General features: G+C 34.0%; 51 protein-coding genes (2 of these 51 cut by a window edge). 6 read left to right on the forward strand and 45 right to left on the reverse strand.

What is annotated here, in order from left to right; translation table 11 throughout:
* From R9X47_RS11755 to R9X47_RS11820, 14 genes are all read right to left on the reverse strand, one after another.
* Positions 1-966, reverse strand: partial view of an AAA family ATPase gene (locus R9X47_RS11755; protein ID WP_432667022.1) — the 5' portion only. The gene continues 204 nt to the left of window position 1, outside the view; the window shows 966 of its 1,170 coding nt (coding positions 1-966); it begins with the start codon at positions 964-966; the stop codon falls past the left edge of the window.
* A 432-nt stretch (positions 967-1,398) separates the two neighbouring features.
* Positions 1,399-2,706: an MFS transporter gene (locus R9X47_RS11760; RefSeq protein ID WP_432667023.1), complete on the reverse strand. Its 1,308-nt coding sequence runs from the start codon at positions 2,704-2,706 to the stop codon at positions 1,399-1,401.
* 63 nt (positions 2,707-2,769) lie between these two features.
* Positions 2,770-3,471, reverse strand: a complete 702-nt coding sequence (locus tag R9X47_RS11765) for a B3/B4 domain-containing protein (RefSeq protein ID WP_432667024.1) — start codon at positions 3,469-3,471, stop codon at positions 2,770-2,772.
* A 108-nt stretch (positions 3,472-3,579) separates the two neighbouring features.
* Positions 3,580-4,680 (reverse strand): histidinol-phosphate transaminase, encoded by a 1,101-nt coding sequence (gene hisC, locus R9X47_RS11770; RefSeq protein WP_432667025.1) that lies wholly within the window; start codon positions 4,678-4,680, stop codon positions 3,580-3,582.
* A 37-nt stretch (positions 4,681-4,717) separates the two neighbouring features.
* Positions 4,718-5,779, reverse strand: a complete 1,062-nt coding sequence (buk, locus tag R9X47_RS11775) for a butyrate kinase (RefSeq protein ID WP_432667026.1) — start codon at positions 5,777-5,779, stop codon at positions 4,718-4,720.
* Between the two features lie 75 nt (positions 5,780-5,854).
* The gene (locus tag R9X47_RS11780; protein WP_432667028.1) at positions 5,855-6,757 is read right to left on the reverse strand and encodes a bifunctional enoyl-CoA hydratase/phosphate acetyltransferase; all 903 of its coding nucleotides are present in this window, start codon (positions 6,755-6,757) and stop codon (positions 5,855-5,857) included.
* Between the two features lie 190 nt (positions 6,758-6,947).
* Positions 6,948-7,526 (reverse strand): indolepyruvate oxidoreductase subunit beta, encoded by a 579-nt coding sequence (locus tag R9X47_RS11785; protein WP_432667029.1) that lies wholly within the window; start codon positions 7,524-7,526, stop codon positions 6,948-6,950.
* A 1-nt stretch (position 7,527) separates the two neighbouring features.
* Complete coding sequence (gene iorA / locus R9X47_RS11790; RefSeq protein ID WP_432667030.1) at positions 7,528-9,309, reverse strand: indolepyruvate ferredoxin oxidoreductase subunit alpha; 1,782 nt, start codon at positions 9,307-9,309, stop codon at positions 7,528-7,530.
* A gap of 263 nt (positions 9,310-9,572) precedes the next feature.
* The gene (locus tag R9X47_RS11795) at positions 9,573-10,940 is read right to left on the reverse strand and encodes a sodium-dependent transporter (RefSeq protein WP_432667031.1); all 1,368 of its coding nucleotides are present in this window, start codon (positions 10,938-10,940) and stop codon (positions 9,573-9,575) included.
* A 315-nt stretch (positions 10,941-11,255) separates the two neighbouring features.
* Positions 11,256-13,316 carry a sigma-54 interaction domain-containing protein gene (locus R9X47_RS11800; RefSeq protein ID WP_432667032.1) on the reverse strand — a complete coding sequence of 687 codons (2,061 nt, stop codon included), beginning with the start codon at positions 13,314-13,316 and terminating at the stop codon, positions 11,256-11,258.
* A gap of 190 nt (positions 13,317-13,506) precedes the next feature.
* A complete protein-coding gene (locus R9X47_RS11805; protein ID WP_432667033.1) occupies positions 13,507-14,982 on the reverse strand; it encodes an amidohydrolase in 1,476 nt (491 codons plus the stop codon).
* Positions 14,983-15,051: 69 nt separating this feature from the next.
* The gene (locus tag R9X47_RS11810) at positions 15,052-16,479 is read right to left on the reverse strand and encodes an MFS transporter (RefSeq protein ID WP_432667034.1); all 1,428 of its coding nucleotides are present in this window, start codon (positions 16,477-16,479) and stop codon (positions 15,052-15,054) included.
* A 104-nt stretch (positions 16,480-16,583) separates the two neighbouring features.
* Complete coding sequence (locus tag R9X47_RS11815; protein WP_432667035.1) at positions 16,584-17,411, reverse strand: methyl-accepting chemotaxis protein; 828 nt, start codon at positions 17,409-17,411, stop codon at positions 16,584-16,586.
* 371 nt (positions 17,412-17,782) lie between these two features.
* The gene (locus tag R9X47_RS11820; protein WP_432667036.1) at positions 17,783-18,421 is read right to left on the reverse strand and encodes a helix-turn-helix transcriptional regulator; all 639 of its coding nucleotides are present in this window, start codon (positions 18,419-18,421) and stop codon (positions 17,783-17,785) included.
* Positions 18,422-18,777: 356 nt separating this feature from the next.
* Here R9X47_RS11820 and R9X47_RS11825 point away from each other — a divergent pair, with 356 nt between their 5' ends.
* The 4 genes from R9X47_RS11825 (at position 18,778) to R9X47_RS11840 (ending at position 22,910) form a co-directional block, all read left to right on the forward strand.
* On the forward strand, positions 18,778-19,806 hold the full coding sequence (locus tag R9X47_RS11825; protein WP_432667037.1) for a dipeptidase: 1,029 nt from the start codon (positions 18,778-18,780) through the stop codon (positions 19,804-19,806).
* 67 nt (positions 19,807-19,873) lie between these two features.
* Positions 19,874-22,012, forward strand: coding sequence for a CocE/NonD family hydrolase (locus tag R9X47_RS11830; RefSeq protein ID WP_432667038.1), 2,139 nt, complete (start codon positions 19,874-19,876; stop codon positions 22,010-22,012).
* A gap of 35 nt (positions 22,013-22,047) precedes the next feature.
* Entirely contained in the window at positions 22,048-22,509 is a 462-nt protein-coding gene (locus R9X47_RS11835; RefSeq protein WP_432667040.1) for a RidA family protein, read from the forward strand.
* Positions 22,510-22,541: 32 nt separating this feature from the next.
* A complete protein-coding gene (locus R9X47_RS11840) occupies positions 22,542-22,910 on the forward strand; it encodes a nuclear transport factor 2 family protein (RefSeq protein WP_432667043.1) in 369 nt (122 codons plus the stop codon).
* Between the two features lie 61 nt (positions 22,911-22,971).
* Here R9X47_RS11840 and R9X47_RS11845 read toward each other — a convergent pair whose 3' ends face one another.
* The 16 genes from R9X47_RS11845 to R9X47_RS11920 all read right to left on the reverse strand — a co-directional run bounded on the left by R9X47_RS11845 (position 22,972) and on the right by R9X47_RS11920 (position 42,572).
* The gene (locus R9X47_RS11845) at positions 22,972-23,886 is read right to left on the reverse strand and encodes an acetamidase/formamidase family protein (protein WP_432667045.1); all 915 of its coding nucleotides are present in this window, start codon (positions 23,884-23,886) and stop codon (positions 22,972-22,974) included.
* A gap of 12 nt (positions 23,887-23,898) precedes the next feature.
* Entirely contained in the window at positions 23,899-24,804 is a 906-nt protein-coding gene (locus tag R9X47_RS11850) for an ROK family protein (protein ID WP_432667046.1), read from the reverse strand.
* Between the two features lies 1 nt (position 24,805).
* Positions 24,806-26,233, reverse strand: a complete 1,428-nt coding sequence (locus tag R9X47_RS11855) for a glycoside hydrolase family 1 protein (protein WP_432667624.1) — start codon at positions 26,231-26,233, stop codon at positions 24,806-24,808.
* Positions 26,234-26,420: 187 nt separating this feature from the next.
* Positions 26,421-26,912, reverse strand: coding sequence for a prolyl-tRNA synthetase associated domain-containing protein (locus R9X47_RS11860; RefSeq protein ID WP_432667047.1), 492 nt, complete (start codon positions 26,910-26,912; stop codon positions 26,421-26,423).
* A 92-nt stretch (positions 26,913-27,004) separates the two neighbouring features.
* Complete coding sequence (locus tag R9X47_RS11865; protein ID WP_432667049.1) at positions 27,005-27,661, reverse strand: helix-turn-helix transcriptional regulator; 657 nt, start codon at positions 27,659-27,661, stop codon at positions 27,005-27,007.
* A 192-nt stretch (positions 27,662-27,853) separates the two neighbouring features.
* Entirely contained in the window at positions 27,854-29,233 is a 1,380-nt protein-coding gene (locus tag R9X47_RS11870) for a tryptophanase (RefSeq protein WP_432667050.1), read from the reverse strand.
* Between the two features lie 222 nt (positions 29,234-29,455).
* Positions 29,456-30,619: a PucR family transcriptional regulator gene (locus tag R9X47_RS11875; RefSeq protein ID WP_432667051.1), complete on the reverse strand. Its 1,164-nt coding sequence runs from the start codon at positions 30,617-30,619 to the stop codon at positions 29,456-29,458.
* A gap of 81 nt (positions 30,620-30,700) precedes the next feature.
* A complete protein-coding gene (locus R9X47_RS11880) occupies positions 30,701-31,429 on the reverse strand; it encodes an aspartate/glutamate racemase family protein (protein WP_432667053.1) in 729 nt (242 codons plus the stop codon).
* Between the two features lie 20 nt (positions 31,430-31,449).
* Positions 31,450-32,865 carry an MFS transporter gene (locus tag R9X47_RS11885; RefSeq protein ID WP_432667054.1) on the reverse strand — a complete coding sequence of 472 codons (1,416 nt, stop codon included), beginning with the start codon at positions 32,863-32,865 and terminating at the stop codon, positions 31,450-31,452.
* Positions 32,866-32,922: 57 nt separating this feature from the next.
* Positions 32,923-34,320, reverse strand: coding sequence for a dipeptidase PepV (gene pepV, locus R9X47_RS11890; protein ID WP_432667056.1), 1,398 nt, complete (start codon positions 34,318-34,320; stop codon positions 32,923-32,925).
* Positions 34,321-34,331: 11 nt separating this feature from the next.
* Positions 34,332-35,366, reverse strand: coding sequence for a hypothetical protein (locus R9X47_RS11895; RefSeq protein WP_432667057.1), 1,035 nt, complete (start codon positions 35,364-35,366; stop codon positions 34,332-34,334).
* A 584-nt stretch (positions 35,367-35,950) separates the two neighbouring features.
* Positions 35,951-37,939: a methyl-accepting chemotaxis protein gene (locus R9X47_RS11900; protein ID WP_432667058.1), complete on the reverse strand. Its 1,989-nt coding sequence runs from the start codon at positions 37,937-37,939 to the stop codon at positions 35,951-35,953.
* Positions 37,940-38,198: 259 nt separating this feature from the next.
* Positions 38,199-39,575, reverse strand: coding sequence for an MATE family efflux transporter (locus R9X47_RS11905; protein WP_432667059.1), 1,377 nt, complete (start codon positions 39,573-39,575; stop codon positions 38,199-38,201).
* A complete protein-coding gene (locus R9X47_RS11910; RefSeq protein ID WP_432667062.1) occupies positions 39,562-40,029 on the reverse strand; it encodes a MarR family winged helix-turn-helix transcriptional regulator in 468 nt (155 codons plus the stop codon). The genes R9X47_RS11905 and R9X47_RS11910 overlap by 14 nt, the downstream gene beginning before the upstream one ends.
* Before the next feature lie 455 nt (positions 40,030-40,484).
* Entirely contained in the window at positions 40,485-41,942 is a 1,458-nt protein-coding gene (locus R9X47_RS11915) for a PLP-dependent aminotransferase family protein (RefSeq protein ID WP_432667063.1), read from the reverse strand.
* A gap of 15 nt (positions 41,943-41,957) precedes the next feature.
* Complete coding sequence (locus R9X47_RS11920; RefSeq protein ID WP_432667065.1) at positions 41,958-42,572, reverse strand: LysE/ArgO family amino acid transporter; 615 nt, start codon at positions 42,570-42,572, stop codon at positions 41,958-41,960.
* 202 nt (positions 42,573-42,774) lie between these two features.
* Here R9X47_RS11920 and R9X47_RS11925 point away from each other — a divergent pair, with 202 nt between their 5' ends.
* Entirely contained in the window at positions 42,775-43,725 is a 951-nt protein-coding gene (locus R9X47_RS11925; protein WP_432667066.1) for a cache domain-containing protein, read from the forward strand.
* 199 nt (positions 43,726-43,924) lie between these two features.
* Here R9X47_RS11925 and R9X47_RS11930 read toward each other — a convergent pair whose 3' ends face one another.
* Positions 43,925-45,022 (reverse strand): GerAB/ArcD/ProY family transporter, encoded by a 1,098-nt coding sequence (locus R9X47_RS11930; protein ID WP_432667068.1) that lies wholly within the window; start codon positions 45,020-45,022, stop codon positions 43,925-43,927.
* Positions 45,023-45,357: 335 nt separating this feature from the next.
* Here R9X47_RS11930 and R9X47_RS11935 point away from each other — a divergent pair, with 335 nt between their 5' ends.
* Positions 45,358-45,531, forward strand: coding sequence for a helix-turn-helix domain-containing protein (locus tag R9X47_RS11935; protein WP_432667070.1), 174 nt, complete (start codon positions 45,358-45,360; stop codon positions 45,529-45,531).
* 29 nt (positions 45,532-45,560) lie between these two features.
* Here R9X47_RS11935 and R9X47_RS11940 read toward each other — a convergent pair whose 3' ends face one another.
* The 14 genes from R9X47_RS11940 to R9X47_RS12005 form a co-directional block, all read right to left on the reverse strand.
* Positions 45,561-46,232, reverse strand: a complete 672-nt coding sequence (locus tag R9X47_RS11940) for a hypothetical protein (protein ID WP_432667071.1) — start codon at positions 46,230-46,232, stop codon at positions 45,561-45,563.
* Between the two features lies 1 nt (position 46,233).
* A complete protein-coding gene (locus tag R9X47_RS11945) occupies positions 46,234-47,136 on the reverse strand; it encodes an ATP-binding cassette domain-containing protein (RefSeq protein ID WP_432667073.1) in 903 nt (300 codons plus the stop codon).
* 11 nt (positions 47,137-47,147) lie between these two features.
* Positions 47,148-48,080 carry a sensor histidine kinase gene (locus tag R9X47_RS11950; RefSeq protein WP_432667075.1) on the reverse strand — a complete coding sequence of 311 codons (933 nt, stop codon included), beginning with the start codon at positions 48,078-48,080 and terminating at the stop codon, positions 47,148-47,150.
* Entirely contained in the window at positions 48,077-48,778 is a 702-nt protein-coding gene (locus R9X47_RS11955; RefSeq protein WP_432667076.1) for a response regulator transcription factor, read from the reverse strand. The genes R9X47_RS11950 and R9X47_RS11955 overlap by 4 nt, the downstream gene beginning before the upstream one ends.
* Positions 48,779-48,903: 125 nt before the next feature.
* The gene (locus tag R9X47_RS11960; RefSeq protein ID WP_432667078.1) at positions 48,904-49,866 is read right to left on the reverse strand and encodes a tyrosine-protein phosphatase; all 963 of its coding nucleotides are present in this window, start codon (positions 49,864-49,866) and stop codon (positions 48,904-48,906) included.
* A gap of 290 nt (positions 49,867-50,156) precedes the next feature.
* Positions 50,157-51,365 carry a hypothetical protein gene (locus R9X47_RS11965; RefSeq protein WP_432667080.1) on the reverse strand — a complete coding sequence of 403 codons (1,209 nt, stop codon included), beginning with the start codon at positions 51,363-51,365 and terminating at the stop codon, positions 50,157-50,159.
* A gap of 22 nt (positions 51,366-51,387) precedes the next feature.
* Positions 51,388-51,630, reverse strand: coding sequence for a hypothetical protein (locus tag R9X47_RS11970; RefSeq protein WP_432667082.1), 243 nt, complete (start codon positions 51,628-51,630; stop codon positions 51,388-51,390).
* A 453-nt stretch (positions 51,631-52,083) separates the two neighbouring features.
* On the reverse strand, positions 52,084-52,608 hold the full coding sequence (locus tag R9X47_RS11975; protein ID WP_432667084.1) for a type 1 glutamine amidotransferase domain-containing protein: 525 nt from the start codon (positions 52,606-52,608) through the stop codon (positions 52,084-52,086).
* Between the two features lie 9 nt (positions 52,609-52,617).
* Positions 52,618-54,345 (reverse strand): phosphoenolpyruvate--protein phosphotransferase, encoded by a 1,728-nt coding sequence (ptsP, locus tag R9X47_RS11980; protein ID WP_432667085.1) that lies wholly within the window; start codon positions 54,343-54,345, stop codon positions 52,618-52,620.
* A gap of 12 nt (positions 54,346-54,357) precedes the next feature.
* The gene (locus R9X47_RS11985; RefSeq protein WP_432667087.1) at positions 54,358-54,618 is read right to left on the reverse strand and encodes an HPr family phosphocarrier protein; all 261 of its coding nucleotides are present in this window, start codon (positions 54,616-54,618) and stop codon (positions 54,358-54,360) included.
* A gap of 27 nt (positions 54,619-54,645) precedes the next feature.
* Positions 54,646-55,038, reverse strand: coding sequence for a dihydroxyacetone kinase phosphoryl donor subunit DhaM (dhaM, locus tag R9X47_RS11990; protein WP_432667088.1), 393 nt, complete (start codon positions 55,036-55,038; stop codon positions 54,646-54,648).
* 12 nt (positions 55,039-55,050) lie between these two features.
* Complete coding sequence (gene dhaL, locus R9X47_RS11995; protein ID WP_432667090.1) at positions 55,051-55,680, reverse strand: dihydroxyacetone kinase subunit DhaL; 630 nt, start codon at positions 55,678-55,680, stop codon at positions 55,051-55,053.
* A 198-nt stretch (positions 55,681-55,878) separates the two neighbouring features.
* Positions 55,879-56,877 (reverse strand): dihydroxyacetone kinase subunit DhaK, encoded by a 999-nt coding sequence (dhaK, locus tag R9X47_RS12000; RefSeq protein WP_432667092.1) that lies wholly within the window; start codon positions 56,875-56,877, stop codon positions 55,879-55,881.
* Positions 56,878-57,227: 350 nt separating this feature from the next.
* Positions 57,228-57,671, reverse strand: partial view of a sigma 54-interacting transcriptional regulator gene (locus R9X47_RS12005; protein WP_432667094.1) — the 3' portion only. Its footprint extends 1,578 nt past the window's final position; 444 of the gene's 2,022 nt are visible here — the last part of the coding sequence; its start codon lies off the right edge, out of view — the gene reads right to left on this strand; the stop codon is at positions 57,228-57,230.

Here is a 57,671-nt window from a genome sequence, read left to right on the forward strand (position 1 = left end):
ATCTCCACAATAGCTGATTAGACTTTTTATAGTTAAATTTATTTGATCAAGCTTATTATTCTTTACGGCTAATTTTATTTTATTTTCAACCTTGTCATAGTTCTTCATTATTTCCTTAGCCATTACGGGGCTATCATAGTTATTACGAATAAAGCTCATATATGAAGCTGCGGCTGTTGGTCCAACTAAGCCCGCATAAACCTCCATGAGAATTTCTTGAGGAAATTCACACTTCTTCCTAATTACACTCAACATCTCCCAAGCCCTTGGAGATGGATTGATTTTGGGAATGATTTCACTAGTATTCTTGGAGCGTATAAAAAGCATGTCCCTCTGCACGTTTATATATTCGACAATTGATTCGTCAAATTCATTGTCACTAGCATGTATTAACCAGTCATCAACACTAGGATAAAGCTCAAGATGACAAAAGCGATCCATGAGGGCATCGTCGAAATCATTTACGAGATACTCATCACTCGGTGGGTTTGCAGCAGCGATTATTTTCCATCCTGGAGCAAGTAGATGTGTGTGAAGTCTTCTGTCTAATACAAACTGGAACAAAGCTTGGGTTTCTTGCATTCCACCTCTATTGATTTCATCAAGAAATACAATCCCATTTTCAGGAATCAATCTCTTTTCGACTTTATATACGGAAGGGAACCAACTGGTGTTAGTCCAATCAGTTTCATATAATTCATCTTTTATAGTTTCTTTAGTCTCTGAATCTCTGTATTCGACCTTTACGGTTCTTATTTTGGGAATTCCAATAAGATCCGACAACTCTTGGGTACCGATACGTAGTTCCACGATCCCCCATTCCTTCGCCGTTTCCTTAGATAGAACATCTACTAGTTGATAAGCTATTTGAGATTTGCCAATGCCATGGGCTCCCCAGATCAAGGGAGTTATGGAGGTATTTATAACAAACTCCTTAAGGCTTTTTACAAGCATTCTTGGATGCATATAGATCAACTCTTCCTATAATATTTTAATTTGAATTTTGTCTACTACTATTTTATCCAACCATTTCTTGCAATATTATAGGATTTACTCTTTTCTTCAGAATTGAAATGAGAAACTTTGGAACACCAAACACACTCTTTAGATAAGATTTTTCTTCGAAAAATAACCTCAAACAAAAAAATCCAGAAAACTGATCTGGATTTTTGTTAAGGTCATTTATCGAATTGTAATGTGACTATAACTGGGGATTCGATTATAGATTGCTGAAAAAGTGAATTCCTAGTATAAGTTTCGAAAATATGACCTAGGGACAGCCCCCCAAACATACCTATAAAAGCATATATCAGATGAGTCAGTCCCTAAGTCACATTTTCTTTTCCCACATGAAGATTTACGTTTTCAGCGATCACTCCGATGACCCTAGGTTTTTATCTATACTTTGTCTCTATATATGTTTTTACAATTGGTTTCTTTAATAAAGAATGCGAATATAAATCCTATTACGGCTGATATAAAGCAATACATAAATGCTTTTTGATAGATTTCGATCGGTGGTAGTGAGTTCCCTAATCTATCAAAAACTCCCCCTAACAATGGAGGTAGAATAGCAGCTCCAAAGAATCCACCAATATTTACAACAGATGTTGAAATTCCAGCTATTTGAGGTGGGTTTATTTCCTTCGAACAAGCCCATCCCAGTACAAATGCTGAGCAAGTAAAACCTAAAACAAAAAGCAGTGGCATCAATATACCTATTGGTGGCTTACCTCCACCTACAAACACAATGATTCCCCAGCAGATTACGTATATAGTTGCGAAGACCACCATAGGTAGCTTTCTCTTTTTTATTTTGTCAGAAACTTTACCTATAACAATACTACCGATTGCCATTCCTAAAACTGCAGCCATCATATAGTTTGAGGCAGAAACCTTAGAGATTTCGTAAACATCTACCATATATGAACGTCCCCATGTTCCAGTCATAGATACAAAGGCTCCGAAGAATCCAGCAAATAGTATAAATCCTGGCCATGTTCTAGGGTTAAGCATAACCTTTTTAAGCCCCTCAAGTAAATTAGGCTTTTGAGTAGCCTCACTTTGAATCTCTTTACCTTCTATTTCTTCAATTGAAGGTAGACCCATCTCTACTGGAGTATTTCTTATAATAGTGTAGCATAATACAGCTACTATTATTGAAAAGGCTCCCATCACAACAAAGGAATTTCTCCATGTAATTGCTGCAACCATTATGGCTAATGGTGTTTGAGCCATTATACCTCCCATATTTCCAACAAAGGATGTTATCCCTGACATAGTTCCGAATTCACTTTCTTTAAACCATTGGGATTGAACCTTCAATAGTGAAATAAAAACCACCGATACTCCTAGTCCAACTAATAGCCTTCCAACAAAGGCCATCGTAATTGTCGGCGCAAATCCAAAAATTATTGATCCAATACCAGCAACTAAGGTTCCTATGGTTACTGTTTTTCTAGCACCTAGTGAATCAGCAAGCATTCCCGATGGAATTTGCATAATCATATATGCATAAAAGTAGGTAGACCCTAGATTTGCAAAGGTTGTTCCCGATATGTTAAACTCTCTTATCAGGTCATCCTTTACAACTCCTGCAGCAAGTCTGTGGAAAAATACTATTACATATGCTAGAGCAAGTACACCCCATACTACCCATCTATATTTCATTAATTTTTCAACTTTTTTATTGTCTAGTTTACTCACTATACATCGCCTTTCTATAGATAAACAACACTAAGATTTAAAATTTAGTTGATTATCTTTAACTTATATTTCTACTTCGTTGTTATCCTTATCTACAAATAATTTCTTTGTGGTACAATTGAACTGCTGTTCAAGTGTATTAGCTAGAAGCTCCATAGCGGCTAAAACATTTTCTTTGTTTTTAGAAGAAAATCCATCTATAGGAAAAAATATATTTTTACTATCATCAGTGATTCTTCCTCTATTACTTTGTCTCCAAATCCATCTACGAGTTCTAATTCTCTTGCTGTCGGCATATACCAGTTCTCCGGCTTCAACATTTTCCATCTCATCACTTCCAAGAGGTATAAATGTATCACCTTCCACTGAAAATCTTACAGCTATCTCATCCTCTAAAGCATCAATATCATGTGCTCCCATTGGAAGTACATATTTTAACGACAATGCATTTACTAAGTCTACTACTGGATTTATGGCAGGCAGATTACTACCTTTCACAATCCTTTTAGCCATAGCTTCTATAGAACTCATGAATTTATTTGGATTTATGCCTAGGCCTCTAAATGCATCTCTATAGGGAACTATATACTCATACTCCTTTAGATTCTGTCCTTCTAACCTTTCTCTTAGAGATTTCATCTCATCTCCCAGCATTTCTTCAATCTCAGAATTTTTAATCTTGTTATCAATACCGTATCCAACTACAACTCCAAAACACGCATCAGGCATTTTCTCAAATAGTTCTGGATAAACTTTAAATTTCATGATCCCATCCCCTCAATAGTTTTCTTATTATATTAACATGATTTTTAACATATTTCTAATCTTTCGTGCTTTTTACTACCTTATATTTGGACAGGTACTATAAGATATTTAGTCTTTCTTTATTAGACTATGAAGTCTTGCTAAAAACTTTTCATTTTGCTTAATAGTTCCTGTACTAACCCTTATCCAAGTATCCCACTTCCATAGGTATCCTGGCCTTACTATTATTCCTTTTTCCATAAGCTTTTGAAATACTATTCTAGAGTCCATGTTTACATTTACAAATATAAAATTGGAGTTAGACTTAATATATTCTAACTTGCTTTGATGAAAATATTCTTCCATCATAGCCATTGACTCATAGTTAAGCTCCACAGTTTTCTCTATATGTTCTTTGTCATTTAAAGCTCCAATTGCAGCTGCTTGAGCCAGCTTATTAACATTGAAAACACCCTTAACTTTACCCATTTCTCTTGCAATTTCCTTTGAGGTTAGTGCAAAACCTACTCTAACTCCTGCAATACCAGCAACCTTGGAAAATGTTCTTAAAATAATAGTATTTGGTCTAGATTTTAATATATTCAATGTCTCAGGATACTCTGGATTTATCTTAGCATAATCGTAATAGGCCTCATCAAAGACTATAACAACATCCTCTGGAACTCTTTTAACTAAATAATTTGTTTCGTCCTTTGTCATTATATTGCCAGTAGGATTATTTGGATTACAAACATATATTAGCTTCGTTCTATCAGTCAACTTATCAATAAACCCTTCAAAGTCATGCTTATATCCTTTAAGTGGTAGCTTTATAGGCACTCCTCCCATATGGGAAACGCTTGAACCATATAGTCCAAATGTTGTTGCTGCCATTATTGCTTCGTCTCCAGCATTAATAAAGGTTTGAGCAATCATCGTTAGTATTTGCTCTCCTCCATTACCTACAATGACATTTTCGTAGCTTAGGTTATACTCCTTGGCAATTTCTTTTCTTAGCGACATTGCCGATGCATCGGGATAAATATGAATATTTTCGGCTTCTTTTTTTATTGCCTCTACGGCCTTAGGCGAAGGCCCTAATGGGTTTTCATTAGATGCGAGCTTTTCAATCTCATCAATTCCAAACTCTTTTTTTACCTCTTCTATAGGTTTTCCCGGAACATATGGTATTATAGACGATAATTCATTCCTAAATAGGTTTTTTGGCATATCATAGCCTCCTTCATATTATCTTGAACAATTTTCTCTAATCCAAATCGTATTCTCGTGCCTCTTCTTCTCCTTTAAGTACCCTTAATGTCCCTAATGCAAGAGACTCTAATTCATTTTCACCGGGAACTATTTCTACCGGAGCTATGAATTCTACTCTTTTCTTAATCCATTCTGTCATCATCTTTGAGTATGCAATACCACCTGTAATTATTATTCTATCTATATCACCATATACAACTGTAGCAAGCTCTCCTATCCCCTTAGCTATTTGGTATGCCATGGCTTCATAAATAAGCTTAGCATTTTCGTCTCCATTTTTTATTTTTTCTTCGACCTCTAAAGCGCTATTGGTATTTAAGTATGATATAAGTCCACCCTTACCTCTTAGCTTCTTTTTCATTGCAGCTTTGTCATTTTCATAACACATATTTATCAGATCCTTGCATGGTACTCTACCAGATCTTTCAGGTGAAAAAGGACCCTCATCATCGGAAACTATATCTATCATTTTTCCTTTTTTATGAACACTTACGGATATACCTCCCCCTAAGTGTGTCACTATTAGATTTATATCCTTATATTCTTTTCCTAATTCCTTAGCTGTCTTTATAGCTACCGCCCTCATATTTAGTGCATGTGAAAAGCTTTTTCTCTCAATATCAGCCATACCTGATATTCTAGCTATATCCCCCAGCTCATCAACAGCAACGGAATCATATATATATGAGGGAATCCCTAATGACTCAGCTATCTCATATGCAATAATCCCTCCTAAATTTGATGCATGTTCTACAACCGGTCTATTTTTAAGTCTATCTATCATAGCTTTATTAACTCTATATGCACCGGATCTTACTGGAGGTAATAGGCCACCTCTACCTACTACAGCAGAAAGTTCCTTAACATCGAAGTCTATTTCCTTCAAGAATCCCATAATTTCTTGATGTCTCATTTCATATTGTTCTGCAACATTTTTATACTTAGCTATTTCCTCATTTGAGTGCTCTATATTCTTTTTGCAAATCTCATTTTGATCTTCATAAAGGGCAATTTTTGTAGATGTAGAGCCTGGGTTTATGGCTAAAATCTTATTCATTCTTATATCCTCCTACTTTTTTCTATATCTATAAAGTTTTATATTTTCAATAGGCCTAACACTTCGTATATTAAATTAAGCTACTGCTGCTGATAGAGTCAAGGATAAATATTTTTCTTCGGCACTTGAAGCCCTAGAAGTTAATACTACAGGTACTTTAGCACCAACTATAAATCCTGCCATTTTGGCCTTCGCTGAGTGAACTAAGCATTTTCCTAAAACATTTCCAACAACAATATCAGATGTCAATATTATGTCGGCGTCTCCTACCACAGGGCTTTCAAAGCCTTTTATTCTTGCAGATTCTTTACTCATAGTTAAGTCATAGGATATAGGGCCTTCAACGATACAGTTTTCTATTTCTCCTTTTTGATTCATTTCTTTTAACTTAGCTGCGTCAACTGTATCAGGCATCTTTGGATTAACCTTCTCAACAGCTGACAACACTGCAACCTTTGGCTTCTCATAACCAAGGGCTATTAAAGTATTTACTGCCCCTTCAATTATTTGCTTCTTTTCCTCAAGGTTTGGAAACATCATCATTCCACCGTCCATGGCAACCAACAGCTTATGATAAGTAGGTACCTCATTAATAACAAAGTGAGTCATTACCTTACCTGTTCTAAGTCCCTTTTCCTTGTCAACTACAGCTTTTAAAAGATCAGCAGTTTGAATTTTACCCTTCATTATGAAATCGGCTTCGCCTTTATGAATTAGTTCTACAGCTTTGTATGCAGCGTCACTGTCATCTTTGGCATCCATAATAAACTTTTCATCTAATTCTTTATCTAATTTATCTAATATCTCTTTAATTTTGGAAACATCACCTATTAACACTGGCGTAACAATATTATTTTCTTCTGCCTTAAATACAGCTTCTAAAGTGTGTTCATCGGCAGCGGCTACTACAGCAACCCTTTTTCTATTTTCAAACCCTTGAACCTTCTCAATCAACTCTTGAAAATTTTTAATAACCATACAGATTCTCCTTGTCCTTAATAGTCTAGGATGTCTCAGAGTGGCAAATTTCTGCGCTATTTGAAATTTCACTGATTTGGCACGCACCTTAGCACTATCCAAACCAGTGAAATTTCAAAACTCTCAATCCTCAATTATTCATTCCGAGATATCCTGGGGATGACCTTATAAGATCACCCCATGAAAATACCTATCCTATGGCTCTCTTTCCTTCACTTAATGCTTTAATATTAATCTCAATAAATTTCTCTTTAACGTTATCTTTTATTACATCTTCCCAATCGATTTCATGTAGACCCATGGCCTCAATCAATGCTCCTAATAAAACAATATTCATTGTTTTTGCATTACCTAAGCCTTCTGCAATACCTGCGGCATCTATTATTGTCGTATCGGCCTTTGATTTAATTGTTTCAATTACTCCCTCTGGATAATCTCTCTTTCCTGTAAGAATAGGAACAGAAGGTATTTTATAATCGTTTACTACAACTTTTCCATCTGGTTTCAAATGATCTAACCATCTCAAAGCTTCCATAGCTTCAAAACACACTAAAATATCTGCTTGCCCTCTTCCTATCACCGGTGCAAATACCTCTTCACCATATCTAACCTGTGTCGTTACACTTCCTCCTCTTTGTGCCATTCCATGTATCTCTGACATCTTTACATCATATCCAGCCTTTGCTAGACCATTGGATAAAATCTTACTTGCTAGTATTGTTCCTTGTCCACCTACACCAACTAATAAAATATTTTTAACCTCCGCCATTTTATTCACCCACCTTACTGATTGCATTTACCGGACACACTTGTAAGCAAACTTCGCATCCCACACATTGAACTTTATCGATTTTTACCTTCTTAGTTTCCTTATTGAATTGAAGTGCAGGGCAGCCTGTCTTAATACATATTTTACAACCTATACACTTATCTTCTTCTACATCACATAGTGAGAAATAGTCTCCAAACTCTTCCCAGTCTTGTTCAGAATGTTTCTTTAACACACATGGCCATCTTGTGATAATTACCGATGGTTCGTCAAGCTCAAATGCCCAATCAAAGGCAGCCTTCATCTCATCAAGCTTTAATGGATTAACTATCTTAATATGGTCCACACCTAAGGCCTTAACTAACTCTGGAATATCAACAATTTTTGTTGGCATACCTTGAAGCGTAAAACCAGTTCCTGGATTCTCTTGATGTCCTGTCATTCCTGTAATTCTATTGTCTAGTATACAGGTTATAGTATTACTCTTGTTGTATACAACATCTAATAAACTGTTTATTCCAGTGTGGAAGAATGTAGAGTCACCTATAGTTGCAACTACTCTCATATCTTCTCCAACCCTGTTAAATACTTTTTGTGCACCATGGGCCATACTGATACTAGCTCCCATACAGATACTAGTATCCTTTGCATTAAGGGGATCTACGCCACCTAATCCATAACAACCTATATCTCCTGAAATCATAACACTCTTTCTCTTTCCTAGTTCATAGAAGAACCCTCTATGAGGACATCCGGCACAAAGAGTTGGAGGTCTCTCTACAACTACAGATTTATCATAATCAATTACTTCTCTTTCCTCATCTAATAGTGACTTAGAAAGAACTTCTGGCATAAGCTCTCCCATATTAGGAATTCTTTCCTTACCGATACAATCGATACCTGCCGCCTTCATTTGCTCTTCAATATATGGCTCTGTCTCTTCTATTACATAAACAGTTTCAACCTGCTCTGTAAATTCTTTTATCTTCTTCATCGGAAGTGGATAGGTAAATCCTAGCTTTAAGTAGGATGCCTTATCTCCAAATACATCCTTTGCATATTGATAAGCTACTCCCGATGAGATGATTCCAATCTTTTTATCACTGTTCCATTCAAAATAGTTAAGCTCTGTTTCATTTGAAAACTCTTCTAATCTAGCTAGTCTATCTTCTAGTTCAGCACGTAGCCTTCTACCAACAGAAGGTACTACATCGTATTTTTGTCTATCCTTTACGTATGGCTTCTTTGGAACTTCTTCTCTTTGACCAAGCTCTACTAAGGTCTTACTGTGACAGACCCTTGTTGTCATTCTAAAAAGTACTACAGTGTCAAACCTTTCACTTATCTCAAATGCTGTTTTTACCATATCCTTAGCTTCTTGACTGTTGCTTGGTTCAACCATAGCTATTTTCGCAAATTTCGCGTAATATCTATTGTCCTGCTCATTTTGTGACGAATGCATTCCCGGCTCATCGGCAGTTACAAGTACCATTCCACCGTTAACACCTGTATAAGCATAGGTAAATAGAGGGTCGGCTGCAACGTTAACACCTACGTGCTTCATTGTAGCTAATGCTCTTGCCCCAGCTACTGATGCTCCTATTGCTACCTCTAAAGCCACCTTTTCATTTGGAGCCCACTCTGCCATAATATCTTTCTTATAGGGAGCAATATTTTCTAGTATCTCAGTACTCGGAGTACCTGGATAGGCTGATGCAAATGTAACACCAGCTTCATATGCACCAACGGCAACTGCTTCATTACCTGTTAACAATTTTTTCATTTCTTTTCCTCCTTGCTGTATATTAATAACACATATCACTTTTATTCTCGAATAATATAATAAGCAAATAGCATGCCAAAAAAATGTGTCAAAAAAACCTTATATTTTTCATAAATATTAGAATAAATTCATATTTAGAAACAGAAAAAGGGTTAAACGGTATTAATTGTACTACCATTTAACCCTTTAAACATTCACTAAAAAACAAGAAGCCGTCTCATAAAAATACCCCATGAGCTCAGCTCCTAATACGTTAATCTATATTAGATTTTTAAAATTCCGATTGCTTGTAAGAAAATGATAAATAACACAACGGGTATAACATATTTTATTAGAGAGTACCATAGATTTACTAGTTTAAAATCATTTTGACCGTTGCTGGTAACTTCATCGATAACATCTTTCTTATTCCATATGTATCCAACTAATATTGCTCCAAATAATCCTACAAGTGGAAATGATATGTTTGAAACAAAATAATCATACATATCAAATATATTTCGTCCTCCTATTTTCACATTGCCCCAAGCTCCAAAGCTCATTAGTGGAGGAATTCCTAAAGCAAATACAAGCAAAGTAGTTAACCAAGTAGCCTTTCCTCTATTTATTTTTGTCTTTTCTACAACGAAGGACGCTGCAACCTCAAGCATACCTATGGAAGAAGTAAGGGCAGCAACGACTAGCAAGACAAAGAAAACAACTGCAAACAATGTTCCGAGTGGCATTTTACTAAATACCTGTGGCAAAGTTACAAAAACTAATCCCGGACCAGCACCGGCTTCAAGATTGAATGCAAATACGGCAGGTAATATTACAAGCCCAGCCAATAGCGCAACTCCCGTATCAGCCAATGTAACTGCAATGGCTGTATTAGGTAAATTCTCCTTTTTACTTAAATAACTTGCGTATGTAATCATGCATCCAGAACCAAGACTTAAAGAGAAAAAGGCCTGCCCTAGTGCACTAACAATCGTCGATCCAGTTATTTTTGATAAATCAGGTTTTAAATACCAGATTATCCCTTCCATCGCACCGGGTAAAGTCATAGAACGAATTGCTAATACAATAAGCATTATAAATAATCCCGGCATTAAAACATTACAATATTTTTCTATCCCCCCCGATATACCCTTTGCCACAATAAATGCTGTAGCTAAAAGAAAGATGATCTGATATATCATGAGCTGTGATGGACTGCTAATAAAAGATTCAAATATAGCCCCTAATTTATCTGGTGCTAAACCTATTAATTTACCTGACATAGCTTGAAAAACATAATAAATTGTCCAGCCTCCAATTATTGCATAGAAAGAGAAAAGAACAAGGGCTGCAGCCATGGCAAGATACCCAACTCCCTTAAACTTCTTGCTGATTTTTCCGTAGCTTTCAATAGCATTTGACTTACCATTTCTTCCAATGGCAAACTCAGCTATAACTAAACTGGCACCGATAATAATAATACATATTAGATATAAAAGTACAAATGCTCCTCCACCGTTAGTACCAGTTACATATGGAAACCTCCATAGATTACCAAGTCCAACAGCTGATCCTGCTGCAGCTAGAATAAAACCAAGTCTGGAATTAAATTGATCTCTTTTTTTCTCGCCATTTGCTGAAGAGTTATTCATTGTTATTCCTCCTAGTTTCTGAAATATATTTCAAGTTCGATTTAATATCGTTAATATTTTTATTTAGCAAAACCTCCTTTGTATACTATTAATATTAAATCGAATTAAAATCTATATTTTCAAATCTAACTTATCTTAGGAATACGTTTTCATTTCATAACAATATCTTAAAAGCAAGAACCATTCCAAATATTGTATTTTTTTTCACATATAACTATAGGTTATATTTTCTTAGCTATATCTAACACTACACTTGTTACAACTAACTTTGCCACCATAAAAAAATGGGTTAAAAGGTATTAATTCAAATACCTTTTAACCCATTTTTAAATATTTAAGTACACGTCTACCATATTCTGTTATAACAGTCCCGCTTCTCCCTTTAAATATCTCTACCATCAAAAACTTTTCAAGATTAATTAATATCTTTCTCGCTTCCTGCTCACTTATAAAGATTCCATTTTCCCTTGCCCTTTGATAAATGCTTCTTCTTCCTATTCTTTCATTGTCTAAAAAGCTTTTTTCCAGTTCTTCTAAAACAAAAATGTATTTTCTTTCATGCTTTCCTATACTTTCTAAAAACCTCTCTATGAGTCTTTTTTCTTCATTATCAAGAATTTGCTCATCTAGACTCACCTCTAAGTCAATAGGCAAATCATCAACATCCACTTCTTTTATATGAAGGTTTACTAGATACTCAACATAATTACTAAGTTCTCTAACATTCCCTCTCCAATTGTGATCTAATAAAACTTGCTTTGCATTCTCCGAAAGTTGGAAATTACTATTAAATTCTTTCTTTATTTGATCTATAAGGGGCAGTATATCTTGTACCCTAGCCCTGAGCGGTGGTGTTTTTAAAGGTAATACGTTCAATCGATAATACAAATCCTCTCTAAACTTTCCTTCTTTCACCATTTCCTTTAGATTTCTATTTGTAGCGGCAATTAATCTAATATCAACATGGATTAATCTATCTCCACCGATTCTCATAACTTCTCTTTCCTGTAAAACTCTTAATAGCCTCATTTGGAGGTTTATAGGCATTTCCCCAATTTCATCAAGAAATAGTGTTCCTTGGTGAGCCAACTCAAACAGCCCTGGTTTTCCGCCCTTTCGTGCACCCGTAAAGGCTCCTTCTTCATAGCCAAACAATTCACTCTCTAAAAGGCTTTCTGGCAGTGCTCCACAGTTTACAGCTACAAATTGATAGTTCTTCCTTCTAGAACCATTATGAATAGCCTGAGCAAAGAGTTCTTTTCCAGTTCCACTTTCGCCTGTAATTAGAATTGAGGAATTTGATTTTGACATCCTCTTAGCGATATCCTTACATTTTTTTATTGCTTCACTATCTCCTATTATATCGTCAAAGCTGTATTTCGCCCTATGTCCCTTACCTATTAATTGGGCTCTAAGTTTATGCTGTTTTCTTTCTGCTTCATTAAATTTTCTTATGATTGCAACAGCACCATATAATTTGCCAGAATGAGTTATTGGATCTACTGAGACAACCACATCATAGGCATTAATCTTAATAAGTCTTTCTTTAATTGATTTTCTTTTTCTTAAAGCGTACTCAAAGGGGATTTCAGAAAATAGTTTTATTCCGTCTCGATTTATAACCTCTTCACTTCTAAATCCTAATATCCTTTTTGCACTTTCATTATATGAAAATATGAGACCATCGGAGTTAATAGCTATAACGCCATCATCAATTACCTGAAGCAATATATCTACTTGACTTTCAAATTTATTTGTCTTTCCTAGTATTCCAGATAAACCAAAATTAGCAGTAACAATTTCTTTATAGGTCTTTTTAATATTTTGCCTATTTAGAACATCCTCTAGTCTCAATTTGATTGCAATATCCATTATTGTACTTATATCAAGTATACTACTCCCAACGTTGATAATCCTGTTAGATGGATCTGGTGTATACTTAGATTGACCTAGCATGATTATAGCTTTATCTCTAATATTTTCACTTTCATCAGGATTAAAAGGAACTACATCCATATGCTTAACCCCTATTTGATAAAGAGTAGAAATCATTTTCTTTGCCATCTCTATACTCTCATCCAATAGCATTACTTCAGTACCTTTTGATATATCCAGTATTTTATCAAGTCCAGATTTCGATACCGTCCTATTTGCGAATAGTATTTGACTTCGGTTATCTATACATCCTTCAACCTTCATTAATGCATCATAGGAGGGAAGTAAAACTATGTCAGCATAAATGCCTTTCTTTAATTCCTCGTCACCAATACAGTATTTAATAATATTAATGCTCTCAGAGAATAAGCTCTTTATTTGTTCATAATATATTCTAACGGTCTCCATGTTATAGCTTATAATTGCAACTGTTTTTTTCATAGCCCGCACCTTCCACCTTATGAAACTTGCTTTTCTTAGTTTATTCTTAGTATAGCCTTTTAACAAAATTAATGCAATTTCTTAGATCATATATCGATGAGCTGCTTTTCGAGAAAGCTTAAGACAAAAACCTCTAATGAATTTTTCACCAGAGGTTTTCTTTAAACCTATCTTTAAAAATTTATCTCACCTATTGTCTTTTATATACGATTTCCCCATCAGCAATTGTCATCTCAACATTTATCTCTTCAATCTTTTCTGGTATCTTATACGGGTTTTGATCAAGTACAATTAAATCAGCAGTTTTTCCAATTTCTATACTTCCAGTTTCCTTTTCCTTGTGAATTGCATAGGCTCCATTAATTGTAAACATCTTAATAGCATCCGTCACCGAAACCCTCTTATGAGGAGCTTTATTGTTTACAGCAGCATGAATTGATAAAAGAGGCCTTAAGGGAGTAATTGGAGTATCAGTTCCTCCGGCTAAGACAATGCCATACTCGATTATTTCTGGATATACACCCATTCTATCTAATCTTTCTTTTCCAAGGGAGCCAACAATAAACTCTCCAAACATATTTAGTATATTGGGCTGTACACTAATTACTATTCCGAGCTTAGCCGCCATTTCTAAGTGCTTCTTAGAAGGTAAATCGCAATGCTCGATTCTATGTCTTAATCCCTTTTTCCCCTGCTCATTTATCACTCTATTATAAATACCTAATAACTGATCTATGGCTCTATCTCCCACTGCATGGAAAGTACATTGCATGTCTAAGCTATGGGCACGGGAAACTATTTCATATATTTCAGTATCGCTAAGATATAGTCCTCCTCTATTTCCCGGTTTATCAATATAGTCCTCAGAGAAAGCAGCTGTCCACTCAGCTGGAGTTCCATCTAAGCAGATACATCCACCTATTCTATTCAATCCTAATTCTTTAATATCATCAGGATTTTTGGATTGATAAAAATTGACAACATGTACCGGTAATGTTCTTTTGTCTAATTCTTCACTTATCCAGTATTTACAATCTATATCTCCAGGTAGTTCTCCACCTATTATTGAATTAATAGTGGTCGTCCCCGTGGATGCACAAACATCACCACATTTTTCCATATATTTCTTAATATCATTGTCACTCATAATTCCTTGAACTTTACTAAATGCTTCCTCAGTATTCATATCTTTTGGCTTAATATCAGCTCTTTTCATAGCCTCACTATTTAAGATAATCCCATGTCCAGTAAAGTACCTTAAAAATATAGGTACATTATTCGAAACGGAATCCAACTCCTCAACGCTTGGTTCTCTTTGCTCCCTCAATCTATTTACATTTAAGCCTTCAAAATATAACAATGATGAGTTCGGAGAATTTTTACACCCTTCTTTAACTATCTCAAGGACTTCATTTATTGAGTCAGCATTAAATAAGTCGAAACTACTCTCACTAATACCTGTTGCTAAAGAGTGCATATGAGAATTTATGAATCCTGGTAACACAGTTTTATTATTTAAATCAATAGTTTCTTTTGCATCCTCTGAAATATTATCATCGTCTCCTAACCCGGCTATCTTTCCATCCTTTATACCTAACCATCTTGCCTGATTAAGCTTTTCATCAATTGTATATATATTGGCATTTTTTATAAGTAAATCAAACACTTCCAACATCACCTTTCCCATTCATTGCAACTATCTACATCCTTAGTTTTATCTTAAACTATTATTACTTTACAGTATGTCTTTAAAAATTTCTGTAGAATATTCTTTTCCTTCTTTTTTAAGTTCTATAGCCGCTCTTAATGCTTTGAACTTTTCTTCATTCATTTTGTATAAAGAAACCACTAAGGTACTCACTATAAAAAATGCAGGTGCATACACTGTACTAATTCTCAATAAGCCCTTTATAGTCTCTGGGCTCTGTACTTCTAATGATCCTACAAATCCAGAAAATTGTAACAATATACCCATTATCCAGCCACCTACTGCATAGCCAAATTTTTGAAATAAAGATGTTACTGTTAACAAAGCACCCTCTCTACTTTTTCCACTTACAAATTCATCGATTTGGCAGCAGTCAAAGTTCATAGACATGCTTAAACTAAAGAATGTGTTATTACATAAACTTTGCAAAACCCCTAAAATTATCATAAATGTAAAGCTCTTTAAACCAATAAACGCAAATAATATTTGTCCTAAACTAGCCGTAAGTATTACTCCAATATATGCTTTACGTTTTCCTAGCTTATCTGCAATCAAACCAACTACTGGAATCAACAAAGCTCCTAAAATAGCGTTAATCAAGAAGAACTTGCCTATATCAGGACCTTTTAAACCTAGATTATTTGTCAACAAAAATATTTGGTTACCAGTTACTATAGTGAAGCCAACTGCGTATAGAAGAAATCCTATACAAAGAATTCTAAGGGACTTTATATTGAAAATAGATACATATGTTTTGACTATATTTACATTCTTACTTCTGTCTACAGTGTAATCTTTTTCCCTTCCCTTTGTTGATATCCAACAAGTAAAGCCTGCAATTAACGAAACTATACCGAACAATATCGCAGCAACAAACCATCCTCTTTCTATGGAATAACCCTTGCTAGCTACAGTCTCGGCTATTTGCACTGTAAAGGTACTTACAACAAATAAACTTAACAATGTAAATAGTAACATAACTAGGTTCAAGGTATTTCTCTTCTTAAAATCAACAGTCAATTCAGCACCAAGTGCACTATATGGTACTCCATAAATAGTGTAGCTGGTCCAGAATGCTATGGCAGCGATTATATAATACATGTTAGTAAAACCACCAAAATCAACCTTTGTAAATAGTAAAATCATAGAGAGTACTAGAGGCAATATCCCAGCAATTAAAAATGGTCTTCTTCTACCGTATTTATTAGTTGAATTATCTGACATACTTCCAATTATTGGGTCACTAATAGCGTCCCATAATATAGCTATGAAGGAAATCGTTCCAGCGAAGGCTGGATTAATACCAGCAACAGTCGTTGCAAAGAAAATGAAATAAAAATTAAATAAATTAGAGCTCATACCTAAAGAAAAATTACCTAACCCATAGCCAAACATTGAAGCTAGTGAAAGCCTAGGTGTGTTTCCTATTACACCAGCTTTAGTTTCATTATCCATTCCTTAATCCTCCTTAAATAAATAATTTATATATACTTTTAATCAGATGCCTCTTCAAAATCTCTTAACCAATTTTCTCTCATAATATTATTTTAGCTATGCATTTACAACTCTTTTGCAATCTTAGCCAAAGATTGCGCTATAGAGCTTAACTCTTGAATTTCTGAAACAATTTCTTCAGTAGATTCATTCTGAATATTAATGTTCTTAATTGTTTCATCAACGGATACGTCCATTTCTTCTATAGAGTTCTTTATGTTTTCTACGATGTTTTTAATATTGCCAATAGCTTCCTTTGTTTCTATTGAGAGCTTCCTGATTTCTTCTGCCACAACGGAAAACCCTCTTCCTTGATCTCCTGCTCTGGCTGCTTCAATAGCAGCATTTAAACCGAGTAAATTAGTTTGCTCAGAAATCTCTTTTATGTATTTTAATATTTTATCTGTTTCCCTAACTTGCTTTTTAGTATTTTCACTTTGTGATGAAATTTCAATAGAAGACGTTGAAATTTCATTAGCATCATTCGATATTCTTTCAATGCTTGTAGCTATCTGTTCCAAAGATGTAGCAACATTTTCTGATACTTCAAGAAGCTGATTCTGCTGTTCAAGGCTTCTAGCTATACTAACAGCACCAATGGCATCCCCATATTCATTTCTGATAGGAACAGCTATACATTTAAATGAAATTCCATATACATCTTTAGGCATAATCTCTACTACCGTACCGTTCTGTCTGATGCTCTTAGATATAGTACCTCCACTTGAAAAAGCTTTACCTTCCTTTGGATTAAGTTCAAATTTTTCAGAGAGAAAAACCTTTGTAATGATCTTTTTATCTGTAATTACAATAGATATGTCCTCATCAATCAAATATTTTATTTTATCACCTATCTCAAGAAAATACTTAATAGATTCTTCATCAAAAAACATGTTCACTCATCTCCAATCCTACAGTAGGCTAACAAAATACAATGGAGAAATCGTTTGCAAAAACTGGATTATTATCCCCCATATTAGTTTAAAGATACATTTGTCTGTTGAATACTTTATAAGGCATAAAATACAATATACGTTCTCAAACTTCAGGCTTGTTTAACATAAATAAACACTCCTCTCATTACAAAGTAATATTATTTTTTTTTATAATTAAAAATATTTTTTAGGTTTGAGGTTATTATAATTCAAATTTTCAGACAGGTCAAATATTTTTTTTATAGGTCGCCAGTTCTATTTACAAAAAAAGAGTCCATTAATTTGGACTCTCTTTTGACATCTATATATTTAAGTATTTAATGATTCCCCTATCTGTTTCTAATCTCATCCAGATAGTTGTACAAAGTAAATTTGGATATCTTTAAAAAATCACACACCTTGTTACCTGATTTTGTGATTAGAAAGGCTCCCTTTTTATCTAGAAACTCTACTGCTTTAATTTTATCTTCCTTCGTCATAAATGGTACTGACTTACCTACTTCCTCTTGACATTCTTGTAGAAAATAATCTAATAATTCGTTGACGTTTTTACTAAAGACCTCTTTAACCTCTTGCTTCGAGTCCTGCATTGTAATTCCTTTTATAGCAGTTCCAGCCGCAATGAAATCGGTTATATCAAAATTGATACATATTGATCCAATTGCCTTCCCCTCATCATTCTTTATATTTGTAGTAGATGATCTAAGTACTTTTCCGCCTTTTCCGTGGGTTATATAGTTATGTCTATCTCCGTCACTATTTGGATCTCTTAGAAACTGAAAACCTAAATTAGTAGAGCAATCCCCAACCTCTCTTCCAGTAACATGGCCATTTTCAATTGCTACAATTGTACTATCATAATCTTTACTAAAATCATGTAAAACCACTTCACACTTGTCTCCAAATTGTGCGGCAATACATTTTATAAAAGAAGTTAACAATTCAAATTCATCATTAATACTTTTCACGTAAATCATCCTCTTCCATTTTGTCTAATATAACTATATCTTATAAAATAAATTTTTTTTAGTCAATCTATAGATCTCATAATACCAAAAAACTAATAATATCAAGAGTCAATTAATCTTATTGTAAAGCCTAATTTATCTAATTTTTACTATTATTAAGCTAACAATTCTAATAAAGAGTTGACTTAATAAAAAAATATATATTATAATAAAGTCAATTCTAAAAATTTTTTATTATTATGAAAATTATTTTTATTTTATTCTATAGTTAAACTTTTATTCAATTCTGACCACTATTTTTGCAATTTATACACCTATGTTTTTTATCTACTAAATTTTCTTCTGGAGGTATTAGTATGAAAGTCTCAACAAAAAAATTTAAGAATTCAAGTGTTATTGATGCCCATCTAGATCTCTTATTTGATGTTGTTAGACAAAGAGAACTGGGTCGTAAAAAAATTATCGAAACCGATTATTTACCAGATTTTCTCGAAGGTGGATTCAATGTAATTGTATCATCCATATTTTTAGATGATGCATTCTTGCCTGAGATGGCACTTAGACGAGCATTGAATCAAATCAGTGCTCTATATAGTGAAATAGATGAATCTAAAGATAAGATTATGTTGTGTAAAAGCTACAACGACATACTCGAAGCAAAACAAACCAACAAAACTGGCATACTACTCTCCTTTGAAGGTGTTGAACCAATATACAATGATATGGGCCTTCTAAGAATTTTTTATGAGCTTGGCGTTAGGGGTGTTGGCCTTGTATGGAGCAGGCGAAACTATGCTGGAGATGGCTGTAAGTTTCAAAGAACTAGAGAAGGTAAAGAAGCTGGATTAACAGATTTCGGTATAAGCCTGGTAAAGACTGCTGAAGATTTGGGAATGTTTGTCGATGTAAGTCATTTAAATGACGAAGGCTTTTGGGATGTAATAGAAATAGCTCAAAGGCCAGTTATAGCCTCGCATTCAAATTGTAGAGCTATTGTAGATATTCCTAGAAACCTTAGTGATGATCAAATTAAAGCTATTGCTTCAACTGGTGGAGTTATAGGTATAAACTCTGCAAACTTTGTTACCTCCTACGATGATAAAGATTCAAATATTAAGTTTTTAGCCAATCATATTGACCACATTACAAACATCGTAGGAGTAGAACATGTTGGTTTTGGTTTTGACCTTTGCGATAAGCTATCAAAATATGAACCCGATGATGGCCCTAGTCAATTACCTCGCAAGCCCTTTGATATTTTGAAAAGCCATAAAGACGCCATACCCCTAATTCAAGAATTAGAAAATCGAGGTTATAGTCAGAATGAACTTGAACTAATTATAGGTGGTAATTTCGATAGAGTATACAAAGAAATATTAAAGTAAATTACTCAATTGCGGTGTTTAATACAACCAATTGAATAACTTCTACCATTAGGAAAGGAGGAATTTTATGAGGGCTATTATTACTGAGTTTATTCTAAATTGGTCTGGAATAGATTATGCACATATAATATTTGATGACGAAGGTATTTTTCACAGTAAAAGAGATCTGAAAACAAACTACTGGTCATCTATGAAAAAGCTAGATAAGGACGATATGTCATATCAAATTCCATTGATTGAAATATTCCATAATTTAAAGGAGATAGAGCAAACAGATTGGTTAGGAGATGAAATAACCTTAAGCTACGGAGCACGTTATAAGAGACACATAACTATAGAGGGTACTGTAAATGGTAGAAAAAGGACCTCTCAAATTTGGGCAGGAAGGGACATCAAGTCTCCTATCGATATTATTATTCTTGATAAAGAAATCATTGGTTTCTACTGTGCTTCACGTGGTGGAGCTACTACCCTTGTTAAGCCCGGTTATGAAGATCTCACACCTTTAAAATATTGGAATGCACCTTTGCTTTCTAAGCCTATTTATGGCATCAATCATTTAGGAGTTTCACTTGTCCCAATGAAGGATGGAACAAAGCTCGCTACAGAAGTATGGTTACCTAACAAAATATCTGAAAGCTCTAAGGTTCCTACTATCTTAGTTAGAACTCCCTATGGTAGATCGCGCTTTTCAGGCCCCAATTTGCGTTTTGTAGAAAGAGGCTATGCTGTTGTAATTCAGGACGTGAGAGGTAGAGAAGATTCTGAAGGCGAGTGGCGTCCTCACTACTACGAAATAGAAGATGGTGATGCCACTCTAAACTGGATTGCTGATCAGCCATGGTCCAACGGGGATGTTGGAATGATTGGAGCTTCTTATCTTGGCTACGTTCAATGGGCTGCGGCTGCCAGCGGTAATCCTCACCTTAAAGCCATTGTTAGTCAAGTTTGTGTAGGTACACCATTTGGAGATATTCCTAGACAGGGAGGCACTTTTTTATCTGGTACACTAGCATGGGCGTTTGCAATGCGTAATAAAAGAGCCGACTTTAGTGAGGCAGAAAGAGATGACTGGGATGATATCTTGAGCATTCGTCCCCTTAAGGATATTACTAAAAAAACCCTTGGCAAAGAGATTCACTTTTGGAACGAATGGTTAGATCATCCAAACTATGATGATTTCTGGAGAAATCTAGATTGGTCTATACATGGAAATAAAATAGATGTACCTTCTCTCTTAGTTTCAGGGTGGTACGATGATGATGGTGCTGGAACTAGTGAAGCATGGGAAATGAATATGAAAAACAACCGCAAGAATCAAAAACTGATTCTTGGTCCATGGTTACATGGCTTCAATACTACTAGGGACATAAACAATATTCCTTTTAGTAATGATGCTATAAGCTACGAACTTGAACCTACTTATTTAAAATGGTTTGACAAGTTTCTAAAGGGTATCGATAACGAAATCGAAAAGGAAAATAAAGTTAGTTATTATATGGTTGGTGAAAATCAGTGGAAAACATCAAACTCCTGGCCACCAAAGGAAACAAAACTTACAAACTTATATCTCCATAGTAATGGAAACTCCCAAACAAGCTCTGGAGATGGTTTACTAAAGGCTATTTCTCCGATTAAGCAGCCTGAGGATTCATATTTATTTGACCCAACTAATCCTGCACCATTTTTAATAGATGTTTCTGAAAATGAGATGAGCGTACCTGAAAATTATAAGGATGTAGAAAAAAGAAAAGACGTTCTCGTATATACCTCAGAGCCTCTCAAGCAAGACATATCTATAGCTGGAGACATTTATGCAGTTCTGTATGCATCTAGTAGTGCAAGGGATACCGATTGGGTAGTAAGATTAACCGATGTAGATGAGTCTGGAAACTCTATTCGTCTATCGGATGGAGTAATAAGGGCAAGATATAGAAAATCCTTTGAAAATCCTACCCTTATCGAACCAGGCAAAGTAGAAAAGTATCAAATAAGAATGTCTAAAATAGCTAATGTATTTAAGAAGGGCCATAGGATAAGGATTGAAGTAACATCGGGTATGGAGAATTATTCATTCCCTAATCATAACACTGGGAATGACCCTGCAACTGATACAGAGGTTATTGTTGCAACTCAAAGAGTTTTTCATGATAGCGAATATCCTAGCCATGTCAAACTACCTATCTTACATGGTGAACTGAACTAACAAACTTATATCTACTAGAAGGGAGCATTTATTATATGATAATCGAAAAAAAGCTAAAAGAACTTAATATTGAATTACCTAAGCCACAAGGGCCATTAGGTAAGTATATAACTTATAAAAAAACTGGAAACTTAATTTACTTCTCTGGACAAGGTCCTATAATAAATGGCAAAGTCATGTACAAAGGAAAAATTGGAAGAGAATTAACCTTGGAAGATGGTTATGAGGCTTCAAGACTTACAGCTTTAAATCTAATTGCAGTTTTAAAGGAAGCCGTGGGAGATTTAGATAAAGTTGCGCAATTTGTTAATGTCCACGGATATGTAAATTGCGTTGATGAGTTCACAAATCAACCAGGTGTTATAAATGGATTTTCTGACCTAATATTAGCAGTTTTTGGCGACAAAGGCACTCACTCTCGCTGCGCAGTCCCATCTGGAAATTTACCTTTAGATACTCCAGTGGAAATAGAAATGATTGTTGAAGTCATGGACTAAAAAACTGAGTTAAGTTAATAAAAGGAGTTTGAATGATGAATAATTTATATGAAGTTGAGTCAGTTCGCAGAACAATGAATCTTTATATAGAAGGCACAAAAACAGGTGATGTTGAGAAGCTGAAAAAAGTATTTCACTCTGAGGCCATCATGTCCGGTAATCTCATGGATAAACAGATGGTTTGCGGAACGCCACAGGCCTTTTATGATGACATTGATGGCAAGATAGCTCCTCCAGAATATGATGCTCAAATAGTTAACATTGATATTACTGGAGAAATTGCAAGCACTACTTTAGTAGAAACAGGATTGCTTGGAATTAATTTTGTTAATTACTATCATCTTCAAAGGATTGATGGACAATGGAAGATAGTATCTAAGCTCTTTACGTCTATTAGTTAATTCGTCGAGGATAAAATACTAGCGGCTGCAATATTTGCTTAGAATATTGCAGCCGCTAGTATTATACATCTTCTTTCAATAAGTCGAAGCCGTACTTTTCGAGTACCCATTTAGGCATAACAAATCTGGCTGTCTTTAAGGGATCTACGACTTGGCATACCTCTACATTTCCAACAACACTAAATAACATAGACATATCTGGTGTTTCTAGTTTTATCCTTGTAGATAGGAATTTTTCCATTTCCGATACAGCTTCCTTTACTGCATCATCCAGGCTTTCCTTTGAAGCAATAGTCGAAATACTATTTTCATTTTCAAGCAATGGATTATTTAATGAGAATTCTTTAAGTACCTCAAACTTTACAGTAACCTTTCCAGCTACTTCGACTCCACTTACTCCTATCTCTCCGTCCCCCATGGCTGCATGAATATCTCCAAGAGCAAATAATGCACCATCTATCTGTATAGGAAAATAGATTGTCGAGTTTTCAGATACCATTTTGTTATCCATGTTTCCACCATGTCTATCTGGGGTTCCACAGTTAATTCCTTCACCCTTTGGCGCAACACCTATTACACCTACCATCTTGTTTAATGGTATTTTTAAAATGTCGTCAAATAGAACATGGTCATCTTGAATTTTGACAACCTTACAATTAAGTCCATCTAGTCTATCTCCCAAAACCCCTAAATCCTTTCCCGTTGCAATAGTTCCTCTATCGGCTATATCAATTTTTTCAATCGTTACCTTTAGAACGTCTCCGGCTTTTGCCTCTTCAATATAAATCGGACCTGTAGCGGGATTTACTCTATCCCAATCCATGGCATCTAGTACATCATCGGCCTTTTTAATTTGATTAGAAAAGCAATCCATAGTTTCAATCTCAACCATATCCCCATTCTTTATACTTAGAACCGGCTGGTTATCCTTAGAAAACTTGAAAATATGATGCTTCTTTGATAGTTTTTTAATCATAATATTCCCCTCCTAATTATTTCTTTTTAAAAAATTATACAGCGCACCAATCAAGTTGGCATCATTTAAGAAGTTGCAGGTTTTTATTTTAGGATATATTTTTGCAATATTTATTTTTTTAAGTATAATATCTAACCTTTTATTAATTTCACTTATTAAGGTTTCTCTACTGCTTATTGCTCCTCCAATCAAAATAACTTCAGGATCATAATAATACTGTATATTATAGATACCTACGGCGCAGGTATAATAAAACTTATCTATCTCTTCAATAGCTATTTCATTTCCTTTGCTTGCTAATGTAAACACCTCAAAACCATTTAATTCATCTTCTTTAACACCCATTCTTCTTGCTACATTTTTTACTAGAGCATCTGTAGAAGCTGTATGACTCCATATATTAAAATTTTTGCTCTCATAGTTAAATTGATGTATTGCATAGCCGAACTCGCCGGAATGAAGATTTGCTCCCCTATGAATTTCTCGATTCTTGATAACAGCTCCTCCGATTCCAGTCCCTAAAACAACAAGAGCAACATCATTGTTTTCCTTAGCTGCTCCCCTCCAAACCTCAGCCAAGGCAGCGCAATTCCCGTCATTCTCAGCTTCTACTGGTATATTTAGCCTATCCTCCAGTGATTTTTTTATGTTTTTTCCTTCAATAAATTCTAATGATCCTGGACTCACTATCATTCCCGTGATATTATCGATTACTGCAGGTACCGCAAGGGCAATGCCTTTAATGTTCCTATATCCCTTCTTCTCTGTGTCTTCATAAATAGCTATAATAGATTCAACAAGACTGTTATAGTTTTCTTTTGGTGTTTCCGAAACATTTTTCATGACTATATCACCATTATGATTTAGAACACCATATTTTATATTCGTACCACCAATATCAACACATAAATAATTCATCCTAAAACTTCCTCTCAGAAATGGAATCACCATTCGTTTCAATTACTTTCTTATACCAATAATAGGACTTTTTAGGTCTTCTAGTAAGTTCACTGTTCTCAAAATCTATATACACAAATCCATACCTTTTTCTATAGCCATTTAGCCAGCTAAGTAGATCAGTAAATGACCACGTACAATAGCCTATTAGGTCAACTCCTTGATCAATTGCTTTTTTACAGGCAATAATATGATCCGTTAGGTAATCTATTCTATAATCATCTTCTATTTCTCCTTTGTCATTCAATGTATCAAATGCTCCAAGTCCATTTTCAGAAATTAGTATTGGAAGTCCATATCTATCTGTTAATTCTACAAGACCATATCTAAGTCCATCAGGGTCAATCGCCCAATCCCAATCGGTGTATTCAACGTTTTTATTCTTTACACTCTTATAGAGGCCCGGAATACCGTTTTCTTTTTGACTATCTTTTTTCCCATCAGTATTCATACCTTGAAATCCAACTCCATCCATAGGATTATAGGCAATCATTGCTGTCTTATAATAATTTATACCAATAAAATCTACTTGTTTAGCTGCTTCTTTTAACATCTGCAAATCTTCTTCTCTGATATACGGTAAAGTTCCCTTTGATCTATAGTACTCAATACCTTTCTCAGGATATTCTCCTTTATAGTAGATGTCAGTAAACCACCAAGGCTCAATCTGATAGTAACTCTCCAAAGCTTCTACATCTTTTAAATCATTACTTGCTGGATATGCAGGAGAAAAAGCTATACTTGATCCTATATGCCCCTTTAAGCCCATTTCTTTAAAGGCAAGTACTGTTTTGCCATGGGCTAATGCCGTATTATGATATGCCTTTAGATATGATTTCTCATGCATTTTTCCAGGAGGATGAAGAGCTAATTGATATCCAAGTGATGTAAATATATTAGGTTCATTCATTACTATCCAGTACTTTACCCTATCTCCATATGATTTGAAGCAAAGCTTTGCATACTGAAGAAAATCCTCTACAACCTCTTCACTTTCCCAACCACCATATTCCTCTTGCAATCTTTGTGGCAAGTCCCAATGATATAGAGTCACAATGGGCTCAATGTTTCTCTTTGTTAATTCATTGATCAAGTTATTATAAAACTCAATCCCCTTTTCATTGACTCTGCCTTTACCATCAGGTAGTAGTCTCGTCCAGGCTATGGAAAATCTATAGGCTTTAAGACCTTGTTTCTCCATTAAGTCAATATCTTCAATATATCTATTATAATGATCTGCTGCGATATCACCGTTTGTCCCGTTATATGTCTTACCCTCCAGATGACTCCACACATCCCAAACGGATTTTCCTTTCCCATCTTGATTATAGGCTCCTTCAACCTGATATGCCGCCGATGCCGAGCCCCATAGAAAACCTTTATCAAACATAATATTCAACGCTATATCACCTCATCCCTATAGATATTAATCTTGTCTATTATATATTTTACTAGCATATCTAAAATAATATGAACGGTATGCTGTAGCAATATTTTTCATAAATATTCTCAATAGTAACTTTTTCATATAAAAAAAGAAGTTCAACACTGAACTCCTTTTTCCCTCTATATAATTGCTAAATTTTTAGATAAACTCTTGTGTTTCCAACCCAATCAAGAAATCTCTCGAAATCTTTAAACAACACTGTTAATGTCTCAGTATTGATATTTGGATGGAAGTTAATTTTTTCTTCATTTCTTAAATCTTCATCTATTACAACAATAACTTCTTTATTCTCATCGTTTATAAGGCCAAAGGGAGATACTGAACCAGGAAGCAGTCCAAGGTATTTATTAAGTCTTTTTTCCGATGCAAAGCCAATTCTATTTTCTTCTAAATCTTTGGCAAGAGCCTTTAAGTCTACCATTTTTGAGTGGTCAATGATAACTATAAAGTGTTTATCTCCTTTGTGATTTCTTAAAAATAGATTTTTACATCTAGCACCTTCCATAGAGTCATCCACATATTTTTCCGCTTCATCAGATGTATATACTGCAGGATGACTATGTAATTTATACTGGATATTTAACTTATCTAAAACTTCATATACTTTCTTACTTTTTTCCATATGTAATACCTCCCGAATACAATTACTGGCAAGCATTAACAATATAATACTTGCCAGTTCATTGTACTAATTAAACCCAATAAATTTAACTTCTATTCTTCCAATTCCTTTAAATATCTATATATACTTGCTTCAGAAGTCATAAGATGCTTAGCAACCTCTCTAACAGCTCCTTTAATTCGAAAAACACCCTTTTCCTTAAGTATTTTTAAGATATCGACTCTTTCTTCAGGTGTCATTCTATCTACAGGAATACCTCTGCTTTCAATTACATCGTTAATTATTTTTAACGTAAATTCTTTTATTGACTGCGCAGTTTCATTTCCTCTTTTATCACTATCATTCTGTAAAGTATTAAACCCAGAGGTTATTTGCTCAAGATATTTTCTAGCTGCTATTGGCATTGTCATATCAAAGTTTATACATAGTATTCCAATTAATTCATCAGAAGAATCCTTTATAAAGAAAGTATTTGATTTCATTTCTTTTCCATTAGCTGTTCTTTCAAAGTTATTAACAATAAAGTTTTTATTCTTATAAAGTTCCTTTATTTTACTTCCTACTTCATCTATATCTTCGCCAACTTGTCTATTATCAATATCTCTATTCTCAATAGCTACAATAGATGCTTTATCATCCTCAACAGCATGCAGTACTATTTCACATGTGGGACCATAAAGTTTAGCTAAAAATTCTACTAGCTTTAAATAGGAGTTTAAGATCGCTTCTTTCTCTTGTTTTTTGTTCATGTATTGACACCTCTTATGGGATATTTTAATAGTAGCAAAAGCTCAATTATTTCTGATCTTAATTTTCTCTCTAATGTGGTTTTTTCAAAGGCTTCGTAAAAAGCCTATTATATCCATGCTGGTGTCATTATATCATCAATGCAAATTCTATTCAAGAATTCTTAAAGAAGCGGAGATTTTAACTCTATATATTTACTCTATAGGTCTTAGCTTTGATGTAAAGTGTCTTAAAACCTTTGGCTGCCATGTTATCTCGTATCCTTTAATCTCTGATGCACGTTCTTTAATTGCCTTTAAAGCCTCAACAACAACATCAAAATGTGCTTGAGTATATACTCTACGAGGTATAGCAAGTCTAGTAAATTCCATTTGTGCTTCTAGTTGTTCACCAGTTTCTGGATCAACACCTAAAAGATACGATCCAATATCACAGGATCTAATACCTGCCTCTTTATAAAGTTCACATGCTAAGGTGTGTCCTGGGAATTGATGATATGGAATATGTGGAAGTAATGCCTTTGCATCAAGGAATACCGCATGTCCTCCCACTGGGTATTGGAATGGTATTCCCGCTTCCTTTAACCTATCGCCTAGATACTCTACCTGACCAATTCTATATTTTAAGAAGTTAAAGTCTATACCTTCTTTTAGTCCAACTGCTAAAGCCTCTAAATCTCTTCCAGCAAGACCTCCATATGTTACAAAGCCTTCATATGGTACCGTTAGACCCTTTACAGCGTTGTATAATTCTTCGTCATCCTTGATACCAATTAAACCACCCATATTTACTATGGCATCTTTTTTCGCACTCATTGTAAATGCATCACCATAGCTATATACTTCCTGTACGATCTCAATGATTGACTTATCCTGATACCCTTCTTCTCTGGTCTTAATGAAGTATGCATTTTCAGCGTATCTTGCTGAGTCAATTATCATTTTGATCCCATATTTATCTGCAACTGCTCTCGTCTCTTTAACATTTTGTACTGATACCGGTTGGCCTCCTGCGCTGTTATTAGTAATAGTCATAATAATTACTCCAACGTTTTCAGCACCAACTTCTTTAATAAAGTCTTCCATTTTCTCTACATCCATATTTCCTTTGAATGGATAGAATGACTCTGTATCTAATGCTTGTTCGCAAACTAAATCTATAGGCTTTGCTCCAGCTAATTCAACATGGGCTCTAGTTGTATCAAAATGCATATTTGATATTACATATTGGTCCTTCTTAACAAATAGAGGTATTAATACTTGCTCTGCGGCACGCCCTTGATGAACTGGCTGCGCATACTCATATGCGAATATTTCCTTTACTGCATTAAGAACTTTAAAGTATCCCCTTGCACCTGCGTACGATTCATCACCCTTCATCATAGCTGCCCATTGATCATCGCTCATAGCACCAGTACCACTATCTGTCATGAAATCAATATAAACATCATCTGATTTTAGTGCAAATAGATTGTAATTTGCTTCTTTAAGAGCCTCGATTCTCTCTTCTTCAGTTGTAACTTTAATTGGTTCAACCATTTTAATCTTAAATGGTTCTGCAACATACTTTTTCATTTCTTCTCCCCCTTATTTTAATCATCAACCCCTCTAAGGGTTGTATTGAATTTCATGTTATGTAATAAAATTATTATCACAGTAATAATTTTATTATCATTTATTAGAATTCTATCACCTCTAATTTGAATTGTCAATAATATTTAGAATATTAAGTTCCATTTTCTTTCTACCTATATATTTAAAGCCATATTAAGCATTACAAGCTTAATATGGCTCATTTTAACCAAGATCGAGTATATCACTTAGTTTTACCATTATATTTAGTTTGGTGTATAGAGTTACTTTATCACTACCAACATTTAAAATATCTTTGATTTTATCCATTCTATATCTTACGGTGTTTTCATGAAGGTATAGTTCCTTTGAAATGCTTTTATAATTGCCTTCATACTCTACAAAGGCTCTAACAATCTTCATAAGCTCAATATTGTTATCCTTTTCGTAATCGGTTATGGGCTTTAAAACATCATTTACATAGCTTAATAGATCCTTATCTTTTTTCAGCTTATTAAGCCATCTTTCTATTCCAAGTTCCCTGTGGCCCATAGTAAGTACATTGCTTTTTCTAGCTATTTTATAGGCAAAGACCGCCTCATTAACACTCTCTTTAAAATACTTTAGGTCTTCATAGTAATCACTTATTCCTATGTGAACACCACTAAAATGACCAATTATGAGTGTCTTTAATTTTTCTATTTCCTTAGCTAGAATTTTATAGTCATTTTCCATAGTTGTAATCGTCACAAGGGTACCTTTATTCAATTTATGAACAAGAACCTCCCTATTCTCTGTCCAAATTCTATTCCTAATCATATTGGTAAGATTGTCATTTGGAACACCAATAAATAGAGTTACGTAATTGTCTTTTAGGTTAGGATTAATTTCCTCAAGATACTCTACAATTTGTCTGTGGTCACAACCTGAATTCATAATTCTATAAAGAATATCATCTATACGTTTATCAAGCTTATCCCTTATTATTGCATTCATAACGGCATCTATAATGTTAGAATATGCGGTTCTATAATCAAGTGAAATGATAGGGTAACCATTTTCATTTACCAGTTTAAAAATACTATCATCTATCAGTCCATCTCTATAGCCCACAATACAAATACCACTGCTTCTTTGTTTAATAAGGTAGGAAAATTCCTCATAAAAATTAACATCTTCTTTGTCAAAAAAGTGGGAACTGGTTAGATAAAAATCACCAACACTTACAAACTTCTCCACATCAAGACATAGGCTTTCCTTAAATTCTTGTAGGGTAAGTTCAAGAAAATTAACTCTTAAGACCTCGTTTAGAAGTCCATTTTCTCCAGCTATAACTTTAGCTGTTTCAAATTCTTTAAAGTTAAGTAAATCTCTAATCAGAACAGACATATCTTAGTCCCCTCATTCCTTATCATGGCATTGTATAATTATTTATTATACCATGATTCAGATTGTATAATGACTTTTCATCTACATATTCTTCATGACTTCCTCATATTTCCTGTAGGGATAAGTGTTTTTACTATGTCGTATTCCCAACCTAACCAATTGCTCTAGTTCTAAGATAGCAACTTTACTAGGTTCAATAGCAATTGTATCAATACTATTTTCTTCAAGCTTGGCCTCAAGAGGCTCTAGTAAATCATAGAAACCAGTACATCCAAGAATTATCCCTTCGATACCATCCATTTTAGCAGCTTCTATAACCTCATTATATAATTTTTCCAAAGCATTTCCTGAAATAATGTCTTCTATTGCTGTGTCGATACTTCTTATATTTTTTACAAAATCTCTGTATATACTAGCATTTACCTTATGTTGTGTCGAGGGAATGCATACCTTAGATGGCGAAATAATAGTAACGTTATCAAGTAAATGAACACAAACACTCATACTTGAATCAAAGGCTCCAATCACAGGAATATTAACTAATTCCCTTATGGCTCTTATACCTGGATCATCAAAACAGGATACTAAAACCCCATCAAAACCCTCTCCTTCAGCTTCTACCACCGCCTCTGCTATAAAGGGGATGGCAAGGGCCGTATCAATATCAGATTCCAATGATGTAGGTCCCTCTTTTAAGGAGGTACAACTTATTTCAGTATCCTTTGATACCCATTTTTTTAAGTAATCTTCACTAGAAATTAGTCCTTCCTCTGGCAAACCAGATATAGGTATTATAACTTTTAACTTCATTTTTCCCATTCCTTTATAATTTATAATAGTTCTTTAAATCCTTGTGTAGAGTACTCTTTACCAGCTTTTTTAAGCTCTATGGCCTCAGTAAGGGCGGCATGTCTCTCTCTTGTTATAGGGTTAAGGTATGCCACAATAATACTAAGTACTAGAAAAACAGATCCCCCAACACCAATGAGTATTTTCATACCATTAAGTGTTTCTACAGTCTGCTCTGCATTAGGAACATATCCAATCATATTAAGAATTGTACCCGATGCTAACATAGTAAGAGCTGTTAAAGCCTTTTGTATAAAGGCAATAATTCCATAGTAGCTTCCTTCTCTTCTTAGGCCTGTCTTAAATTCATCAACCTCAATAATATCAGGAATCATAGACCAGACGATCTGGTACTGAGAAACAAGTCCTACTCCTGAACATAGCTGCATAATACCTACTAAAAAGAAACTAGAGTCGGGTTTTAAAATAAATGTAGGGAATATCAGTATTCCTACTGCCCATATACCCATGCATGCAATCCAAGCAGCTTTCTTCGACCATTTTTGGCTCATCTTATTGATAATCGGAACCCATAGTAATCCAGGAATCCAAGCAATAAGAAGAGATGTACTTATCTGCACTTCTGAAAATCCTAAATAATAAATCAAGTAGTAGATCATTGCTGAATTTTGTACTGTTAAGGAAATTAGAGAGAATGCAAAAAGTCCAGCAGTATATAAAAATACTTTGTTCTTCATGACATCCTTTAAGAATTCAAGACCATTGGGCCTTTTTTCAATAGTGATATCTTTCAATTCATAACCTTCGGTAGCTTTATAACCAATGAAAATTGTAATAGTTGCTATAATAGCATACAGCCCAGCGGTCGCCGACCAACCAGCACTCGTACTACCAAATATATCTGAAAAAAAGAATACAAAAGTCATAGTAAAGGCACTTATAACACCTGATACTGTTGCAAAGAAGTTTCTGTTACCATTAAGACTACTACGTTCATCATAGTCAAGGGTCATTTCTGCACCTAATGCTGTGTAAGGTACATCTAATATAGTCTGTACTGTGTAAAAGGCTACGGCTATTAAAACGAAGTATACTTTAGTGGCAAAAGGACTAAAACCTGGGTTAGTAAATAAAAGCCATGCTACGAGTCCAAAGGGAATAGCAACCCACTTCATAAATGGACGCCTTCTACCTTTTTTAGGATCCCTGCTATCAGAAAGACTACCAACTAGCGGGTCAGTGATTGCATCCCACAATGTACCTATAGATAAAATAATGCCTGCAAATGCCGGATCAAGACCTACAGCATCTGTTAAGAAAAACATTCCATACATAATAAAAATCGATAATGTCATAATTGCTGCAAACCCTGTAGAACCATATCCAAGTTTCACTGTTACTGGAAGCCTTCTGTTTTTTTGCGTTTTATCCAACATACTTTCCCCTCCATTTTTAATTTAGAGGATTGGAATACATCACAATCCTCTCATATTTTATTTACATGCTAAATCATAGATTGCCTTTGCATATACTTTTGCCATCATTACCAAGCTTTCACTGGTTATATATTCATCATTTTGATGGGGAACAACCTCATCACTTTGCATCTGTCCACCATAGGCAATTGCATTTTTCATTGCTCTTGCATAGGTTCCTGCACCTATTGAAATAGGCTTACTTTCCTTATCCCCCGTAATTTCTTCATAGGCATTAAGAAGAGTCTTCGCAGTAGGACTATCAAGGGGCTGGTATATGGGCTTTAGATGATCATACTCTGAAAGCTCTATATCATTTTCTATACACAACAGCTTTAAATTTGATAGCATCATATCATAGTCCATGGTGACAGGGTAACGGATATTAATAGCCATTTCTATGTTATCCCCCTCCATCTTTAATGTTCCTAAGTTACAAGTTAATTTACCGCTAGGCTCATCCTCAAAGTAAATTCCTAACTTGTTGCCATTATAATCATCAAAGGGCATATAGCTATCTATAAAGCTTACTACTTTGTAAAGATTGGTTTCACTTGGTAAAACACCTGTAAGAACATTAGCTAAAAAAGATATTGCATTTGCTCCATCTTCTGGCACTGAACCATGGGCAGGAACGCCTTTAACTGAAATTTCTATAGTAGATTTTTCTGCTATCAAGCTTAAAGAAAATTTCTTAGGAGTAGGAAAGTCATCAAGTTTTTTCTTCAAGTCCAAGATAACTTTTTCTTTAGATGTAATTTTTATCCTAGCAAAATCGGGAACTGAGTTAAGGGCGTTTCCCCCAGTAAATTCTTTCACCTCTAGTAAGTTATTGGAAATCCGAGTTTTATAAACTATATCAGCTATTCCCTTTTCTGCATAAATCATAGGAAAGACAGCATCAGGTACTATAGTGAAATCCGGTGAATCAAACCTTTCAAGGTAATAATTGATTCCTTCCCATCTGGTTTCCTCATTTGTCCCATAGATAACTCTTATTTTTTTCTTTGGCACAATACCACTGTCGATAATCCCCTTGATAGCATATAAAACTGATATAAGAGGTCCTTTATTGTCTGTAGTTCCTCTACCATAAATTTTTCCATCAACGAGTTTTGGTTCAAATGGCTTCACAGTCCAGTCATTGCCCGCAGGAACTACATCGAGATGGAGTATTACTCCAAGGATCTCATCTCCATCGCCATAATCGGCATGTCCTGCATAGTTGTCAACATTGAGAGGGGTAAGTCCTATTTCTTCACTTAGCTTCAGGGTATATTTTAATGCTCTATCCACCTCTTTGCCAAAGGGCATATCTTTTTGCGGAGTTCCCTCAACACTTGGAATACTAACAATTTCACAGAGCTTTTCTACCATTGTGTCTTCATAAGATTCAATAAGTTTATTAATATCCATCACATATTCTCCTAGTCTAATAATATTTTGCTATAATCAGCAAGTTCAGAAAAAATAAACTTTCCACTCTCCATAATCTGAATCTCATCGATCCATATAGAAGCTTTTTCAGTTACTGCATCAAAGTGAGTCTTACTTTCTTGGCCAACAGGTGGTGCATCCACAGGACTTACATGACCAAAACCCCAGTTCATACTACCAAAAACTCTCTCATCATAAAAAATGCTTCCCTTAAGTTCTAAAATGTTAGGTGAAAGTCCCATACTCATATGACCAACTCTATAGGAGTTTTCATCACCATTATCTTCTAGCCACTTTTCAAGTTCACTAACGTCTCTAGGACTACCATTCATAGATACTATTTTTCCATCATCTACATTAATCTCAAAGGGTCTATCTACAATTCTCCATTCATCATTTATCATAATGGCATCACTAACAATTTTGCCATTAGCACTAGTAAAATCAGGCACTACATTAACTAGTGCAGGTGGAGTATAAAAACCTGGAAGCGAAGCATCACCATTATCAGCAGCAACCACATGATTATGATTAATCTTTATGGTAATATCACTACCTTTTTCGCTTTTAAACCTCATAGTTTTAGCGCCCTGTATCATCTCAATTATTCTAGAAGTAAACTTCTTCATAGTAGAAAAGTCTATATTTTCAAAAAGAGTAGAAAGTGCCTCTGTATCAATTCCTCCCACAACCATATACCTTAGCTTCTCATTATCGGCAAAGGCATTTTCAAAGGGAAGTGAATAAATCCATACCTTGCTACCAGCATCAAACCAGCAATCGGTAGTTTTAAGAATCTCTCTAACAACCTCAGGAACATAGTCGTTAACACCACTACATGGAGCCTCAGGCTCAGGTATTTCTATAGCCATACCTTTAGCACCAACCTTTTTAGCCTCTTCTAGCATGACAGTTATTACTTCTCTATTGGAACCTTTATCAAATGTAATCGTTATAAGTTCATCTTTTTTTATAGAAAAGACATTGCTAATTAGTGTCTTTGCCACTCTTCTATTTGATCCCATCTCTCCATCTCCTTACATATTTTTTTGATTTCACCAAGTTTATCCCGGTTTATAATATAAATGATAATATATCGTTTGTCGAAATTTTCCCAAAATTCATGATGTAATTTTGTTATTATTCCAAATTCTCTGTAATTCGTTGACTGGCAGTATTTTGAAAACTATATTTTAGCTTATACCAATCTAATCACTAGGTCATCCTAAGACAAAACAAAGAGCCTCATAAAAAGTTCTCTAGCGATATAATAGTTCACAAGAAAAAATATAGAGAACTCACCGATGAGGATTTGATAAGTGTCTTTAGGAAAAGATATAGTCATATAAACATAAAACTTACCGATAAAATCCTTAATGATTTCTAATATGCAATAAAGTCACCTCCAACTTATATAAATCTATAAGCTTTCTATATTTAATTGTTTTACCAACTATTTTTCTATGCTAATTGAAAGATATAAATAATTTCCACCCAAAAAACAAACTCCAGATAAATGAATTATTTATCTGGAGTTTGTTTTTATATATGGGATTCACTAACGATAAGCTGGAAATTTCTCGAATCCACAATTTATCTTAGCTTCTATCTATATTTCAAATACCTTAATTGAATCATGTAACTCCTTTACCATATTGTTTAGTTCTTCCATTGAGGCTAGTATCTCTTCTATAGAAGCTGTTTGCTCCTCTGTGGAAGCACTTATCTGCTGTGTTGCAGCAGCAGATTCCTCTGTTATTGCTGAAATGCTTTCTATAGATTTTAACACCTTATCTTTAGTGTCATTTACATCTTTTAAAAGTCCATTCGTCGAAGTTATATCGTTAACAACCTTATCTACAACATCATTAATTTCATTCAGTGATCTTTCTGTATTTGTCAAAGAAATATTAGCTTCCTGAACTATTTCATTAGCAACATCCATTGAATTTTGTGTACCGTCTATAACATTTGTAATTTCATTAATTATTTTTTGTATTTCATCAGTTGCATCACCACTTTGTTCTGCTAATTTTCTTACCTCTTCAGCAACAACCGCAAATCCCTTTCCATGCTCTCCTGCTCTTGCAGCCTCAATAGCAGCATTTAAAGCTAACAGATTAGTCTGCTCTGCTATGGAATTTATTGTGTCTACAATAGTTCCTATTGTCTTAGACTTCTCAGTTAGTTCTTGTATTCCTAAATCAACGCTTTTAGTAGCCTCTGTATTTTCCTTAAATCTATTTTTAAGCCATCCAATAGCCTGGATGCCTGATCCAGTCTTTTCTTGCATTTTTGTAGTAATGTCAATGGTATTCTCAGAATGCTTCATAATTATATGTATCTTTTCAGCTAACTCATTAGTCTTACTCAAGCTGTCTCCAGCTTCAGCTGCTTGATTTGTTGCTCCAGCTGCTATCTCTTGAATAGTTGAAGAAACTTCATTACTTACTACTCCAATTTCACCAGTTATTTCAACAATTGATTTTGTTGAATCATTTACTCTATTAACAGTCCCTTCAACATCCCTAATAAGTTTTCTTAGATTCTCAGTCATCTTATTAAAACCATTAGCCAATTGACCTATTTCATCTTTTGATCTAATTTTCACATTCTCTGTTAGGTTACCTGATGCAACTATCTCTGTTTTTTCAAGCAGTTTATTGATTCCTTTTAATAAATAAGTCGCTAATCCTAAAACTATTAAAGAGATGATTAATGCAGCAATTATAGAATAAATGTACATTTGTTTTTTCATAAGACTTGCTTCTTTTAAAACCTTTTCTCTATTTTGAATAACTTTTATAAATCCTTTAATCTTTCCACTAAAATCTTTAAAAGGAATCATTATAATCTCGAATTTTTCATCGGAAGATTTCACAAAAATCTCATTGCCATTTTTTAATTCTTCAATGGTATTCTCATTAATTTCCCATATATCACTTTCGCTTGTAGCGGCAATGTATTTATTATTCTCTTCCCATGAAACACTGTCTCCATCTTTAAAACCATATATAAAGTATTCTCCATCAAACTTCTCTTTAAGAGAATTCAAAAACTCCTCTCCAAAGTTTCTTCCATATTCAACTGTTCCAATATGTTTATTATTATAATCTATAGGAACAACAACTCTTAAACCATATCCGGCCTTTCCCTCTTCTATACCTGAAACAATTTTCTTTTGCTTATTAGCTTCATTAACAGTAAATCTAAATGCCTTTAAACTGTCACCATATTTTTCTGGCTTATGTAATCTTAAAAAAGAAGTGGAGTCCGGTAAATGAAATTGAAATTGAGAAACACTATCTTTAATATCTTTATAAGATGGCAGTAGCATGCTGAGAAGCTTTTCCCTATCCCTTTCTGCAAAGGCTTTTTCAACCTCACTATTTTTAGCTACGCTCAATATGGCCGTCTTTGTTCCTTCAATCTGATCATCTATACCTTCTTTAATTGATTTGCTTAATAGGTGGTTATATTCTTCTTCTTTTTCTTTAATTAGATTATCAGTTTTTCTTACAATAAACATAGAAAATACCATAAACATAATTAGAAAACTTACACCTATGCCTCCAAAAAACTTAGCCTTAATAGACATAATTAGCCTCCTTCAAAAGATGATTTTATTTTTGGCATATGATATTATTACATGTATGTTTTCGACATTTTTCTCTATTTCCCTCCTCTTTCCGATACGCTTATACCCATTAAAATCTCTTATGGCAAAAACTTTTATAAAGATTCCCAAAGCAGACTTTGTTTAGAAGCATAACGAAAATTCTAATCTTATCTACAGCTAATTTTCTATGTGATATAAAAAAGAAGAACTCATAATTTATAAGTTCTTCTATACTTATCTATACAACTTGCTGTGCGGTTTTCTCCCACACCGATAGCTTTGTTCTATATGCCTTTCTAAAGAAATACAACACCCCTAGCAGGGCAACAACCTCTGAAATCAAGAATCCATACCACACTGCATTGAGCCCTGCAACCCTACCTAATATATAAGCTGCAGGTAATAGGACTATAATTTGTCTAATGAATGATACAATTAAACTTATATATGCATCGCCCATTCCTTGGAATGATACGCTTAGCATAATTGATATAGCTGCCAGTGGGAAACATAGACTGATGATTCTAAATGCTACTACTCCAATTTCTGTCATCTCATAGGTACTATTGAATAGCGAAAGAAGCTGTACTGGGAATAATTGAAATACTACCAGTCCCATTGTAGTAAGGATAACTGCAGTAACTATACCAATCTTCAAAGCACTCATTAACCTTTCTTTGTTTCGAGCACCAAAGTTGTAGCCTATGATCGGCATGGTTCCCTGTGAAAGTCCGAATACAGGCATAAAGACAAAGGATTGAAGCTTGAAGTAAACACCCATCACAGCAACAGCTGTTTCATTGAAGCTCGCTAACACTAGGTTAAGACCTGTTAACATAATTGATCCCAATCCTTGCATAATAGCAACGGGTAATCCTACAATCATTATCTGTTTTGTAATAGAATTACTATATTTAAACCTTTTTAGATTAATCTTAATGTAGTTATCTTTTTTAAACAATACCACCATGATGTAAATCATTGAAATAATTTGAGCAGCTACTGTAGCAATAGCAGCCCCTCTAACTCCCATTGCCGGGAACCCTAACCATCCAAAGATTAATATTGGATCTAAAATAATATTTCCTATAGCTCCAATCAACTGAGCTATCATAGGCTTCACCATTTCTCCCGTACCCTGTAACGTACTCATACCAGCTTGAGCAAACATTCTACCAAAGGAGAAAAACATAATAATTCTGATATAATCGGCACCATAACTAAGAATTATTGCATCCTCTGTAAACATATTAAAGAAATTATTAGCAAGAAATATTCCTATAGTCACAATAGCAAGGTACAAAATTCCACTTAGCATAAAGCCATGCTCAGCTGCATTTGTTGCTGATTCTAAGTCATTTTCTCCTATTTTTCTTGAAATAAGAGAATTGACACCAGTTCCTATTCCTAAAAAGCATGCTATGATAATTAGCTGAATAGGAAAGGCCAATGAAACAGCGGTTAAAGCTTCTTCTCCGATTTTTGATACGAAGATACTATCTACAACATTGTACATTGCCTGTACCATCATAGACAATATTGCTGGCAATGACATTGTTAGCATCAGCCTTGGAATGGGCATTGTTCCCATTTTATTATCCTTAAGTTTTTTCATTCTCCCCCTCCTCCTTCACCTCTTTACACTTTTTTACTACTCGTTCTAACATACCATCTAAAGCATTCTCCATTATTTCTATTTCCTTTTCATTTAATCCCTCTAAAATAGTATCATCCCACTCTTTTAAGGTTTCAAATATCATTGGTTTCAGAGCTTTTGCCCTCTCAGTTAAGTATAATTCATAGGCACGCCTATCCTCTTGATTGACTTTTCTAATAATATATCCCTCTTTTTCAAGGGATTTTGCAACCCTTGCAAGAAAACCCTTATCAAATTTCAACCCTTCATTGATTGCTTCCTGGCTCTGTCCATCCTGCCTCATTAATCTAAGCAATACCATAAACTGCGCACTATTCAGCCCATGGTTTTTTAATCTATAATTTAAAAATATTTTAAAATATCTTTGGACGGTAAAAAGATTCTTTCCAACTGTATGCTTTTTAATATGCAATAAATCCACCTCCAAGTTTATATAAGTTCATAGGAATTTTCATTTAGTTGCAAAAGCAACTAATTTATTATACAATAATTTAGTTGTTTTTGCAACTAATTAATATTCTTGCAATTATAATTAACCTTTGACATATGTGCTTTTTTTATGTCTCTACCTTTATTTCCTCGTTTTAATTAACAATTATAGGATAATTTGAGTTTTATTTATTAAAGTCCAATAAAATAACTGACCCTAGATGAAATTTTATTATTCATCTAGGGTCAGTTTCTATATACAGGGGTATGTATATACTTGAAGAAATTACATAATTCTAACTTGGCAGAATTGCATAATAAATGTGGTATTGCTCTAGGGAATTTAAGACTATATATAGTAGAAAGTTTTTTTAGATGGTAATTATGCAATTTGCTCACTTAATTAAGTTTTTCAAATATGGATCATAATAAGTCTAATCAATTATCCCTATAGCACTCCCTTATTACTTCAGAAAGTCTTTTCAATCCACTTTCCAAATCATCTAATGAAGCATATGAATAGGATATTCTAAGATTCTGATTGTGTGCAAAATCGTATATATTACCAGGATTAATTAATAGTTTTTCCTTTAACGCCATTGAAAACAATCTATTCATAGAAATTTTCTTTGTTAATTTAGTCCAAATATAGAAACCTCCTCTAGGTCTATCCCAAGATGCTATATCAGAAAAATTCTCTTCTAGTGTCCTTAGGGCTATCTCTCTACGAAGCTTTATTTCGTTTCTTAGCCTTAACAAGTATTCATCGTATAACCCGCTTGATATCCATTCGGCCAAGGTTAATTGCGAAAGAGAACTTGCGCCATAATCTGTCTGCATTTTAATATCTCCCAATCTGTCAATCACGGGCTGTGGTCCAACTAGCCATCCTATTCTTAGACCTGCTGCCAAGGTTTTTGAAATGCTTCCTAAATATAGCACAATTCCACTGTTGTCCTTTGACTTAATAGGCATTGGAGGCTCATCATCAATCCAAAGCTCTCTATATGCATCATCCTCAATAATCGGCAGTCTTTCTTCCTCACATATCTCTAATATTTGTCTACGCCTTCTCTCGGGCATCACTATCCCAGTAGGATTATGAAATGTTGGAATAGTATATAGCAACGTTGTTTTATTATTACTTTTATTTTTTTGAATTTCACTAGCTATAATTCCATGACCATCCATATTAATTCCCTTAAGATTCATACCTGCCGACTGAAATATATGAAGGGATTTTAAATACGAAGGCTTTTCAGTAAGCACCATTGATCCATGATGTAAAATTCCCATTGAGATTAGCTGTAGTGCCTGTAATGAACCGGACACTATCAGTATTGATTCTGGAGAAACATTTATATTATATTTTTTTAGATATTCACTCAATACTTTTCTAAGGTATGGTGAACCCTTAGGCTGTTCATATCCTAATGAGTTCATTTTGCCAGACACCCTGTTCATTACTTTTTTCATCATTTCCTTCGGGAAAATATCCGGTGAAAGTTCACCTGTTCCTAAGCGAATCATACTAGGCTTAAACTCTAAGCTATTTATTGCCTGTATAGTCGGCAGATTTGGTCTATGTATGCCACTTTCTATATAATCCTGCCAGTTTGGAGGAGGAGTAGAGGTTATTACTGACCAAGTATTATTTACTATTCTGGTTCCTTTACTACCCTTTCCCTCTATCAAACCTTCAGACTTTAGTTCATCTAATGCCTGTATTATTGTACTTCTATTCACATTGAAACTATGGGATAATTCTCTTTGGGTTGGAAGCCTGTCTCCCACTTCCCATTCTCCATTCGAGATTTTTCCCTTTACATAATCTATTATTTGTTTATAAATTGGAATATCTGAACTTTTATCTGGCATCCAGTCTATAGTTATCATATACTCACCCTTGTTTTAAGCAAATAGTTTTATGAAGCTGTACCCAAGCTTTAATCCATAGTAAATTACAATACTCCCGCAAACAATATTTATTCCTCTTATAATTTTACTGTCAAAGTTATTCCTGAAAATAGAAACAACTGTAGTCACACCTGTAAACCATGATACCGAAGCTATACATACACCCAAAATAAACATTTTCGATGCCTCTGGTAGAAGAGATGCTTTAAATCCTCCAAGAAGTAAAGAACCATCTATCAGGGCCTGTGGATTCAACCAAGTTACCGCAAAACATGTTCCTACCACTTGCATAAGAGTCTTATTAACATCAACTTCTTTATTGGCCTCAGGTTTACTCCTTACAAGACCTATACCAATATATATAACTGCTAAACTTCCAATAAACAATATTATTGACTTCAATATTTGAGATTTATCCATTAAGATTCCCATACCATAGAAGCAAGCCAATGCTAAGGATATATCAAAAAAGCTTGTTATAAGAGCTACTTGGTATGCTCTTAATCTATCTTTGCTAATTGCTGTATTTATTACATAAAGGTTCTGCATACCTATTGGAGCCACGTATGCAATACCCAACATAAACCCCTGGGCCAAATACTTTAACATATATTATTCCCCCTGTTATTTACTTATTCTATCTCTATTATAATAGCTAATTTTCAAAATGTCTCCAACCAAGGAACTTATTTTTACCCCAACCAAGATTTTGTATTTCACTATATTGTCCAAAAACTTTAATAAATACCTGTAAGGGTTGTAACACATTTGTAAAAGTGGACATATTACTATACCGGGAGGGGGGAGGAGAATGGATAAGACTAAAAATAAATATTTTAAAATAATTGCTATGGTGATTATTTCCATAATACCAACTATAGCTGCAAGTTATTTATTTTTAACTATAGATAACCAATCAAGCGTAGAACTAACACTTAGTTCCTTAAACACTATGGGTACCGATTATAATAGACAAATAAACGAATGGATAGAAGACATAATATTCGATCTTAATTATTTAGCTTATTCTGAATCAGTAAAAACCCTTAAACAATGTCAGATGGAGAACTTAATTGATTATATAAAGATCAATAAAGACATATATAAAGAAATATATGTCTTAGATAAGGACCATAATATAATCTATGGTCATCAAGATATATTTGAAGATTTCACACAAAAAACTTGGATTAAAAATTCCTTCAAAGGTAATGTAGATACTTCTGATGTGTTATTCTATAGGAATTATGCCGTAATGGAAATAGCAGTTCCTATAATGAATAAAAAGACTGTTGTAGGTTCTATATGTGCAAGGGTTAAACTCGACCATTTGAATGATATCATGGCAAACTCAATACTTATAGATAAGACCGTTAAAACCTATATCGTCGACAAAGATGGAACATTTATAACGGAATCTAGATACTATCCCGATGCTGTTGGAAAGAAAAAGGTTGATTTAGAAAGGATAAAACTCAACATAGACTATTCAAGGGATATCCCATATGAAGACTATAGAGGTGACCAAGTATATGGAGTGTATTTTGAAATGCCATATAACAATTGGACCTTAATAGTTGAAAAGGACGAAGAAGTAGTAGTTAAGAATAATGAGAATATAATAAAAATCGGGCAATATTTAACGAGTTTTGAAGTAATAGCAATTGCTATTATTCAAAAAATCTTGAATAATCAGGTGAAAGTATCCTTAGGGTCTGGTGTTGAAATTGATTTAAATAAATCCAATAAAGATAATAATTAATTTCTAATCAATTAGAGGGTGTTCCTAGTATATCTTGATTTATATATAGAAAAAAAATCATCCATTATAACAGGATGATTTTCTTTTCTTATCTTCTCTTAATACGAATTTCTTTTCCTCTACTTGGAAAATCATATATTATATACATTGACAATATCTTCAAATAGAAACATAGTCTCGCCATAGATTACAGCATACACTAACTATCTACCTGACGACTTACTAATCTATTCCTAATTTCTGCTGAAATCCATATAATAATAGGAATAACAAATTGAAATGGGAATGCAAAATATCCCCATACATCTCTAATCCATTGAAACATAAACATCGTACTTTCATAGAAGAAGTACGAAACGTTTGCAATAACTAAAGCAGTTGGAGTTACTACGAATCTATAATCCTCACAATTGAATATCTTGGCTATCCCCCTACAAATGGCTAGTAATAGCACACTCACCTTTAAAAAACCACCTAATATGAAAGTTGCTCCAGAAATTATCTCAAATCTATGTAAAACTCCAGCAACATCTAGTCTACTAAATGTTCCATATCCTGGAAAGTAAAGAATTGCAGCGGTACTTACTCCTAATACCAGTACCTCAGTAATTACAAGGATTAACATAAAACTACCACCGAATAATAATCCATAAAGGTATATTTTATTAGCTGAATTTTTATTTTTAAACTTTGCAAATATCATAACAAACGCAATTGTTTCTGTCAGTGGAAAAAAGAATGTGGATAATGCGCCTATCATGACTGGCTTCATTCCATAAAATAAAAATGGACTAAGGTTATTTGGCCTCATTTCAGGAATTAATAAAACTATTCCTATAAATAGGAAGACAACAATTACAGGCAAGAAAAAATCACACCATGTTCCCATCAGTTTGATACCTTGCTTTACGGCCCATATACATACAAATGCTAATCCAATAAATGGGATTGCTAATGGAGTCCCTTGAAGGGATGCAAATGAAATAAAGTCAGTAAAAACCCTCATAACTGAAATCATGTTACTAGCAACATAATAAATTAAAAGAAAACTAATTATCTTTCCCAGAACTTTTCCAAAAACACTTTCATTAATATCGAATAAGTCTTTACCGGGAAAAAGTTTATGTAATCTGATGAACATTAGCATAAAAGGAACAGTCATAACCATAGCTATAATAATCGCTAACCAAAAATCCTGTTTGGCTTCCAGTGCCCTCGCAAGTATAAATGTTTCACCTACTATGAATAGAGTTATTAAATATATTCCTTGTTTATCGGTAACGACTTCATTATTCATGGATATTGCTCCTTTAGTTTTGAATAAAAACTCATATGGTATCAAATACCCTTATTTTAGTCAGATTTTTCTTCTAGAAATAACTTCAATAATAACAAATATTATTTATTTTTTCCAATTTCCTATCTTTTAATTACTAGTTTTCAAATATTCATTTTGAAAAATAATTGATCTTACTATGTCTGTGTAAATCTCAAATTCCTATTCCTTATTTGATTACAAATTAGTATACAATCTAAATTTCTGTTAAAAACTTATTTCATATTGCATTCTTTTGTCCTATACTTTCAATTGAATCCGTGTTAAATTCCATTTCTTGAATGATGGTTTATCATATGAGGCCAGACGTAGTACAATCAGTAGATAGAGCATTTGACATATTAGAAGCTTTAAGGACTGGTGAGGTAGGCTTAGTGGAGTTATCAAAAAAAGTAGGTTTAAATAAAAGTACTGTTCATAGACTTTTAAATACTTTGATCTACAGAGCACATCCTGGATGGTTACCTTAAGTTCATCATACCAACACATTCAGAACTCGTTATTCTATTAAATTCTTATCAATTTTATAAACGACGATTATTAATTGAATAATACTCATAGATACAAGCAAAAGTATCGTTCTATTAATCAAACTTGTAAATACATTCTCACCAATCGAATTCAGAGCAATACCAAGAATTGTAGAAATTGATAACATCATTATCTTTGACTTTGTTATTGCTGAAATAAGAGCTGGTAATAGTCCTATCAAATTATAACAACATGATAATATAATTATTTGAATAATTTTGTTATAAAACCATCCTTTTGAAAATCCATAAACTGTTTTGATAAATACTACTTTTAAAAGTATGACACCACTCGCGACAAAAATGTATGAGAGTATGCTTAAAATCAAAGCACCAAATATCACTATTAACAATTTCGACCATATAATACGATTTAACTTTATTGGATACCTTTGATAAAAATAAAATTTGTTCCCAATTATATCATCGAGAACGTATTTGCTATACAACACGCTAGATAAAATACAATAAAGAATAATCATCATGCTATCAATTATTTGAAATAAGTATTTATATGTTATTTTAACGTTTCCTATTGCCATATATAATATCCATATCAATGCAATGTTAACCACCATCAAAACACTGATAATGCGAAATAAAGAAGCTTTCTTTATTTCGAATCTTATCAATTGTAACACATTACACACCTCCAACAATACTCAGATAATAATCTTCCAATGTTTTGGAGTGAAGAGTAAATTCATCAATAGACACATCCTTAGCAATCAATGCCTTTAATATTTCGTTTTGATGTATTGTTCGATCATAGATCTTAATAGTTTCTGGTTCGATAATCTTAAAACTGTTCAAATTTAAATCTTTGGTTAGCACAACGGCAGCCTGCTTAATATCGATTGTTCTAATTTCATAGTAACCACTATTAGCTGTCCTTATGTGATCAATAGACATTTCTTTAACTAAACGTCCTTTTGACAAAATTCCAACTTTATCTGCTATACTTTCTACTTCACTTAAGTTATGGGAAGCCAACAGAATAGTTGTCCGCCTCGATGTTTTTAGCGCTCTTAAAACATCAATGATATCTTTTACACTTTCAGTATCAATTCCATCAATTGCATCATCTAAAATAAGCAATTCAGGACTAGTTAATATAGCTCTTGCCACTGCAACTTTTTTCTTATATTTCAGCGAGATATCTTTAACTAATTCATTTTTCACCTCCGTAATATTCATTAGCATAAGGGTGTCATCAATCACTTTATAGTCATAAAATCCAGAATATTCACAGTGCAATTTTAAATTTTCATATACTGTTAAATGTTCATAAAAAAATAGTTGATCCGTCACAATCCCTATTCTTTTTAAATAATCTCTGTCATCAGTCACTTGCTTTCCAAACACCTCTATATCTCCATTGTAATAATCACTAGGTTGCAAAAAAGTCTTCAACAATTCATGTTTGACTTCATCATCTAATTCAATAAGACCATATACACAATTTTTTTCAATTGTCATATTAATATTGGAGAATTTTGGATGCGGACTTTTTTCTGATAAATTATAAGTTTTTATAGCGTCCATCATACACCTCACTAAAACTTAAACTGTTTAAAACGTACGGTAAAAACCGTTAATTCATTTGGAGTACTTCTTAAGTCAATTTCACCATCGAGCTGTTCAACTAACTGCTTTGTAATGCTTAATCCCAGTCCACTCCCCTGATACATTTTGTTTCTTGAGTCTTCTAGAGTAAACAAACGATTAAATACACTACGCTGATACTCTTTTGCTATGCCTTTCCCTTTATCCCAAATAGAAATAGCTACCTCTTCCCCATCATTTTTCAAAGTGATTCCCAAGACTTTGCCATCATCACCATATCTTAAGGCATTCGTTATTAGATTGGTTAATATTCTCATTAACATCTCTCTGTTCGATAAAATAAAGACTGGACCATCAGGAATTTTCAAGTCAACATCCATAGCTTTCTCCTGAATCATCGAATAATAACTCACAATAATTTCTCTGCATAACTCAGTTACTTCAACTCTTTCTCTTCTAATTTCTACATCTCCTGATTCCAACTTAGCCAGCTCAAAAAATTGGTTCATTAATGCAATTAATTCTAAAGTTTTTGAATATACCCGTTCAAGATTTTTTTTGCTGTCATTTTCCATTGGCGTTTTCAATAATTCTTTTTCCAAATATCCCTGAATAACAGTTAAAGGTGTTTTTAAGTCATGAGAAATATTCGAAATCATCTGTTTTGTTGAAAGCTCTAATTCTATGTATTTTCCCTCTTTAGCATAATAATTAGCAAGTAAAGCATTCATCTCAATCAATAGTTGTTGGGTTATCTCATCGTTCGTAACAATTTTGATATATTCTTCTGTCTGACTCCCATTAACCTCAGAAAGTTTATTTTTTAGATATATCAAATCCTTCTTACATTGTGCTTCTTTTCGAATTACCAAGTACAATCCAACACTTAGACATCCACATATAATTAAGAGAGCACTAATCATAACTGCTCTCCTAACTTATACCCAATTCCCCACAATGTAATGATATATCTTGGTTTAGATGGATTCTCTTCAATTTTTTCTCGCAACCGACGTATGTGAACATTGATAACATTTTCTTCTCCGTAATACTCTTCCTTCCAAATCAGATTATACAGTTGAGCTTTGGTATATACTCTTGTAGGATTCTTTACGAGCAACTTAAATATTTCAAATTCTTTTGAGGTTAATTTAATTTCTACACCATCTCGTTTTACTTGATACATCGAAAAATCAATATCCAATTCTCCAACGGTAAACACATCATTACTCTCTGATTCTAAAGATTGTTGTTTATAATACTTCGCTCGCCTTAAAATTGCCTTAATACGCGCTTGTAGTTCTATCATAGAAAATGGTTTTTCCAGATAGTCATCTGCCCCAAAACCAAGTGCTAATGCCTTATCTATATCCGTATCTTTTGCAGATAACATCAATATGGGAGTCATCTGTCTTTCGCGAAGCGCTCTCAGCATCTCTATACCATCCATTTGGGGCATCATAATATCTAGTATGATCATATCATACTGTTGCCTTGATGCTTTTTCTAATCCTTCAACACCATTAAATGCCGTTTCAAAATCATATTCCATTGCTAAAAATGATTGAATCATTTCACTTATATCAATATCGTCTTCCACAATTAATATTCTTTCCTTCATGCAAAACGCCTCACAATTCTTTATACTTCAAAAACTTATAGAAGAATCTATAAGTTTTCAAAGATATGGTTATACAAATATTATTAATACTTTTGACTAAGATAATTATATTATATCAAATTTAATTAATTAGTATATTTTTCAATGAGTACATCACGTTCTGCATCTGATATTTTTAGTACTTCCTTTCTAAAAGTATCAAAATCTCCATAAGTTGCTTCGATGTAATCAAATGTACCTTGTAAGTGAGCTTCATCTGCAATGATTGTTGGATATAAAGACTCCGGTAATTTTTCTAATATAGGCGCATTTTTCTCAGCAGTATACTCATTTGTAAGTACAAAATCCTTCATAATCCTATCTTCTGAAACACCTAAAATCTTATAGAACACTGCTGCTGCATAACCTGTTCTATCCTTTCCACCTTCACAGTGGAATAATACCTTCTGATTTTCTTCTTCAACTAACAGATGCAGAAATTTAGAAAATTCATCTGAAGAAAGACTTGCAAATTCAACATATCTATCAAGTTTAGACCGATCTAAATCAATATCGTAATTTTCTAGCAATTCATTGAAACGATCAATATTTCCGTCAACAAAAGAACGACGAATTTCAGCCACATGCTCTGCTGGAATTAATTCTTCTAATTCTGCAGGATTTGTTACTGGAATCTGAACGTATTTTACTCCATCTGGCATTCTATTAGGATGATGTTCAATTTCATCATCTCCTCTAAAATCAACAATTACATCAAATTGCATTGCATCAATTTCTTCTAACCCTTTGTCTGTCAAATAATAAAGAGTTTCTGATCTGAATAACATATCATCGTTAATCATACCATTTTCAGATCTTACGTCACCAAGATCTCTCATATTAACTAACCCATCTACAGCGACTTTTCTTTCTAGACCAGTTTTTTCTGGTAATTTTCCTTCTGAAACCAGTGAATCAATTTCTTGCTTTTTTTCTTTTGCTTCCTTAATTAGCAATTCCTTCATCTGACTATCTGTAGATATTTTTACATACGATAGAATTGCAATTACAGCGATTACAGCTAAAATAATCCATTTTTGTTTTTTCATTATTAATCCTCCTTTTAATCATACGATAATTTAAAGCTTAATATGTTCTTAGTATGACATGGAGAATTTTCTTTTTTCTTTCATAAATCTTACTTATTTCTTAAGTTTTCTAAGGAAAACCAATACTCTCTCATAGATATCTAATCTTTTAAGATTAATTATGCATCTATATAAACCTCACATTCCAAAGATAAAGAACTGCTTTATATTTTATAGGCAGTTCTTTATCAATTTTCCTCCTCATAAAAAGAGAAGTCATAAAATTGACTTCTCTTTTATATTTATATTATTTATTCTTGTGCAGACTTTTCTCCTGTTAATCCAGGTAACCCTAAGAACATATTAGCATTTTTAGCATCCGTTACAAGTGTATTTGGATATTCTCCATTCCATCTCTTAGCTCTTTCTAATTCTGCTTCGGCTTCCATAATCATAACTTCCATTTGCTTTAATCTAAGTTCTTGTTCTATTACTGAAGCCTTTATCTTAACAGCCGTTGCTTCAGCCTCTGCTTGCTCTACCTTTAATTGATTTAATGATTTTTGAGCCTCAAGCTGTGCTTGAGCTTCAGATTGTGCTCTCTCAACATTACGCTTATTGATAGCCTGTTGAGTTTGATACTCTTTTTCTGCTTTGAACTTTTCATCTATTGCCTTTTGTATCTCAGCGTTTTCAGGCGATAGTCCACCCTTCATACCTAAAACAGATATTGTAATTCCTCTTTCTTTAAAATATTCTATTGCACCAGTAACTTGCCCTAGTGCAGGTTGAGCAGGTGAATATGGCTTTATTTCATTTCCATTCTCATCGTACTCAGCTTTAATTTCTGGCATTGCAGGTACTTCTTTTTTCCCGTTTCTTATATAGCTGATAATTAAATCCTTTTTAGCAATAACTTCTTCATAAGGCATTGTCCCTGCTATTTCAGCATATAGTGCTTCAACCATTGGTCTTATTTCTGTGTCCATGATAGCCGCAAGTGGTCTCTCACCATAATTAAATCTATATTTTACTGCATCACTTTCCTTTATCATTGCTGTACAGTTCATTCCACTATAGAAAGTTATACTATCTTTAGCTTCAACCTTTATCGCTTCATCTGCGTCCTTGTTAGTACCACCTGGTCCATTTACCCATTCACGGGTAACAGGAGTTCTATCGATAATAAGTAGTCTTGAGCTTTGTCTCCACTCCCCTTGACTTGGCAAACGTCCTGTTTGCAGCCAATAATGAGGTATTTGAATATCTTTTTCTCTTACTAATTCTGCCAACATATCATCTTCACTTGTGAACTTTTTCTGATTGTCACTATCTCCACGAACTGGCACTAGAAAGGCCGTCTGGTTAGACTGTATTGTTACTATCTCTGGTCTATCATATGGCTTTCTAAATATGTTGAATACCGTAAAACCAATTACTGCAACTAATATAAATAATACTATTTTCCCAACCGGTACTTTCCTCAAATTGGGTTTTGGAATTTTGCTTTCACTTTCCATTTTCTTGTCCCCCTTAAGTAGTTTATACTCTTCTTAATAAAGCCTTAATTTCTCTAAGCCATAGCAGTACTGCTAATGCTAATAAAACAAGCCATAAATAACTGTGTACAAATTGTAAATATTGTAATCCATTAAAGGCAACCTGTGGATTATCGGCCTGTTGTAATGCTAGGCTATTTTGCATACCTGGATAAATAATTGCATCAAATACATAGTTGATAATAACTAGTACTATACTTAGTATTATCTTTGTCATCTTAGACAAGTACTACTCCCCCCTTTATCCCAACATAATTATGAAACTTTATTTACTTTTTTGTGGTAACAGCTTTCTTTATCTTATTGTACATTCTTGTTAATTTCTCCACAACCCGATATTTTCCTCCTTTTTTTTACATTTTTCTCACTTTCATATGTATTTCTCTCTATCATCTCAATTATCCTGTTTTCTCAAAATTCTCATTGCTCTTACGTTCTTTTTCATTTATTTCACTATAGAATCACACAAAAATATATATATTCAAATTATATCATTCATATTATCAAGCAAAAAAAAGAAGAGACCCCCGGTATCCTCTTCTTTTCTGATGTCTCACACATTTTCTTAATTTTCTTAAAAATCTATTACATTTTCATTGTCTGATTAACCTTATTAATCTTCTTTTTATAAACAATGATAACAACTTAGAGACATCGAACTTCTTTGTTTTGGTCAGATCTATCTTTGATAAATCACCTCAATAAAATCCCTCATATAATCCGGCAGATCTGGTGGCCTTCTACTTGATACTATATGACCATCAACAACACTAGGTACATCAATCCATATAGCACCTGCATTTTCCATGTCGTCTTTTATACCTGGAGTACTTGTCACCTTTTTACCCTTTAATATTTTTGCAGATATAAGCACCCATCCGGCATGACATATTTGACCTATAGGTTTCTTATTCTCATCCATATGTTTCACAATATCTATTACCTCTTTAAATCGCCTTAACTTATCCGGTGCCCATCCCCCAGGCACTAATAATGCATCATAGTCTGATGGGTCTATGTCCGAAAAACTTAAATCCGACTGTGCAGGTACTCCGTATTTACCTTTGTACTTTTTATTGGCACTTTCTCCAACTATGTCTACTAATGCCCCTTCTTCACGCAATCTTAAAATAGGATACCACAGCTCTAGATCTTCAAAATCATCGTGAACAAGGGCAATAATCTTTTTATTCTTTAATTTCATAGTAACACCTCAATTATTAATAAATCTACTTGATACTTCCTTTAAGTAATTCTCTATTTCATTTGGGTCACTCAACTTCATTACATTTTCTACTACCGTCTGAGCAAAATCCATATCTACGGAACTAATTATTTTTCTTATTTTTAATATAGAGGATGCATTCATGCTAAATTCATCTAAACCCATTCCTAATAGTAGAATAGTAGAAATCGGATTCCCAGCAAACTCTCCACACATTCCTGTAAACTTATTGGATCTATGGGAAACATCAATGACATTTTTTATTAATCTCAAAACTGCTGGATGAAAACTGTTATATATGTCTCCTACTTTTTCATTCATCCTATCGGCAGCTAAGGTATATTGAGTCAAATCATTTGTTCCAATACTAAAAAAATCGACTTCTTCTATTATTAAATCAGCAGTTAGCGCCGCCGATGGAATTTCTATCATAATACCAACTTCTATGTCTTCATCAAAGACCTTGTTCTCTTTTCTTAATTCTGACTTAGCCGCATCTAGAACCTTATTGGCTTTTTTTACTTCTTGTACTCCTGAAATCATTGGATACATTATTTTAACCTTTCCAAAAACACTGGCTCTAAGTATTGCCCTTAACTGTGTTTTAAAGAGCTTCTCTTCTTCAAAACATATTCTTATAGCTCTGAAACCAAGAAAAGGATTTTCTTCTTTAGGTAGATTAAGATATGGTATATCCTTATCTCCGCCAATATCAATTGTTCGAATGATTATTGGTCTTCCTTCCATTCCTTCAGCTGCTCTTTTATAGGCCTCATATTGCTCTTCTTCGCTAGGTAGATTGTTTCTATCCATAAATAGAAACTCAGTTCTAAAAAGACCTACACCTTCAGCCCCGTTTTCCATTGCTTTTTCAGTATCTTCTGGTTTAACGATATTTGCATAAAGCTCTACTTTCTTTCCATCCTTAGTAATTGTTTCTTTTTCCTTAAAGCTTTGTAGCTCTCTTTTAAAGGCTTCTAACTTCTCAATTTTTTCTCTATATTCACTTAGCTTATTATCACTTAGTTCTACTTCGACGAACCCTTCTGTTCCATTTACTGCTATAAATGAGCCTTCTTTCAATTCTTTTACAATTCCTTTTATTCCTAAAACAGCCGGAATATCCATATTTCTGGCTAAGATAGCCGTATGGCATGTCTTACCGCCTATTTCTGTTATTATCCCTTTAACATGTACCTTATCTATGGTTGCCATTTGAGAAGGCGTTATATCCCTACCAACTAAAATGACATCCTCATCTAGTTTAGATATATTCTTGTAGGGAATATCGAGTATATTTCTTAGTATCCTATCACCAATATCTCTTATGTCATTTGCTCTTTCCCTTAGATATTCATCTTCAAAGGATTCAAAGAGCTTAACCTTTTCATCTATTATTTTCTTTAATCCATATTCCGCTCTTATTTCTTCATCCTTTATCTTAGATTCTATCTCTTCACTCAGTGTTGGATCCTCAACAAGCATCATATGTGCTTCTATGATTGCTATTGCTTCTTCATCACTATTAGCTATAGATTTGTGCTTTATGTCGTCTAATTGCTTTACTGATTTTTTAAGAGCATCTTTAAACTTGCTAATTTCATTATTCAACTCTTCCCCAGAAATCTTCTCACTGTTTATTACTATATCAGGCTCATCTAATATTAATACCTTTCCTATACCAATTCCAGATGAAGCTCCTATTCCACTTTTCATAATTTCACCCTCTTATTCCTCACAGTTTTCAATGAACTTAATTAACTCTTCCACTGCTTGTACTTCATCATCTCCAAGGGCTGAAATTGTAATTTTACTATTGAACCTTATTCCCCCAGATAATACTGCTAAAATACTCTTAGCATTAATACTCTTCTCTCCAATTTCTAGATTTATATTAGATTTAAATCTCGATGCTATTTGAACAAATTGTGAAGCTGGTCTAGCGTGTAATCCATTCTCATTCTTTACAACTACGTCTTTTTTATACAATACGAGTCCCCCCATAAAAGCCTTATATCATACCTTAACCATGTTTTTACTTTCCTTAGCAGTCGATACTACTTCCTCTAGTGAGCTTCCTGTAGATGCCTGAACAACTGCACCGATACATCCCTCAACAATAGGTGCGTCTGCTATTACCACTCTCTTTTTAAGTTCTTCATCTAATAGGTCTAATGCGAGCTCTGTACTCATTATGGCGCTCCCCATATCGACTAGTATCAAAACGCCGTCACCATCATCAGCTCTCACAATTGCATCCATTATTTTCATAGTATCGGTTCCAATTCTACCGTCTCCTGTTCCTCCGGCAGCTTCTATTTTCTGACCTTCGTTTGCCATCTGTCTGCTTAGCTCTACTATACCCTCTGCTATCTTTTCGCTATGAGATACTATTACAATTCCTACCATATCTAAGCCCTCCTAACTGTTTAAGGTTTCTGAAATGGTCTTTATCATCAGATAAGTTGAAGTAGCACCCGGGTCCTGGTGACCTATACTTCTATCGCCAAGATAGCTGGCTCTTCCTTTAGTAGCTCTTATTGTTTTGGTATATTCAACGCCATCGGAGGCAACTTTTTCTGCTCTATTAAAGGCCTCTGCCATTGTACTTCCATCTTGTAAAGAATTCTTTAACTCCTCATATGCAGGAATTAAAGCATCCAACATAGTTTTTTCTCCTTTTTTCGCTTTACCTCTCATAATGATTCCCTTTATCGCTTCATCAAACATCTTTACAACATCATCATTCTCAAGCTCCATTTTTCCATTTACAGCCATTGCTGCCTTTAAGAAAGCAGTACCGTAAAGGGGTCCCGATGCTCCACCAACAGTTGATATTAATGTCATAGCCGTTGTTTTAAGTATAGTTCCACAATCCTTATCCTTTACTGTATCAATTTTTTCTTCCACTGCTTTAAAGCCTTTACTCATATTGATCCCATGATCGCCATCACCTATGGCTGCATCTAAATCCGTAAGGAACTGTCTATTCTCTTGTATAACCTTAGCTATATTTTTTAAGATATCTAATAATTTATCCCTAGTTATCATAATTAATTCCTCCTCACCTATTCTTCAATACTTGAGGGTGTCCCAGAATGACGAATTTCTGCGTTATTTGAAATCTCACCGACTTGGCTCGTACGATTAGTATTAGCCAAACCGATGAAATTTCAAAACCTTGAACTTCATTCATTCTGAAACACCCTGGGGCTGACTCAAAAGATGCTGTTATGAGATACGCCCTTCCTATAGCTCTTTAAATGCTGGTGTATCGGCTTTACTATCTAATAGCTCCTTAAGCTCATCATCAAGCTTCAATATAGATATTGAGAAACCAGCCATCTCTAATGAAGTCATGAAGTTTCCTACAATTGTTTTATGAGTCTTAATCCCCTTTTCCTTTAATATCTTGTCTACTTCGTTATTAACTATATATAATTCCATTAAAGGAGTTCCACCTAAACCATTTACTAAAACTGCTACTTCCTCATTTTCCTTTATCTCTATATCAGCAAATATTTTATCCATTAAGTCCTTTGTTATTTCAGTAGCTGGCTTAATTTTCTCCTTATGTGTTCCTGGTTCACCGTGTATTCCAAGTCCAACTTCCATTTCATCCTCAGCTAATTGAAAGCCTGGCTTACCAGCTGCTGGTACTGTACAAGGCGTTAATGACATTCCCATTGATCTTACATTTGATATAACCTTTTCAGCAATTCTCTTAACCTCTGGTAAGTCCGTTCCCTTCTCTGCTGCAGCCCCTGCAATTTTATGGATAAATATTGTTCCAGCTATTCCTCTTCTGCCTGTAGTCCAAGTACTATTTTCAACGGCAACATCATCATTTACTACAACACTATCTACTTTTATATTTTCTGCTTCGGCTAGCTCTCCAGCCATTTCAAAGTTCATAACATCTCCAGTGTAGTTCTTGATAACTAGAAGTACTCCAGCACCTCCATCAACTGCTTTTACTGCCTCAAAAACTTGGTCTGGAGTCGGTGATGTAAATACTTCCCCAGCAACTGCACCATCAAGCATTCCTTCTCCTACAAAGCCACCATGGGAAGGCTCATGTCCACTTCCTCCGCCGCTTACTAATGCAACCTTTCCCTTTACCGGTCCATTTGCTCTTACTAAAACATCAAATCCTTCAACTCTTTTAACATACTCTGGATGTGCCTTTACTATACCCTCAAGCATTTCATTTACTACATTTTCAGGATTGTTAATGATTTTCTTCACAACATACTCCTCCTTTATTTTAGGGTTTATTTATAACCCGAATTATTTATGAAAGATTTGAAAAAGTACAAGTAATTTTAGTAATAAACTATGTCCAACTTTCTTTAAATATGCATCCCATGTTCATTTTTATTCTTTTAGATTTACTTCTCGCTATATAGATATATAAGCAGTATTTGTGCCAAGTTTTCGTCAAAAGGTAAAAAAGGCCTTCTTCTCATTAAACCAAGGTATTTTACTGGTTTCTATGAAAAAGTCCTACACTTCACTGCTCAATCAAAGATCAAAAAAATAAAAAGAACTGATAAATTTTATCAATCCTTGATAATTTTTATCAACTCTTTAAGTAATTATCGTAGCCCATATTTCTTCGCCTTTAACCCTACGGTTCTATGGGTAATTCCTAAAACCTTACCCACTTTATTAAAAGACTTATGTTTCTCTAAGGCTAACTTTAGTATATTTCTCTCGTATTCTTCAAGTGACACTAGATCACCATCTACCAAGTTAATCAATTCCTTATTTTCAGATTTACCTATACCATTTATATACCTAGGTAGACAATCTTGATCTAAAATCTCTTCATCACTTAAAGCAATAGCCCTTTCTATAATATTCTCTAGTTCTCTAATGTTACCCGGCCAATTATATTTTTCTAGATATCCGAATATATCAGGTGACGCCTTTTTTATATCCATATCTTCCTTTATACAGATTTTTTCTATGAAATGCTCTACTAATAGTGGAATGTCGCCCTTTCTTTCCCTTAATGGCGGTAGGGTAATGGGAATAAC

This window comes from Wukongibacter baidiensis (assembly GCF_050888315.1).
GTDB lineage: Bacteria > Bacillota > Clostridia > Peptostreptococcales > Caminicellaceae > Wukongibacter > Wukongibacter baidiensis.

What these genes read in the sequence shown, in the direction of transcription:
- dhaL (WP_432667090.1), bottom strand. Translation starts at nt 55,680, where the DNA reads ATGATAACTAGGGATAAATTATTAGATATCTTAAAAAATATAGCTAAG.
- R9X47_RS11860 (WP_432667047.1), bottom strand. Translation starts at nt 26,912, where the DNA reads ATGGAAAAAAGTAAGAAAGTATATGAAGTTTTAGATAAGTTAAATATC.
- R9X47_RS11965 (WP_432667080.1), bottom strand. Translation starts at nt 51,365, where the DNA reads ATGGAAAGTGAAAGCAAAATTCCAAAACCCAATTTGAGGAAAGTACCG.
- hisC (WP_432667025.1), bottom strand. Translation starts at nt 4,680, where the DNA reads ATGCCAAAAAACCTATTTAGGAATGAATTATCGTCTATAATACCATAT.
- ptsP (WP_432667085.1), bottom strand. Translation starts at nt 54,345, where the DNA reads ATGAAAAGTGGAATAGGAGCTTCATCTGGAATTGGTATAGGAAAGGTA.
- R9X47_RS11935 (WP_432667070.1), top strand. Translation starts at nt 45,358, where the DNA reads ATGAGGCCAGACGTAGTACAATCAGTAGATAGAGCATTTGACATATTA.
- R9X47_RS11875 (WP_432667051.1), bottom strand. Translation starts at nt 30,619, where the DNA reads ATGTCTGTTCTGATTAGAGATTTACTTAACTTTAAAGAATTTGAAACA.
- R9X47_RS11785 (WP_432667029.1), bottom strand. Translation starts at nt 7,526, where the DNA reads ATGGCGGAGGTTAAAAATATTTTATTAGTTGGTGTAGGTGGACAAGGA.
- dhaM (WP_432667088.1), bottom strand. Translation starts at nt 55,038, where the DNA reads ATGGTAGGAATTGTAATAGTATCTCATAGCGAAAAGATAGCAGAGGGT.
- R9X47_RS11945 (WP_432667073.1), bottom strand. Translation starts at nt 47,136, where the DNA reads ATGGACGCTATAAAAACTTATAATTTATCAGAAAAAAGTCCGCATCCA.
- iorA (WP_432667030.1), bottom strand. Translation starts at nt 9,309, where the DNA reads ATGAAAAAATTGTTAACAGGTAATGAAGCAGTTGCCGTTGGTGCATAT.
- R9X47_RS11895 (WP_432667057.1), bottom strand. Translation starts at nt 35,366, where the DNA reads ATGGGATCAAATAGAAGAGTGGCAAAGACACTAATTAGCAATGTCTTT.
- R9X47_RS11800 (WP_432667032.1), bottom strand. Translation starts at nt 13,316, where the DNA reads ATGAAAAAAACAGTTGCAATTATAAGCTATAACATGGAGACCGTTAGA.
- R9X47_RS11780 (WP_432667028.1), bottom strand. Translation starts at nt 6,757, where the DNA reads ATGGTTATTAAAAATTTTCAAGAGTTGATTGAGAAGGTTCAAGGGTTT.
- R9X47_RS11795 (WP_432667031.1), bottom strand. Translation starts at nt 10,940, where the DNA reads ATGAATAACTCTTCAGCAAATGGCGAGAAAAAAAGAGATCAATTTAAT.
- R9X47_RS11825 (WP_432667037.1), top strand. Translation starts at nt 18,778, where the DNA reads ATGAAAGTCTCAACAAAAAAATTTAAGAATTCAAGTGTTATTGATGCC.
- R9X47_RS11920 (WP_432667065.1), bottom strand. Translation starts at nt 42,572, where the DNA reads ATGTTAAAGTATTTGGCCCAGGGGTTTATGTTGGGTATTGCATACGTG.
- R9X47_RS11865 (WP_432667049.1), bottom strand. Translation starts at nt 27,661, where the DNA reads ATGAACAAAAAACAAGAGAAAGAAGCGATCTTAAACTCCTATTTAAAG.
- R9X47_RS11955 (WP_432667076.1), bottom strand. Translation starts at nt 48,778, where the DNA reads ATGAAGGAAAGAATATTAATTGTGGAAGACGATATTGATATAAGTGAA.
- R9X47_RS11845 (WP_432667045.1), bottom strand. Translation starts at nt 23,886, where the DNA reads ATGATTAAAAAACTATCAAAGAAGCATCATATTTTCAAGTTTTCTAAG.
- R9X47_RS11850 (WP_432667046.1), bottom strand. Translation starts at nt 24,804, where the DNA reads ATGAATTATTTATGTGTTGATATTGGTGGTACGAATATAAAATATGGT.
- R9X47_RS11870 (WP_432667050.1), bottom strand. Translation starts at nt 29,233, where the DNA reads ATGAAAAAGTATGTTGCAGAACCATTTAAGATTAAAATGGTTGAACCA.
- R9X47_RS11810 (WP_432667034.1), bottom strand. Translation starts at nt 16,479, where the DNA reads ATGGATAATGAAACTAAAGCTGGTGTAATAGGAAACACACCTAGGCTT.
- R9X47_RS11930 (WP_432667068.1), bottom strand. Translation starts at nt 45,022, where the DNA reads ATGAATAATGAAGTCGTTACCGATAAACAAGGAATATATTTAATAACT.
- R9X47_RS11905 (WP_432667059.1), bottom strand. Translation starts at nt 39,575, where the DNA reads ATGAAAAAACTTAAGGATAATAAAATGGGAACAATGCCCATTCCAAGG.
- buk (WP_432667026.1), bottom strand. Translation starts at nt 5,779, where the DNA reads ATGAATAAGATTTTAGCCATAAACCCAGGCTCTACATCTACAAAAATT.
- R9X47_RS11880 (WP_432667053.1), bottom strand. Translation starts at nt 31,429, where the DNA reads ATGAAGTTAAAAGTTATAATACCTATATCTGGTTTGCCAGAGGAAGGA.
- R9X47_RS11840 (WP_432667043.1), top strand. Translation starts at nt 22,542, where the DNA reads ATGATGAATAATTTATATGAAGTTGAGTCAGTTCGCAGAACAATGAAT.
- R9X47_RS11975 (WP_432667084.1), bottom strand. Translation starts at nt 52,608, where the DNA reads ATGAAATTAAAGAATAAAAAGATTATTGCCCTTGTTCACGATGATTTT.
- R9X47_RS11835 (WP_432667040.1), top strand. Translation starts at nt 22,048, where the DNA reads ATGATAATCGAAAAAAAGCTAAAAGAACTTAATATTGAATTACCTAAG.
- R9X47_RS11900 (WP_432667058.1), bottom strand. Translation starts at nt 37,939, where the DNA reads ATGTCTATTAAGGCTAAGTTTTTTGGAGGCATAGGTGTAAGTTTTCTA.
- R9X47_RS11925 (WP_432667066.1), top strand. Translation starts at nt 42,775, where the DNA reads ATGGATAAGACTAAAAATAAATATTTTAAAATAATTGCTATGGTGATT.
- R9X47_RS11815 (WP_432667035.1), bottom strand. Translation starts at nt 17,411, where the DNA reads ATGTTTTTTGATGAAGAATCTATTAAGTATTTTCTTGAGATAGGTGAT.
- R9X47_RS11915 (WP_432667063.1), bottom strand. Translation starts at nt 41,942, where the DNA reads ATGATAACTATAGACTGGATGCCAGATAAAAGTTCAGATATTCCAATT.
- R9X47_RS11855 (WP_432667624.1), bottom strand. Translation starts at nt 26,233, where the DNA reads ATGTTTGATAAAGGTTTTCTATGGGGCTCGGCATCGGCGGCATATCAG.
- pepV (WP_432667056.1), bottom strand. Translation starts at nt 34,320, where the DNA reads ATGGATATTAATAAACTTATTGAATCTTATGAAGACACAATGGTAGAA.
- R9X47_RS11885 (WP_432667054.1), bottom strand. Translation starts at nt 32,865, where the DNA reads ATGTTGGATAAAACGCAAAAAAACAGAAGGCTTCCAGTAACAGTGAAA.
- R9X47_RS11830 (WP_432667038.1), top strand. Translation starts at nt 19,874, where the DNA reads ATGAGGGCTATTATTACTGAGTTTATTCTAAATTGGTCTGGAATAGAT.
- R9X47_RS11960 (WP_432667078.1), bottom strand. Translation starts at nt 49,866, where the DNA reads ATGAAAAAACAAAAATGGATTATTTTAGCTGTAATCGCTGTAATTGCA.
- R9X47_RS11950 (WP_432667075.1), bottom strand. Translation starts at nt 48,080, where the DNA reads ATGATTAGTGCTCTCTTAATTATATGTGGATGTCTAAGTGTTGGATTG.
- R9X47_RS11765 (WP_432667024.1), bottom strand. Translation starts at nt 3,471, where the DNA reads ATGAAATTTAAAGTTTATCCAGAACTATTTGAGAAAATGCCTGATGCG.